This is a genomic window from Arcticibacter sp. (assembly GCF_053551015.1).
Genome location: NZ_JBMQOB010000022.1, coordinates 1 through 57671, shown reverse-complemented (window position 1 = coordinate 57671; position 57671 = coordinate 1). Strand labels below are relative to the sequence as shown.

Annotated in this window: 54 protein-coding genes and 1 tRNA gene (1 of these 55 running past the window's edge); 26 read left to right on the top strand and 29 right to left on the bottom strand. The window is 46.8% G+C overall.

Annotated features, from left to right (window positions below; translation table 11 throughout):
* Both ACO1NU_RS15600 and ACO1NU_RS15595 read left to right on the top strand, forming a co-directional pair.
* Positions 1–597 carry the 3' portion of an AAA family ATPase gene (locus ACO1NU_RS15600; RefSeq protein WP_448819426.1) on the top strand. It extends 366 nt beyond the left edge of the window, so only the last 597 of its 963 coding nucleotides appear in the window; its start codon lies off the left edge, out of view; its stop codon occupies positions 595–597.
* Positions 598–710: 113 nt separating this feature from the next.
* Complete coding sequence (locus ACO1NU_RS15595) at positions 711–1868, top strand: iron-containing alcohol dehydrogenase (protein ID WP_448819425.1); 1158 nt, start codon at positions 711–713, stop codon at positions 1866–1868.
* A gap of 102 nt (positions 1869–1970) precedes the next feature.
* Here the strand turns inward: ACO1NU_RS15595 and ACO1NU_RS15590 are convergent, their stop codons facing one another.
* Genes ACO1NU_RS15590 through mutL form a run of 6 tightly spaced genes read right to left on the bottom strand, consistent with a single transcriptional unit; the run spans position 1971 to position 8931 of the window.
* On the bottom strand, positions 1971–2825 hold the full coding sequence (locus ACO1NU_RS15590) for a hypothetical protein (RefSeq protein ID WP_448819424.1): 855 nt from the start codon (positions 2823–2825) through the stop codon (positions 1971–1973).
* 46 nt (positions 2826–2871) lie between these two features.
* On the bottom strand, positions 2872–4332 hold the full coding sequence (cysS, locus tag ACO1NU_RS15585; protein WP_448819423.1) for a cysteine--tRNA ligase: 1461 nt from the start codon (positions 4330–4332) through the stop codon (positions 2872–2874).
* A 26-nt stretch (positions 4333–4358) separates the two neighbouring features.
* Positions 4359–5438, bottom strand: coding sequence for an endonuclease/exonuclease/phosphatase family protein (locus ACO1NU_RS15580; protein WP_448819422.1), 1080 nt, complete (start codon positions 5436–5438; stop codon positions 4359–4361).
* 44 nt (positions 5439–5482) lie between these two features.
* Entirely contained in the window at positions 5483–6337 is an 855-nt protein-coding gene (locus ACO1NU_RS15575; protein WP_448819421.1) for a rhomboid family intramembrane serine protease, read from the bottom strand.
* Positions 6334–7059 carry a rhomboid family intramembrane serine protease gene (locus ACO1NU_RS15570; protein WP_448819420.1) on the bottom strand — a complete coding sequence of 242 codons (726 nt, stop codon included), beginning with the start codon at positions 7057–7059 and terminating at the stop codon, positions 6334–6336. The genes ACO1NU_RS15575 and ACO1NU_RS15570 overlap by 4 nt, the downstream gene beginning before the upstream one ends.
* Before the next feature lie 21 nt (positions 7060–7080).
* A complete protein-coding gene (gene mutL / locus ACO1NU_RS15565) occupies positions 7081–8931 on the bottom strand; it encodes a DNA mismatch repair endonuclease MutL (protein ID WP_448819419.1) in 1851 nt (616 codons plus the stop codon).
* Between the two features lie 378 nt (positions 8932–9309).
* Here mutL and ACO1NU_RS15560 point away from each other — a divergent pair, with 378 nt between their 5' ends.
* Positions 9310–11130: a serine hydrolase domain-containing protein gene (locus tag ACO1NU_RS15560; RefSeq protein ID WP_448819418.1), complete on the top strand. Its 1821-nt coding sequence runs from the start codon at positions 9310–9312 to the stop codon at positions 11128–11130.
* A 65-nt stretch (positions 11131–11195) separates the two neighbouring features.
* Positions 11196–12332 (top strand): N-acetyl-alpha-D-glucosaminyl L-malate synthase BshA, encoded by a 1137-nt coding sequence (bshA, locus tag ACO1NU_RS15555; RefSeq protein WP_448819417.1) that lies wholly within the window; start codon positions 11196–11198, stop codon positions 12330–12332.
* 28 nt (positions 12333–12360) lie between these two features.
* On the opposite strand, the gene ACO1NU_RS15550 is transcribed toward bshA, so the two are convergent.
* Positions 12361–13479, bottom strand: a complete 1119-nt coding sequence (locus ACO1NU_RS15550) for a lactonase family protein (protein ID WP_448819416.1) — start codon at positions 13477–13479, stop codon at positions 12361–12363.
* Between the two features lie 83 nt (positions 13480–13562).
* Positions 13563–15047, bottom strand: a complete 1485-nt coding sequence (locus tag ACO1NU_RS15545; protein WP_448819415.1) for a pseudouridine synthase — start codon at positions 15045–15047, stop codon at positions 13563–13565.
* Between the two features lie 212 nt (positions 15048–15259).
* On the opposite strand from ACO1NU_RS15545, the gene ACO1NU_RS15540 reads away from it, so the two are divergent.
* The 3 genes from ACO1NU_RS15540 to ACO1NU_RS15530 all read left to right on the top strand — a co-directional run bounded on the left by ACO1NU_RS15540 (position 15260) and on the right by ACO1NU_RS15530 (position 20593).
* A complete protein-coding gene (locus ACO1NU_RS15540; RefSeq protein WP_448819414.1) occupies positions 15260–16099 on the top strand; it encodes a lytic transglycosylase domain-containing protein in 840 nt (279 codons plus the stop codon).
* A gap of 150 nt (positions 16100–16249) precedes the next feature.
* Positions 16250–19093, top strand: a complete 2844-nt coding sequence (gene uvrA / locus ACO1NU_RS15535) for an excinuclease ABC subunit UvrA (RefSeq protein ID WP_448819413.1) — start codon at positions 16250–16252, stop codon at positions 19091–19093.
* A 6-nt stretch (positions 19094–19099) separates the two neighbouring features.
* The gene (locus tag ACO1NU_RS15530; protein WP_448819412.1) at positions 19100–20593 is read left to right on the top strand and encodes an NAD(P)H-hydrate dehydratase; all 1494 of its coding nucleotides are present in this window, start codon (positions 19100–19102) and stop codon (positions 20591–20593) included.
* Here the strand turns inward: ACO1NU_RS15530 and lipA are convergent.
* From lipA to ACO1NU_RS15510, 4 genes are all read right to left on the bottom strand, one after another.
* Positions 20581–21465 (bottom strand): lipoyl synthase, encoded by an 885-nt coding sequence (lipA, locus tag ACO1NU_RS15525; RefSeq protein WP_448819411.1) that lies wholly within the window; start codon positions 21463–21465, stop codon positions 20581–20583. The two genes, ACO1NU_RS15530 and lipA, sit on opposite strands and share 13 nt — an antisense overlap.
* Before the next feature lie 192 nt (positions 21466–21657).
* The gene (gene ytxJ / locus ACO1NU_RS15520; RefSeq protein ID WP_448819410.1) at positions 21658–21987 is read right to left on the bottom strand and encodes a bacillithiol system redox-active protein YtxJ; all 330 of its coding nucleotides are present in this window, start codon (positions 21985–21987) and stop codon (positions 21658–21660) included.
* A gap of 192 nt (positions 21988–22179) precedes the next feature.
* Positions 22180–22671 (bottom strand): 6,7-dimethyl-8-ribityllumazine synthase, encoded by a 492-nt coding sequence (gene ribH, locus ACO1NU_RS15515; RefSeq protein ID WP_448819409.1) that lies wholly within the window; start codon positions 22669–22671, stop codon positions 22180–22182.
* Positions 22672–22749: 78 nt separating this feature from the next.
* The gene (locus ACO1NU_RS15510; RefSeq protein ID WP_448819408.1) at positions 22750–23427 is read right to left on the bottom strand and encodes a tetratricopeptide repeat protein; all 678 of its coding nucleotides are present in this window, start codon (positions 23425–23427) and stop codon (positions 22750–22752) included.
* A gap of 395 nt (positions 23428–23822) precedes the next feature.
* On the opposite strand from ACO1NU_RS15510, the gene recF reads away from it, so the two are divergent.
* Together recF and ACO1NU_RS15500 are read left to right on the top strand one after the other, a co-directional pair.
* Entirely contained in the window at positions 23823–24938 is a 1116-nt protein-coding gene (gene recF / locus ACO1NU_RS15505) for a DNA replication/repair protein RecF (protein ID WP_448819407.1), read from the top strand.
* Positions 24919–25209 carry a DUF721 domain-containing protein gene (locus tag ACO1NU_RS15500; RefSeq protein ID WP_448819406.1) on the top strand — a complete coding sequence of 97 codons (291 nt, stop codon included), beginning with the start codon at positions 24919–24921 and terminating at the stop codon, positions 25207–25209. Before recF ends, ACO1NU_RS15500 begins: the two co-directional genes overlap by 20 nt.
* 53 nt (positions 25210–25262) lie before the next feature.
* On the opposite strand, the gene ACO1NU_RS15495 is transcribed toward ACO1NU_RS15500, so the two are convergent.
* The 3 genes from ACO1NU_RS15495 to ACO1NU_RS15485 form a co-directional block, all read right to left on the bottom strand.
* Entirely contained in the window at positions 25263–25688 is a 426-nt protein-coding gene (locus tag ACO1NU_RS15495) for a nuclear transport factor 2 family protein (RefSeq protein ID WP_448819405.1), read from the bottom strand.
* Positions 25689–26128: 440 nt separating this feature from the next.
* A complete protein-coding gene (locus ACO1NU_RS15490; protein WP_448819404.1) occupies positions 26129–26554 on the bottom strand; it encodes a nuclear transport factor 2 family protein in 426 nt (141 codons plus the stop codon).
* 257 nt (positions 26555–26811) lie between these two features.
* A complete protein-coding gene (locus ACO1NU_RS15485; RefSeq protein ID WP_448819403.1) occupies positions 26812–27231 on the bottom strand; it encodes a nucleoside-diphosphate kinase in 420 nt (139 codons plus the stop codon).
* Positions 27232–27383: 152 nt separating this feature from the next.
* Between ACO1NU_RS15485 and ACO1NU_RS15480 the strand changes: the two genes are divergently transcribed.
* The 7 genes from ACO1NU_RS15480 to ACO1NU_RS15450 all read left to right on the top strand — a co-directional run bounded on the left by ACO1NU_RS15480 (position 27384) and on the right by ACO1NU_RS15450 (position 34703).
* On the top strand, positions 27384–28394 hold the full coding sequence (locus ACO1NU_RS15480) for a DHH family phosphoesterase (RefSeq protein ID WP_448819701.1): 1011 nt from the start codon (positions 27384–27386) through the stop codon (positions 28392–28394).
* A 12-nt stretch (positions 28395–28406) separates the two neighbouring features.
* Positions 28407–29387 (top strand): FKBP-type peptidyl-prolyl cis-trans isomerase, encoded by a 981-nt coding sequence (locus ACO1NU_RS15475; RefSeq protein ID WP_448819402.1) that lies wholly within the window; start codon positions 28407–28409, stop codon positions 29385–29387.
* An 82-nt stretch (positions 29388–29469) separates the two neighbouring features.
* Positions 29470–30558 carry an FKBP-type peptidyl-prolyl cis-trans isomerase gene (locus tag ACO1NU_RS15470; protein ID WP_448819401.1) on the top strand — a complete coding sequence of 363 codons (1089 nt, stop codon included), beginning with the start codon at positions 29470–29472 and terminating at the stop codon, positions 30556–30558.
* Between the two features lie 143 nt (positions 30559–30701).
* On the top strand, positions 30702–32612 hold the full coding sequence (gene dnaK / locus ACO1NU_RS15465; RefSeq protein WP_448819400.1) for a molecular chaperone DnaK: 1911 nt from the start codon (positions 30702–30704) through the stop codon (positions 32610–32612).
* Between the two features lie 80 nt (positions 32613–32692).
* On the top strand, positions 32693–33457 hold the full coding sequence (locus ACO1NU_RS15460) for a TatD family hydrolase (protein WP_448819399.1): 765 nt from the start codon (positions 32693–32695) through the stop codon (positions 33455–33457).
* Between the two features lie 50 nt (positions 33458–33507).
* Positions 33508–34554: an asparaginase gene (locus tag ACO1NU_RS15455; protein WP_106295201.1), complete on the top strand. Its 1047-nt coding sequence runs from the start codon at positions 33508–33510 to the stop codon at positions 34552–34554.
* Positions 34555–34615: 61 nt separating this feature from the next.
* Positions 34616–34703, top strand: a tRNA-Ser gene (locus tag ACO1NU_RS15450).
* 118 nt (positions 34704–34821) lie between these two features.
* Here the strand turns inward: ACO1NU_RS15450 and ACO1NU_RS15445 are convergent.
* From ACO1NU_RS15445 to ACO1NU_RS15420, 6 genes are all read right to left on the bottom strand, one after another.
* Positions 34822–35637, bottom strand: coding sequence for an alpha/beta fold hydrolase (locus tag ACO1NU_RS15445; RefSeq protein WP_448819398.1), 816 nt, complete (start codon positions 35635–35637; stop codon positions 34822–34824).
* A 273-nt stretch (positions 35638–35910) separates the two neighbouring features.
* A complete protein-coding gene (locus tag ACO1NU_RS15440) occupies positions 35911–36822 on the bottom strand; it encodes a helix-turn-helix domain-containing protein (RefSeq protein ID WP_448819397.1) in 912 nt (303 codons plus the stop codon).
* 54 nt (positions 36823–36876) lie between these two features.
* Entirely contained in the window at positions 36877–37632 is a 756-nt protein-coding gene (locus tag ACO1NU_RS15435; protein ID WP_448819396.1) for an SDR family oxidoreductase, read from the bottom strand.
* Positions 37633–37677: 45 nt separating this feature from the next.
* The gene (locus tag ACO1NU_RS15430; protein WP_448819395.1) at positions 37678–38559 is read right to left on the bottom strand and encodes an SDR family oxidoreductase; all 882 of its coding nucleotides are present in this window, start codon (positions 38557–38559) and stop codon (positions 37678–37680) included.
* Between the two features lie 122 nt (positions 38560–38681).
* Positions 38682–39251, bottom strand: coding sequence for a DUF4256 domain-containing protein (locus tag ACO1NU_RS15425; protein ID WP_448819394.1), 570 nt, complete (start codon positions 39249–39251; stop codon positions 38682–38684).
* 93 nt (positions 39252–39344) lie between these two features.
* Positions 39345–40886, bottom strand: coding sequence for a PQQ-dependent sugar dehydrogenase (locus ACO1NU_RS15420; protein ID WP_448819393.1), 1542 nt, complete (start codon positions 40884–40886; stop codon positions 39345–39347).
* A 327-nt stretch (positions 40887–41213) separates the two neighbouring features.
* On the opposite strand from ACO1NU_RS15420, the gene ACO1NU_RS15415 reads away from it, so the two are divergent.
* The 4 genes from ACO1NU_RS15415 (at position 41214) to ACO1NU_RS15400 (ending at position 46601) form a co-directional block, all read left to right on the top strand.
* Entirely contained in the window at positions 41214–41732 is a 519-nt protein-coding gene (locus tag ACO1NU_RS15415) for a carboxypeptidase-like regulatory domain-containing protein (RefSeq protein WP_448819392.1), read from the top strand.
* A 12-nt stretch (positions 41733–41744) separates the two neighbouring features.
* A complete protein-coding gene (locus tag ACO1NU_RS15410) occupies positions 41745–44429 on the top strand; it encodes a SusC/RagA family TonB-linked outer membrane protein (protein ID WP_448819700.1) in 2685 nt (894 codons plus the stop codon).
* 91 nt (positions 44430–44520) lie between these two features.
* Positions 44521–46041, top strand: a complete 1521-nt coding sequence (locus tag ACO1NU_RS15405; protein WP_448819391.1) for a RagB/SusD family nutrient uptake outer membrane protein — start codon at positions 44521–44523, stop codon at positions 46039–46041.
* A 116-nt stretch (positions 46042–46157) separates the two neighbouring features.
* Positions 46158–46601, top strand: coding sequence for a hypothetical protein (locus ACO1NU_RS15400; protein ID WP_448819390.1), 444 nt, complete (start codon positions 46158–46160; stop codon positions 46599–46601).
* A gap of 110 nt (positions 46602–46711) precedes the next feature.
* On the opposite strand, the gene ACO1NU_RS15395 is transcribed toward ACO1NU_RS15400, so the two are convergent.
* The gene (locus ACO1NU_RS15395) at positions 46712–47062 is read right to left on the bottom strand and encodes a HesB/IscA family protein (protein ID WP_448819389.1); all 351 of its coding nucleotides are present in this window, start codon (positions 47060–47062) and stop codon (positions 46712–46714) included.
* A gap of 90 nt (positions 47063–47152) precedes the next feature.
* Between ACO1NU_RS15395 and ACO1NU_RS15390 the strand changes: the two genes are divergently transcribed.
* The 4 genes from ACO1NU_RS15390 (at position 47153) to dnaA (ending at position 50928) form a co-directional block, all read left to right on the top strand.
* Positions 47153–47686, top strand: a complete 534-nt coding sequence (locus tag ACO1NU_RS15390; protein ID WP_448819388.1) for a DUF7935 family protein — start codon at positions 47153–47155, stop codon at positions 47684–47686.
* A gap of 13 nt (positions 47687–47699) precedes the next feature.
* Entirely contained in the window at positions 47700–48473 is a 774-nt protein-coding gene (locus tag ACO1NU_RS15385; RefSeq protein WP_448819387.1) for a 5'-nucleotidase C-terminal domain-containing protein, read from the top strand.
* On the top strand, positions 48470–49408 hold the full coding sequence (locus ACO1NU_RS15380) for a bifunctional metallophosphatase/5'-nucleotidase (protein ID WP_448819386.1): 939 nt from the start codon (positions 48470–48472) through the stop codon (positions 49406–49408). Before ACO1NU_RS15385 ends, ACO1NU_RS15380 begins: the two co-directional genes overlap by 4 nt.
* Positions 49409–49500: 92 nt before the next feature.
* Positions 49501–50928, top strand: a complete 1428-nt coding sequence (gene dnaA / locus ACO1NU_RS15375; protein ID WP_448819385.1) for a chromosomal replication initiator protein DnaA — start codon at positions 49501–49503, stop codon at positions 50926–50928.
* 78 nt (positions 50929–51006) lie between these two features.
* Here dnaA and ACO1NU_RS15370 read toward each other — a convergent pair whose 3' ends face one another.
* The 6 genes from ACO1NU_RS15370 to ACO1NU_RS15345 are packed head-to-tail and all read right to left on the bottom strand — an operon-like array spanning position 51007 to position 54730.
* Complete coding sequence (locus tag ACO1NU_RS15370; protein ID WP_448819384.1) at positions 51007–51864, bottom strand: bestrophin family protein; 858 nt, start codon at positions 51862–51864, stop codon at positions 51007–51009.
* Between the two features lie 50 nt (positions 51865–51914).
* On the bottom strand, positions 51915–52463 hold the full coding sequence (locus ACO1NU_RS15365; RefSeq protein WP_448819383.1) for an NUDIX hydrolase: 549 nt from the start codon (positions 52461–52463) through the stop codon (positions 51915–51917).
* On the bottom strand, positions 52456–52866 hold the full coding sequence (locus ACO1NU_RS15360) for a hypothetical protein (protein ID WP_448819382.1): 411 nt from the start codon (positions 52864–52866) through the stop codon (positions 52456–52458). The genes ACO1NU_RS15365 and ACO1NU_RS15360 overlap by 8 nt, the downstream gene beginning before the upstream one ends.
* 27 nt (positions 52867–52893) lie before the next feature.
* A complete protein-coding gene (locus ACO1NU_RS15355) occupies positions 52894–53685 on the bottom strand; it encodes a TPM domain-containing protein (protein WP_448819381.1) in 792 nt (263 codons plus the stop codon).
* Between the two features lie 17 nt (positions 53686–53702).
* Positions 53703–54143: a TPM domain-containing protein gene (locus ACO1NU_RS15350; RefSeq protein WP_448819380.1), complete on the bottom strand. Its 441-nt coding sequence runs from the start codon at positions 54141–54143 to the stop codon at positions 53703–53705.
* 8 nt (positions 54144–54151) lie between these two features.
* Positions 54152–54730 carry a LemA family protein gene (locus tag ACO1NU_RS15345; RefSeq protein WP_448819379.1) on the bottom strand — a complete coding sequence of 193 codons (579 nt, stop codon included), beginning with the start codon at positions 54728–54730 and terminating at the stop codon, positions 54152–54154.
* Between the two features lie 90 nt (positions 54731–54820).
* On the opposite strand from ACO1NU_RS15345, the gene ACO1NU_RS15340 reads away from it, so the two are divergent.
* On the top strand, positions 54821–56368 hold the full coding sequence (locus tag ACO1NU_RS15340) for an NAD(P)/FAD-dependent oxidoreductase (RefSeq protein ID WP_448819378.1): 1548 nt from the start codon (positions 54821–54823) through the stop codon (positions 56366–56368).
* 45 nt (positions 56369–56413) lie between these two features.
* Positions 56414–56773, top strand: coding sequence for a CoA-binding protein (locus ACO1NU_RS15335; protein ID WP_448819377.1), 360 nt, complete (start codon positions 56414–56416; stop codon positions 56771–56773).
* 398 nt (positions 56774–57171) lie between these two features.
* Here the strand turns inward: ACO1NU_RS15335 and ACO1NU_RS15330 are convergent, their stop codons facing one another.
* Entirely contained in the window at positions 57172–57297 is a 126-nt protein-coding gene (locus ACO1NU_RS15330; protein ID WP_448819376.1) for a hypothetical protein, read from the bottom strand.
* Positions 57298–57671: the final 374 nt, after the last annotated feature.

Sequence of the window (57671 nt, the reverse complement as noted above, 5' to 3'; positions counted from 1 at the left end):
ACCCAGGCCGCCCTTCTGGAAGCGATGCAGGAGAAGATTATTACGGTGGGAGGTAAGAGCTACCCCTTGCCTGATCCCTTCTTCGTTCTCGCTACCCAAAACCCGATCGAACAGGAGGGAACATACCCCTTGCCTGAAGCACAACTCGACCGCTTTATGTTCAACGTCACCCTGTCGTATCCTTCGTTCAGGGATGAAATTGAAGTCGTGAAGAACACGACAGGTAATAGTCGCCCACAGCTGCATAAGATTCTCACAGCAGAACAGATCCTCTACTTTCAGAGGCTGGTCCGGAATGTGCCCATCACCGATCATGTCCTCGAATATGCGGTTAGTCTCTCAGCTAAGACCAGACCAAATACGGAGCTTGCAACTCCCGGAGTAAACAAATACCTCAATTGGGGTGCGGGACCACGGGCCTCTCAATACCTCGTGCTCGGCGCCAAGTGTCATGCTGCAATCAACGGCAAGTATGCTCCCGACGTGGAAGATGTGCAGGCCGTAGCGCTCCAGATACTGAGACACCGTATCGTTCGCAACTACAAGGCAGAAGCCGAGGGCCTCAGCGCAGACGATATTATCAGAAGCCTCTTCTAAGGCTACTCGTACGACATGCCACATGTCATCCCATTAAGTAACAGCCATCATTTTTAAACGCTGGCCTCGGACTTAGATTTGTCATAAACGCATATCTAATCATTCGGTATTGTATGGAACCTTTCAGAAGAATTTACTTTCCGGCTATAAACCTTATTGGCCCGGGCGCAGTCAAAGAGATTGCTGTCGAAATCAAAAAGCTAGAACTTAAAAAGCTGTTTGTGGTAACAGATAAAATGTTACGGTCTCTTGGTGTGGTAAAGAAGGTGACAGATGTTTTGGAAGCTGCTCAAATCGATTACGTGATCTTTGATGACGTAAAACCTAACCCAACAACTCAGAATGTATACAGCGGACTGGACTTGTACAAGTCTTCAGCCTGCGATGGTATTTTATCCATTGGTGGAGGATCTCCTCAAGATGCTGCCAAAGCAATCGGTATCCTGGAAACTAATGGGGGTAAGGTGCCTGATTACGAAGGTATCGGCAAATCTCAGAAGAAGTCTGTACCTATCCTGGCTGTCAACACAACAGCAGGTACCGCTTCTGAAGTTACCATCAACTATGTCATTACTGACGAAGAGAGAAAAATCAAAATGGTTATAGTAGACCCGAACTGTCTGGCTACCGTAGCAGTTAATGATCCTGAACTCATGCTTGATAAACCTGCCGGCCTTACAGCTGCAACAGGTATGGATGCGCTGACTCACGCCATCGAAAGTTATATAACCAAAGGCTCGTTCCGTTTATCTGACACGCTTTCACTGGAAGCCATCCGCCTGATCGGCGAAAGTCTGGAAGATGCAGTGAAAGATGGCAAGAACCTGGAAGCTCGTTCCAAGATGGCCTGGGCGTCTTATATCGCTGGTCTTTCCTTCTCAAACGCAGGCCTCGGAATCGTCCATTCAATGGCGCACCAGCTTGGCTCAGAATATGATCTGCCACATGGCGTTGCCAATGCACTTCTGCTCCCTTATGTCGAAGAATATAACTCTGTCGTTTGCGAAGAGAAGTTCAAGAACATCGCTCAGGCACTCGGCAGAAACGTAGATGGCCTTTCCCTTACAGAAGCCAAGAACGAAGCCATAGATGCATTAAAAGAAATGGCTGTAAAGCTGAATATACCATTGCTAAAAGATACATCCTTTAATCCGGAGGATGCGGAGCGCCTTTCCATTCAGGCATTTGCCGACGTATGTACAGGTGGTAACCCAAGAGAAGTGACCGTAGCCGATATTCAGGCTATTTATATGAAGGCTTTCCGGGGCTAGTTGAAGTTTGCCCGCCTTTAACGCCCGGAATTTGGTGTTGTGTAGTCCTGCAGCTTGCTGCAGGACTTTTTTATTTCTCAGGTTTACTTCCCCGTGCTTAAACTAAGGGAGTTCTTCAGTAAACACCTCTGCAATGACATTCCACTTATGTGTAGGTTGAACTTCCCAAACGCGGATGTAATTATATTTTTTCGCCAGAATGGTAGCTGTTCCATACGTATAGGCAATCTCGCCGCTAAGCGCCCTGTCGGCCTTAATCGGATAGGTTAGTGCCTTATATCCCTTGTCTTTCCAGAAAGCCATAATGGCCTTTTTATCCGTCATGGGCTCATATCCCGGAAACAGCAACCAGCTATCATCCGTCAGAAATTCCGTCTGCGCAATACGATTGTCTGCTTTCATGATCGTAGACATCAGTTTGTCAGAGCTGAGAACGATATCCTCTCTTTGCTGCAGGCGCTTATCTGATTTCTGATGTATATAGTCTCTGTCTGTCGGCGTTACAAACTTATTTTTAAGTTTCTTCGTCGGCTTCTTGTGCGCTACCCCCGCATCCATTGCCAGCCTCCAGACGCCGCGTTTGTTCTTCTTCCACACAGACAGATAGGTTCCGTAGAAGGATTGAGAAGCGTCCAGGCTCTGTTTGAAAACGTAAGGCCCCGCTGAAAATCCCCAGTCATCGCTCTTCGATATCTTAGCGAGAACGGGCTCCAGTTTCAGATACCCGATGCTGTCTGGTTGCTCTTTGTAGAACTTCTTCGCAGCCATTGGCCCTGGCCTGAATGCAATAGTGTAATCGTCAGAAACGGAGAGGAAAGCCTTTTTAAGACCCTTCTCTTCCACTTTGAGATTGAAATAGTTCTCAGCTGCAATGACCTGGTCCACACCTTCCGGAGTCTGCGAAAACACAGGCACTCCCAGTGCCAGGAAGTAAATAATAGATAAAGCGAATTTCATTAAATAAGATGTTTGATTTGAATTGGCGCAGCAAGGCCGATAATACCTATAGCTTGCTCCAGGAAGTACCTTCCTTATTATCTTTTAACTGAATGCCGAGATCAAGTAAGCCATTTCTGATCCTGTCTGATGTCGCATAGTCTTTTGACGCGCGTGCCTGCAGACGTAGGTTGATCACAAAGTCAATAAGCGGACCGATTTCATCAGTTTGAGCGGTTTCTTCCTTCAATCCGAGCACATCATACACGAAGTTGTTGATCAAAGAATTTAAGGCTTCCAGATCCGCCTGTGTGATGCTTGCTTTACCGTCATGGACGCTGTTGATGACCCTCGCAACTTCAAAAAGCTCAGCGATAGCAACTGGGCTGTTGAAATCATCGTTCATGGCATCATAGCACCGCTGTGATATCTGCTGGATGTCAAAATCAGACTTGTCTGATACCTTTAGCTTAGGCAGTAAAGCACATGCATTCATGAGCCTTTTAAATCCCTTATCAGATGCTTCAAGCGCTTCATTGGAGAAGTCAAGGGTGCTCCGGTAATGTGCCTGTAGCATAAAGAACCTTACTGTCATGGGCGAAAATCCCCTCGTCAGCAAAGGATGGTTACCTGTGAAAAGCTCATGCGGAAGGAAGCCATTGCCTGCCGACTTCGACATACGGGTGCCATTTACAGTCAGCATATTGGTATGCATCCAGTACTTTGCAGGTTCTTTATGATTGCATGCTTTTGATTGTGCAATCTCGTTGGTGTGGTGAGTTGCGGCGAGATCCATTCCACCACCATGAATGTCAAAGGTATCACCAAGGTACTTGCTGCTCATTGCCGAGCACTCAATATGCCATCCAGGGAATCCCCATCCCCAGGGAGATGGCCAGCGCATGATGTGCTCAGGCTTTGCTTTGATCCACAAGGCAAAATCAAGTCTTCCCCTCTTCTCATCCTGACCTCCCAGATCGCGACTGTTTGCAATTAGCTCATCGATATTCCGGTTGGTCAGTATAGTATAATTATGGTCCTTGCTGTACTTTTCCACATCGAAATAAACAGTACCGTTTACTTCATAAGCAAAGCCGTTGGCCAGGATTTCCTTCACCATCTCAATTTGCTCAGCGATATGCCCCGTAGCTGTAGGCTCTATATTCGGAGGTAAGGTGTTGAACACCCTCATTACATCGTGGAACCCAATGGTATAGCGCTGAACGATTTCCATCGGCTCAATCTGCTCCAGACGCGCCTTCTTCGAGAACTTGTCATCTCCCTCATCCCGGTCGCCTTCCAGGTGTCCGGCATCGGTGATGTTCCGCACATACCTGACCTTGTATTTAAGATGGCTTAAGTACCTGTATATTAAATCGAAAGAAACGAACGTGCGGCAATTGCCAAGATGTACATCACTGTACACAGTCGGTCCGCAAACATACATCCCCACAAATGGGGCATTCAATGGCTCAAAAGGCTCCTTTTTTCTTGTTAATGTATTATAAACAACGAGGTTGTTATTCATTGTGCAAACTTAATAAATTGTATGTTCTAAGGCGTCCTGAATTCCAGATCACTTCTAACAGGGTAATGATCAGATAGTTTTTTATTAACAGTGAGATAACTCTTCACTTCGAAGTCATTCGACGCCAGAATATAGTCGATCTGGAAGTTTGGGAATTCGCCGTTATAGGTGATTCCGAAACCACTTCCTTTCTCGCGGAAGGCGTTCTTCATTCCCGAAGATAGTTTATTTACTGCAAAGGACGCAGGGGTGTCATTGAAATCTCCCGCAATGATAACGGGACCCGAATAGGCCTTAATATGTTCCGACAAAAAGGTAACCTGCTTGCTTCTCTTGATGAAAGCACGCTTCAACCTGCTCCCGATTCGCCTGGATGACTGTACATCCGTATTGATCTCTTCCTTGATCGTCTTAATGTACTTGTAGTCTTCCGGTTTGAAGTTGATCGACTGGAGATGCACATTATACACTCTGAACTTCTTTTTCTCATGTACAAAGTCGGCGTAGATGGCTTCATTATTTCCCGACGAGTTCGGGAAAACCACAGAGCCTGTATCTGCAAACGGGATTTTCGAAAAGATCACCATCCCTTTCAGCTCCCAGGGATTGCCAAAATCCTCCCGTACATGGTAATGTTCGGCCTCCATGATCTCGGTGATCATCTTTTTGATGTTCGACTCGCCCCGCCGCTTCGAATAATACTCCTGCATGCACAGAATATCAGGCTTTTCATTTCTGATAATCTCCAGCATCGCATCTCGCACGGGTCTGTCAGCTTTACTGCCAAACGGTTTGAATTCATGCACGTTCCAGGTCATGATCCTGATCATGTCCTTTGAGGACTTGGGCACCTCAATAGCCTGCGACTCCCGGAAACCGATTGTCAAGGTCAGGAACTTCCAGCCAATCAATATCGTAGCTAAAGAAATAAGCGCAAATACCGGCCTGCTGAGAATCCAGAAAAGAATGAACAGGACATGGATGAACAGAAGGAAAGGGTATGCAAGACCGAAGAATGCTACCGGCCATAAGTACGAGGGGTCCGCAACAGAAGAAAGGTAGCTGAGAAGCATTAGGACGACAAATGCGATGTTTATATACAGCATTGATCTCCGCCCTAGCCCTAATCCTTTCCCCCTTTTTTTTCTCCTCATTCCTTATTGCTCGCTTTGAATAATTCTTCTTTTTCTTTGCGGCTCAAGCTGTCATATCCCGATCTTGAGATCTTATCGAGAATATTGTCAATCACTTCCTGGTCCGGAAGCCCGGCGGGAACCTTATGATTGTAATTTGTAGCAGCAACCTTCAGCTTCTTCTTTTTAGCAAAGATCTTACTCCAATCGTTCCCGCTTTGTAGTTGTTTGATGAAGATAAATCCCATCAATGCACCTCCCAGGTGGGCAATCATACCACCCGCATTCAGCCCGGCAATACCGATAATGTCGAGCACGATGAACGCGATCACCAGGAACTTCAGCTTCACATTTCCGAACAAAAGCAAGCGGATGCTGTAATCGGGCAATAAGGTAGCCGTTGCAACCACGATAGCCATCACACTGGCCGAAGCACCAATCAAAGAGGCTGTCGCAACGCTGTCGCTGAAAGCCGGAAAAATATTATAGAAAGCAATGAACAGCAGCGCACCCATAAGTCCCCCGCTGATATAGGTAAACGTAAGCTGCCTGGCTGTCAGGAAATCCTCAAATATCCGTCCGAACCAATACAGCCAGAGCATATTGAAGATGAAGTGAAACACACCCTCATGCCCGAACATATATGTCAGCGGAGTCCAGAACTTATACAATAACTCAGGAAGATAGGCGGGTACAGAAATATACTCTTTAATGAGGTTTGCGGTCGCCGTATTGCGGGTAAATAACCATTCGGCAACAGAGATAAAACCAACAAGCACGAACACGGCGGTGTTGATTCCTATAAACATGTTCATGCGGCTTCCTGACTGAGCCACCTTGTACCAGATTTCGCTGACGACCGATTTTTTCATAAAAAACCTCCGGGACGGTTAATCCTCCAATATTTTATTAAGATAAAACCAAACAATGCTCCCCCGAGATGTGCAAAGTGCGCGACAGAGTCACCTGAAAATTGCCCTACACCCAGGAATAATTCTATAACGACATAAACGGGAATAATATACTTAGCTTTTATTGGAACGGGAATAAATAATAAAAATAATTCAGCATTGGGGAAAAGCAAGCCGAATGCCACAAGCACACCGAATATAGCGCCTGAAGCTCCTACCATGGGGGTCAGGTAAATAGAAGCGACTGTACGCATATCTTCCTGGCTCTGAAACTGAAAGGTACGTATGTCGTCTATGGTAAAGCTGCCTACAATAGCGTGGACCTCAAAAGCCTGTATCGCCATCTGCAGTGCCAGGGCGCCCAGACCCGTAATCAGATAGAAGTTCAGGAACCTCTTCGATCCCATGATATACTCCAGTGCCGAACCAAAGCTATAGAGCGCAAACATGTTAAACATGATATGCGCAATAGATTGGTCGCTGTGCATGAACATGTACGTCACCGGTTGCCAGGCCCTGAATAGTTCAGAATCAAAATAGAATACGCCGAGAAGAGGAATCAGCTGCGACTGGCCATTTTTCATGAACAGCATCGTAGCAAGATAGAAGATGCCGTTAATGATCAGAAGATTTTTAACAACGGGTGATATATTGGCAAAAGGTGACTGTCTGTAACTGTTCATTCGGTTCCTAAACGTAAGGTTCTATTTTTCAAATCTCTGTAAAAGCTCCTCAATGGAGTATTTAATGATCACCGGTTTGCCTGTAAGAGAGGAGTTAGGTCTTTCACAAGCGAACAGCTGATCGATCAGGTTGTTCATTTCTTCCTGAGATAGCCGCGTTCCTGCCTTTAAAGCAGCATTACGTGCGAGTGTACGAGCCAGGTTATCCCGTTTATCCAAACGCAACAGGGTTAAATTGTTTTTAAATCCTTCAATAAGATGCTCAAGCATCTCCACCTCACTCACATTCGCACTGATGTCGGCCGGTATCCCCTCCACAATCACCGTGTTCTTCCCGAACTCCCTGATCTGGAAGCCCAGCGACTGGATGTCCGGAAGCAGGTCTTTTACCAGCTCGAAGTCCGCTGCATTCAATGTCACTGTCTGTGGGAACAGACTCTGCTGACTCGCGCCCTGACGGTTTTCCAACTCTTGCAGGAAGCGCTCGTACAGAATCCTCTCATGGGCAGCCTGCTGATCGATCAGCATGAAGCCTGACTTGATTGGCGATATAATCAGCCTGTTATGAAGCTGGAAGAAGTGCCTGCCCTCTTTTTTGATCTGCGTTGTCTCCGCATCTTCGATATCAAGTATCGTTTGCTGCTGCTTGTCACGCGCCTGATCAACAATCTCATACAAAGAACCCCAGTTCTTGCTCACCTCATCCTGGTCTTCGCCTAGACTTCTGAAGTATGAAGTCGATCTTCCAACTTTTTTGTCAGACTGAAAAGGGTTGAAGTCCGGATTAAAGGTGATCTGAGGAGGTACAATCTCCTCCGGTGCCTTGTGGGTGATCATGTGACTGAATCCTGTCTCCTGATCAAAGTCAAGGGTAGGCGTGATGTTATATTGTCCCAGGGAACGCTTTACTGCCGAGCGAATAATCGCATATAAAGCCTTTTCATCCTGGTATTTGATCTCCGTCTTCGTAGGGTGTACATTGATGTCGATCTTTGCCGGGTCGATATCAATAAACAGCACATACAGTGGGAAACTCTCTTCCGAAAGCAGCTCCTCATAGGCCGTAACCACAGCGTGGTTCAGGTAAGGGTCCTTGATGAAGCGCTTATTGACAAAGAAAAACTGTTCACCCCTGGTCTTGCGCGCAAATTCCGGTTTCCCGATAAAGCCCTTCACCGTGATGATGCTGGTATCCTCTTCAATGGGGACAAGCTTTTTATTGTAGGCATTTCCAAATAAATGGACGATCCGCTGTTTAAGACTGGCTTTTGGAAGATGGAACATTTCGTTCCCATCATGGTGGAGTGTCAGGTAGATTTCCGGATGAGCCAGCGCAATGCGTTGAAACTCATCAATGATATGGCGCAATTCTACAGAATTCCCTTTCAGGAAATTGCGTCTTGCCGGGGTGTTAAAGAAAAGGTTCTTTATGCTGATGCTTGTTCCCGCACTGCACGACACCGGCTCCTGCTTCACGATCTCTGATCCTTCAATGCAGATATGGGTTCCCAGCTCGTCTTCGTGACGGCGGGTCTTCAGTTCTACTTGCGAGATGGCCGCAATAGAGGCCATTGCCTCACCACGAAAGCCCATCGTGCGGATAGCGAAAAGATCAGCCGCCTTCCGGATTTTCGATGTTGCATGCCGCTCAAAGCACATCCGGGCATCTGTAATACTCATGCCGCATCCATCGTCAATGACTTGAATGAGGGACTTACCCGCATCCTTAATGATCAACTGGATTTTTCCGGCTCCCGCATCTATCGAATTCTCAACAAGTTCCTTGACCGCCGATGAAGGTCTCTGTACCACCTCGCCCGCCGCTATTTGATTTGCAACGGAATCTGGTAAAAGCTGTATAATATCAGACATAATTTCTAAACGCAAAAATAATCAAAATAAACCAGCATCGTTCTTCTCATCTGCGTATCGTTCATTTTACAAAATGTAAAGTAATATTTGTATTGTTCATTTATTTTTCAGACTTTCATGTTTACAAACTCTTAATCAACAACTAATATTTAGTTAATCACTCAGCTTTAGAATTCAAAAAAAATGGCTTGCCTCGTAAGCTGGCCAGAAGCCGAGCTGCCTTTGAGATGGGAAAAAAAACACTCAAACTAACCATGCCCGGGAAACCCCCGGGCTTTCTTGTTTTTAAGGCAATTATTTCCAAAAAATTCGTTTAATTCATAATCTATGAAGCATGATGAGCGTTCGGCTCACAAACAACGCTAATTGTAAGGTACTATGTTCAAATACTGTCTATACTCCTCTGTGTCTCTCCTCGCCCTCTTATTTACTCTGAGTTCCTTTGCATCTTCCTGTCACAACCCATCGCTGACCTGGTTGGAGCAGATGAAGGCAAGTAGCGGGTCTACCGTCCTGCTGCGTAACGATTCTTCTCAGATTCCTCTCATCGAACTGGATAATAAACGATTTGCCAGTGTAAACATCGGCTCCCAAAACGCAATGATGTTTGACAGCATCGTGAATAAATACACCAGGGTGGATCGCTTTTCTGCCGAAGCCTATCAGGCAGAGCCCAATCTGAATGCACTCAGTGCAGACCTTAAGCTATACAGCTCGGTGATCGTCCAGCTTAGCGATGACGCAATGAGCAAGGAAAGTACCCGCGCCTTTTTGAAGGACATGGAACGCAGCAAGCAACTGATCATTGTGCTTTATGGAAATGCAGCTGCCCTGGGCCGTCTCGACAGCCTCAAGGCTCCCCTGATCTGGTCCGCGGCAGATTCGCCGGCTTCTGCCAGCTTCACTGCCCAGCTTATTTTCGGTGGTACCAGAGCCAGTGCAAAACTTCAGTCGACTGTCTCTCCTGCCTTTAAAGCAGGGGATGGCTTCCAGACCGCGGCCATCCGACTAGCTTATACCGTTCCCGAAGAGCTGGGAATAAGTTCCGATGATCTGGAGAAGCCTATCGATAACATTGTCAGATCAGCGATCGCCCAGCGCGTCACCCCAGGTGCCGTCGTGATGGTGGTAAAAGACGGACGTGTGATATTTGATAAAGCCTACGGATCACATACCTATGGAAGAACCCGCGAGACGCGCGTCGATGATATTTTCGATCTCGCCTCCGTTACCAAGATTGCAGCTACCACTATGGCGTCCATGCGACTTTATGAGCAGAATAAGCTCCAGCTGGATTCTACCATGGGCTACTACGTGCCACAGGCGAGAGAAACCAACAAAAGCTTCATTCCCGTGCGTAATCTGATGCTGCATCAGGCGGGACTCGTACCCTATATCCCTTTCCAGAATTCGATTAAACCCGGCGATTATAGCAGGGATTCTTCCGAGGTCTATTCGGTCAAGGTGGCAGACAACTATTATGTCAGACGCAACTACTATAACGATGTGATGCTGCCCCGGATGTTAAACAGCGGGCTACGTCCCTCCGGGAAATACGAGTATAGTGATCTGAGCATGTATTTCATGAAGGAGATCATCGAAACGCAAACAGCTCAACCTCTCGACAAGTATGTCCTGAATGAATTTTACAAACCGTTGGGTATGAAGTACGCAGGCTTTACTCCCCGTATTCGTTTCAGCAAAGCCGATATTGTACCTACCGAGAACGATAACTATTTCAGGAAGACCCTGCTCGAAGGTTATGTTCATGATCAGGGTGCAGCTCTTGCTGGCGGCGTGGCCGGTCATGCAGGGTTATTCTCTTCAGCAAACGACCTGGCCATCTTGTTCCAGATGATGTTAAACGGAGGTATCTACGGAGGAAAACAGTACTTTCAACCTTCTACGATTGATATGTTTACCAGCAGACAGAGCGATGTCAGCAGAAGGGGACTGGGTTTCGACCGCTGGGATCCCGATCCTGCTAACCGCTATCCTTCATCCCTGGCCTCACCGCAAACGTATGGCCATACTGGATTTACCGGCACCTGCGTATGGGTAGATCCCAGGAGCAAGCTGATCTACATTTTCCTGTCCAACCGCCTGTATGAGCAACCCGCAAATAAGCTGAGCAGCCTGCGCGTAAGACCGAAGATTCAGGATGCCATTTATCAGGCCATTAATAAAGCTGTTTTGTAGTCCGGCCGCCATTTAATTTACCGAAGCCAAACAATATCTTCATCTTTTTCCTTTTATTTTGCAGCATGAAAATTGGAATCGTATGCTATCCGACATTTGGCGGAAGCGGAGTAGTGGCTACCGAACTTGGTAAGGCGCTGGCAGATAACGGACATCAGGTCCACTTTATCACTTACAGTCAGCCCGCAAGACTCGACTTTTTCTCAGAAAATCTATTCTATCACGAAGTATCGGTCTCTCAGTACCCACTATTTGATTATCCACCATACGAGCTCGTTCTGGCGAGTAAGCTGGTAGATGTGGTGCGCTTCGAAAAACTCGACCTGCTGCACGTGCATTACGCTATTCCTCATGCTTCGGCTGCATTCATGGCCAAGCAGATTCTGGCTACTTACGGCATCAATATTCCTGTCGTCACCACCTTGCATGGTACTGACATCACCCTCGTAGGGAAGGATGTGACCTTCAAGCCGGTTGTAACCTTTTCTATCAACAAGTCTGACGGCGTAACGGCAGTATCTGAACATCTTCGTAAGGATACATACGATCACTTCGAGATCACCAACAATATACAGGTTATTCCAAACTTCATTGATCTTACACGCTTCAGCCAGAAACGGAAAGATCATTTTAAAAAGGCAATAGCACCCAATAATGAGCTCATCCTGGTGCATACTTCCAATTTCCGGAAGGTGAAAAGAGCCAAAGATGTCGTTCGTGTTTTTAAGAAAGTTCTTGAAACCATTCCTTCTAAACTCCTGATGGTAGGAGATGGTCCTGATCGCGCCAATTGCGAGCGATTATGCCGGGAGCTGGGAATATGCGATAATGTCAGATATCTGGGTAAGCAGGAAGCTGTAGAAGAAATCCTCTCAGTTGCCGATCTCTTCCTGATGCCTTCTGAGTCGGAGAGCTTTGGATTAGCTGCACTGGAAGCCATGGCTTGTCAGGTGCCCGTGATCTCTTCCAACGCAGGAGGATTGCCGGAGTTGAATCTGCAGGGAATAACAGGCTTCATGAGCAATGTAGGCGATGTGGACGACATGGCCAGAAACGCTATCTACATTCTTGAAGACAGAGAGCGTCTCGCTGAATTCAAAGCCAATGCTTTAGCGAGAGCCAAAGAATTCGACCTGAGCTTTATCCTTCCTGTATACGAGAAATACTACGAACAGGTACTGAAGAACAGCCAGAACGCATAAAACAAGCAAAAATAGGGTTTTCCCTCTTTTATTTTTGTATCTGCAGGCAAACCGGTTGACCTACGTCAATCCGCTCCCCTGTGTCCGTTAATAGGCCTGTCTGGATATCTCTTTTGAATATGACTACATGGTTGCTGTTCTGATTAGCTACCAGCAGGAAGCGTCCTTCCGGATCCAGCGTGAAGTTTCGCGGTCCTTTGCCTAATGTTGACTGGCGCCCGGTTAGTGTCAGACGCCCTGTAGCGGCGTCAACCGCGAAGATCGAAATATCGTTAGCATCACCCCGGTTTGATGCATACACAAACCTTCCGTCCGGAGACACGTGTATGTCTGCTGCGCCCGTGGCGCCCTTAAAGTCGGGAGCCAGCATCGGGATGGTCTGAATGGTACTCAGCACTCCCTTGTTATACGAATAGACGATGACATCCCCCGTCATTTCCATCAGGGCATAAACAAAGCGTTTGTTCGGATGGAAATCGAGATGTCTCGGTCCGCTTCCCGGTGCAGCAAAAACAAAGGCCGGATAGGCTGGTGTCAGAGGTTCTCTTGTATTTTTATCATTGAACGCATACGTGGAGATCTTATCAGTGCCCAGATCACTCACGAGCAGGTACTTCTCATCGGGAGAAAGGATTGTGGAATGAACATGCGGTGCTGCCTGACGCGATTTATCGGTGCTGCTGCCCGTATGCTGGATAACCTGAGCCTGATCTGCCAGTGAGCCGTCTTTGTTGACCGGATAGGCGACCAGATTTCCCTGTCCGTAGTTCGCGGCGAACACAAACTTGCGGTTCTTGTCAACATCTATATAGCAGGGGGAACTTCCATGCGAAGTCTTGCTGTTGAGAAACTTCAAAGCCCCTGTAGCGGCATCAAAGGAAAACGCGCTGATACTTCCCTCTTTATTTTCATTCGCGGCATACACGAACTTTCCATCCCGGCTGATATCCAGATAAGATGGATTACTTACACCCGTTGCCTTGTTTTTATAGGCAGCCTTTCCTGTCTGACTGTCAAATTCATACACATATATGCCTTCACTCTTCCCACCGTTCGTATAGGTGCCAATAAGAAGATTTCTTTTTTGTGCATAAGTGGTGCCAGCTGTAAGTGATGCCATAAGGAGGATGAGGATAGTTGTTTTCATTGATGATGCTTATTCGCTAAGATAACGACTTCATCTCCCTATAAACAAGAAAACCCCGAAATCTTCCGGGGTTTTCTTGTTTATTATTTGATCAGATGTTTCAACTGGATGATTTCTTTTTCCTCCAGATATCTCCATCGGCCTCTTCCTAAGTCTTTCTTAGTCAGGTTGGCATATACCACCCTGTCAAGTTTTACCACTTCATAGCCGAGGTGTTCGAATATCCTTCTAACGATGCGGTTCTTTCCGCTATGTATCTGAACGCCGACTTCTTTCTTGCTTGCTCCTGCTACGTAGCTGATCTCGTCAACTTTGATCACGCCGTCTTCCAGCTCCAAACCAAAGGCGATCTTATTCAGGTCTCCCTGACTTAAGCTCTTGTTTAACTCCACCTGATAGATCTTGGTGATGTTATTACGTGGATGAGAAAGCTTTTCAGCAAGATCCCCGTCATTAGTCATCAACAACAGACCAGTCGTGTTTCTGTCTAATCTTCCGATCGGGTAGATACGCTCTTTAGACGCCTTTTCTACCAGGTGCATAACGGTTTTACGTTCCTGCGGATCTTCTGTAGTCGTGATATAATCTTTCGGCTTGTTCAACAACACATAGGTCATCTTTTCACGCTTCAGCGTTTCACCGTTGTAACGGATCACGTCTGTCATCGGATTGATCTTATGTCCAAGTTCATTGATGCTCTCACCGTTTACCGTGATCACACCTGCTTCGATCAGCTCATCAGCCTTTCTGCGTGAGCAGATACCCGCATTCGCGATGTATCGGTTTAGACGGATAAGCTCCGGATTGCCCGATGGTGCTGCAGTCGTTTTTCTACGCTGACGCAGATTAGGCTTTCCAACGTGCTCTTCCGAAGTCCAGTTTCTGTTCTCGCCACCAGACCTTCTATCGTCCGCACGGAAAGGCTTTCTTTCGTAAGGGCGGTCAGATGCTGGCCTTCCAGCCGGTCTTCCTGGCTTTCTGTCTTCGCTATATGGTTTTCTTTCCCTCTTGCTGTCGTCACCAAACGGCTTTCTGTCCTCACTGTATGGTCTTCTTTCTCTTTTGCTATCGTCACCAAATGATCTTCTGTCGCTTCCGAAGCTCTTCTTTTCATAAGGGCGGTCACTCTGGGTTCTTCCACCTGCGCCACCTGATCTTCTGTCGTCGCCAGATGGGCGTCTTTCAAAAGGCTTCTTTTCAAACGGACGGTCACCCTGCGGGCGTCCTCCTGAAAATCCCTCTCTCTTGTCGCCTCCGAATGATCTCCTGTCAGATGAGCGTTCTCCGCCGGATTTGAAATCACGGCCTTTTTCTCTTGAATCTTGTTGGAATGGTTTGCGTGCGAAAGGGCGTTCACCGCCTGTACGGCGCTCCTGACCTCTTTCATCAGATGATGGTCTTTCCGACCTGGAAGGGCGGTCTCCGAATGACTTCTTACGGTCTCCGTCAAACCTTTTCTTGTTTTCTGTGTTTGACCTGTCCTGACGATCGTTCTTTGAACTTGCGTCAAAACGGTTGTTATTGAAGGACTTGTCCTCGCGACTTTTCCGATTGTTACTATTTGGCATGTTATACTGCTAACCTCTTTAAATGGGGGGCAAAGTTAGTCAAAATTTAACAATAAAATCCCAGTTGTGTTTGCTAATTAATTTGGCCTAAATGGGGGAATATTGCGGCAATAACAGGCTGGTTTTTAGGGTCTAAAACATAAGTGCTTGTGTATTAGATATATATTATGTACCTTTGTAATCTTTTTAATAATAAACATAGTAAGGAACGCATGATTAAGAAACATTTGATCGCGTGTTTTGCAGTGGTTCTGATCACCGTTTTAGCAAAAGTTGGTATCAGCAAAACTTCAGTAACACACGTTAATTCGTTTCCACAAAAAGTGGATGTCCCTTCTCCCCGCGACGAAAAAGACTCATCTCCTGTCATCTCTTTTGAGTTTGCCAGTGAGGAAATACCTGTACAGCACGTTAAGGTTTCCCAGAGAATGAGCAAGTATTTGAAAGCCAGTAGTTATGAGCATATTCAGACAAACCGCCTGCACCACAAAGCTGCACGCTGGTTCCCTGTGATTGAGCCGATACTTGAAAAGTACGGCATTCCGGATGATTTTAAATATCTTCCTCTCGTAGAAAGCGGCCTCAATGGAGGAACATCTCCCAAAGGCGCATCTGGTTACTGGCAGTTTATGCCGCAAACAGCAAGGAGTTACGGCTTAGTGGTTAACCGCAGCCGCGATGACAGACAGAACATGAAGAAGTCGACCATTGCTGCCGCCAAGTATCTGAGAGATCTCTACAAGGAATTTGGTAGCTGGACGCTGGTTGCTGCTGCTTATAATGTAGGAGAAAATAGTTTGAAGAGACAAATTGCGGTCCAGGGACACGACAATTATTTCAGGCTGAAGTTAAACCGTGAAACCGGTTCTTATGTCTACAAACTCGCTTCTATGAAAGAAGTGATCGAAAATCCCATCAAGTATGGGTTTGCAAGAAGAGGTGAAAGCCTGTTAGCGCGCGACGCAGAACAGCACAAGAACACCGTGATCGATCCCGTGACAGAACGGAATGCTATCGACGCACTTAATCTTCTTCGGAAACAAGACCTTTAGATCTTTGTTAATTTTTTAGAGCGAAGGTTCTGATGCTAACTTCTGGGGAGAAATATGCGTCATGGCCTTCGCTTCTAAATTACAAAGGGGACTGTATTTTACAGACTATTACCCGATCTTTATCGTCAATATTTCAAGAGATACAAATTAATGGATAAAAGCACACCAGATCTTGGCGAGCAAAGTGAAGTAGAGGTTTATGGAGCCAGGGTTCACAACCTCAAAAATATTGACGTTTCCTTTCCAAGGAATCAGCTGGTCGTCATTACCGGACTCAGTGGAAGCGGAAAATCATCGCTGGCCTTTGATACCATATATGCTGAAGGTCAGAGACGTTACATGGAAACCTTCAGCGCCTATTCCCGGCAGTTCCTGGGAGGCATGGAGCGCCCCGACGTCGATAAGATTTCCGGACTAAGTCCCGTCATTGCTATCGAGCAAAAGACCACATCCAAAAATCCACGTTCTACAGTAGGTACCATCACGGAGATCTATGACTTCATGCGTCTTCTTTTTGCAAGAACAGCCGACGCTTATTCCTACGCTACAGGTAAAAAAATGGAGCGTATGTCTGAAGATCAGATGCTCCGTAATATATTGAGCCAGTTCGACGGAAAAGCAGTTAACATCCTGGCACCCGTAGTTAAAGGACGTAAGGGGCATTACCGTGAGCTTTTCGAACAGATTCGCAAACAGGGCTACCTTAAAGTGCGTGTGGATGGCGAGATCGTCGACCTGACGCCGAAGATGCAGCTTGACCGCTATCGCATTCACGATATCGAGATGGTGATTGACCGGCTCAACGTATCAGAAAAGGACTCCAAGCGCCTTTACAGCTCCATACAGTCAGCCCTCAAAATAGCCAAAGGCATTATCAAGATAGCCGATCAGGAGAACAATGAATTTTTCTTCAGTAAGTTCCTGATGGATCCTGAATCCGGGATCTCTTATGACGAACCACAGCCAAACACGTTCTCGTTTAACTCGCCTTACGGTGCATGCGAAAAGTGCAGCGGCCTGGGCTCCATCTACGAGATCGATCAGGCTTCCGTGATTCCTAATCCGAAACTCAGCATTATGAAGGGAGGCCTGGCTCCCCTTGGGGAATATCAGGAAACCTGGATCTTTCAGATTCTGAAAGCCCTTTCCAAAAAAAAGGAGTTTTCTTTAACCGAACCTATTGAGAAGCTGCCGAAAGAAATTCTGGATATTATTCTAAACGGCTCTGATGAGCTGCTGACTGTTCCCGTACAATATAATAAGTGGAACGTCCAGAATTATCAGGTCACGTTTGATGGCATCATCAAAATGCTGGAAGAGCAGGCAGAAAAGAAGGTGGAAGATATGCCTAAAGATCTGGAAGAGTTTCGCGTTCTGAAGGTATGTCCGGTTTGTCACGGTGCACGCCTGAAGAGGGAATCCCTGCATTTTAAAGTAGGCGAAAAGAACATCTTCGAGCTGGCCTCCATGGATATCCACAGCCTGTCGAAATGGTTTGATGAGGTAGAGTCGAAACTCAATGAGCGGCAGAGCGTCATCGCGAAGGAGATCCTGAAGGAAATCCGCTCGCGACTCGGTTTTCTGCTCGATGTGGGTTTGAATTACCTCACTTTGAACAGAACAGCCAAGACGCTTTCGGGTGGAGAGGCACAGCGTATCCGCCTGGCAACTCAGATCGGGTCTCAGCTGGTCAATGTACTTTATATATTAGATGAGCCGAGCATCGGTCTGCATCAGCGCGATAACGCCCGTCTGATCTCCGCATTGAAGAATCTGCGTGATATTGGTAACTCCGTCCTGGTGGTGGAGCATGATAAGGATATGATCCTGGAAGCAGATTATGTGATCGATATGGGCCCTGCAGCCGGTGTTCACGGCGGCCAGGTCGTTGCCCAGGGAACTCCTGCCGAAGTGAAGCATGCTAAGACGCTGACCAATGCCTACCTGAGCGGCGAAAAAGAAATTGCCATACCCGCAGAGCGACGCAAAGGCACCGGCGAACAACTGATCCTCAGGAATGCCACCGGAAATAACCTGCGCAACGTCACCACATCGTTCCCTCTCGGGAAGCTGATCTGCGTAACGGGCGTATCCGGAAGCGGCAAGTCCAGTCTCATTGCCGAGACTCTATATCCTATATTAAACAAGCATTTCTTCAGAGCGAAGAAAACACCGATGCCGTATAAGGCGATAGAAGGCCTGGAACATATAGATAAGGTGATCGAGATCGACCAGACACCGATTGGCCGTACGCCGAGGTCGAATCCTTCTACGTACACCGGGGTGTTCTCCGATATCCGTAACTTGTTCGTAGGCCTGCCCGAAGCAAAGATCAGAGGGTATAAGCCGGGTCGCTTCTCGTTCAACGTAAAAGGCGGTAGATGCGAAACTTGTCAGGGTGCGGGAATGAAGATCATCGAAATGAACTTTCTTCCCGATGTGCAGGTGCCCTGCGAAGAGTGCAACGGTCGCCGCTATAACCGCGAAACGCTTGAAGTCCGTTATAAGGGCAAGTCGATCAGCGATGTGCTCGATATGAGCATTGAGGAGGCGGTAGAATTCTTTGAACCGATCCCCTCTATCCACCGGAAGATAAAAACCCTGTTTGATGTGGGTCTGGGCTATATCAAGCTTGGCCAGTCATCCACAACCCTGTCGGGCGGAGAAGCGCAGCGCGTGAAACTCGCAACGGAGCTCTCTAAGAAAGACACAGGTAAGACATTCTATATACTGGATGAACCTACTACCGGTCTCCATTTTGAAGATATCAATGTACTGCTGGGCGTATTGAATCGCCTGGTTGATCATGGAAACACCATCCTGGTCATCGAACACAACCTGGATGTGGTGAAAGTGGCCGACTGGGTCATCGACCTTGGTCCCGAAGGTGGTGCCGGCGGAGGTCAGATCCTCTTTGAAGGAACACCGGAAGACCTGATCAAAGTGAAAAAGAGCTTTACGGGACAATTCTTAAAACTGGAAATGAAACGTTAAATCCTTATGGAGAACCTTCTCAATACAGAGCAAATGCGCGCCACAGATGCGCATACCATCGAAGCAACAAAGATCAGTTCGCTGGAGCTGATGGAGAAAGCAAGTAAAGCTTTTGTTCAGGCTTTCATGAGCGTGTATTCAGAGAAGTTCAATACGTTCGCCGTTTACTGCGGCACAGGAAATAACGGCGGGGATGGTTTGGCCATTGCACGCCTGCTTCATGAAGAGGGGTATCGGGATATCCATGTCAGGATTATCCGCTTTACCGAGAAGAGCAGCGCTGATTTCCAGGCAAACCTGGAGGCACTCCGTTCCTGCAAGATCCCGGTTCAGGAGATCCGTGATCCCTCCGAGCTGGGGGAGGAGCCGGCGGTGCTTCTTATTGATGCGATGCTGGGTTCGGGCCTTAACAAGCCGCTCAGCGGCAAGTGGGCAGAGCTGGTTACCAAGATCAATTCATGGCAGAAGAAGGTGGTTGCTGTAGATATGCCGACAGGTTTCAGAGGCGAAGGCCCCCTGAATGCCAATGACCTGGTTGTCCGCGCCAAGCTGGCCATTACCTTTCAGCGGCCGAAGATCAACTTCCTCTTGCCTGATTCGGCCAGCTTCATGGAAGAGTTCCGGGTAGTCGACATCGGTCTGGAAGAGGCTTATCTGCAGAACCTCGAATCGCCCTATAAGCTCATACAGAAAGAAGACATTGTTTGCAGGCTGAAGAAGAGGAGCAACTTTTCTCATAAAGGTACTTACGGACATGCGCTGCTCGTCGCGGGATCGCCCGAAACGATGGGTGCAGCACTCTTGAGTGCCGAAGCCTGCCTGTATACCGGAGCGGGACTCACCACCGCCTGCATTCCCGAAGAAGGGCTGAATGCGCTGAATAGTCGCTCGCCCGAGATCATGGCGCTCATCCGCAAGGCAGATCAGGATCCCGAGATCAAGGTAGAAAAATATAGTGCATTGGGTATTGGTCCGGGGCTGGGCACAGGCGACAAAAGTCTCCGTCTGCTTACCAAAGTAATGCGCAGCTATTCCAGGCCGATTGTTTTTGATGCGGATGCCCTCAACCTGATAGCTGATAATTATGAGCTGGTTCAGCTTATCCCCGAAGGATCCATACTGACTCCCCACATGAAGGAGTTCGACAGGCTGTTCGGTGAGCATAAGTCATGGTGGGAGCGTCTTGAAAGTGGTCGCGACCGCGCCACTACGCTGGGATGTACTATCGTTCTTAAGAATCGCTATACGATGATTTTCTTACCGGATGGGAGATGCCTTTTTAATCCGACGGGCAGTCCCGCTATGGCCAGCGGAGGCATGGGCGACGTGCTCACAGGAGTCATCACCTCTTTCCTGGCGCAGGGCTACAAGCCTGAAGACGCCGCCATTGCAGGCGTATATATCCACGGCGCAGTTGCCGATCATACACACGACTATGTGATTCCAGCCTCTGCATTGCTGCAGAAGCTGCCTTCAAAGATTGCAGATTACCTTACCTGATCAAAAAGATGTTTTTCAGCGTGGTAGGAAGAACGTACCAGCGGTCCGCTTTCCACATACTTGAATCCCATATCCTGACCGATTTCTTTGTATTTAGCAAACTGGTCCGGGTGGATCCAGTCGATTACCGGATGATGGTTTTTAGTAGGCTGAAGATACTGCCCCAGAGTAAGGATGTGAACGCCTGTGTCAGCAAGATCCTGCATGGTCTCGATCACGTCTGATTCTGTTTCTCCAAGACCCAGCATGATGCCCGATTTGGTGCGCAAGCCAAATTCAGATATGCGTTTCAGGGCTTCCATACTCCGGTCGTATTTCGCCTGAATACGAACTTCGCGAGTCAGGCGTCTTACCGTTTCAATATTATGCGAAACTACTTCAGGGCGTTCTTCACAAACGCGGTACAAGTTATCCCAGATACCTCTGAAGTCGGGAATAAGCGTTTCCATGGTTGTTTCCGGACTTTCTCTGCGGATAGCACGAATGGTTTCTGCCCAGATGGTAGAACCACCATCTTTCAGATCATCACGATCTACCGATGTGATTACCGCATGTTTGACGCTCATGAGTCTGATTGAGTTCGCTACGCGGTTAGGCTCATCCAGATCAACCGCAAGCGGCCGGCCTGTAGCCACCGCGCAGAATGAACAGGAGCGCGTGCAAATATTACCCAGGATCATGAATGTAGCAGTACCTGCTCCCCAGCATTCGCCCATATTCGGGCAATTACCGCTTTCGCAGATCGTGTGAAGCTTATGGGTATCCACTAAACCTCTTACATTTGCATACTCTTTTCCCACGGGTAGTTTCACCCTTAGCCAATTTGGTCTGCGCTGAGCCTGGTTGGCAGGTATTACCGGCAATTCAATCATAGTACAAAGGTAATTAATTAGATCTAAGATATTAGATACAGGGAGGTAGAATATGACACTCTACTTAGATATAAGTAGGCTGCGGAACCGTAGTTCATTCGGTATACACCGACACGGCTCCGCGTTTTATCAGCTGAGTTTAATAGACATTGGTTCTTAACGGCGCCTGGTATTTATTCAGAGCTTAAAAAATTAAGAAAGGTGTGCAGACACGAGGTCAGCAGAGATGTCACCATGTGAAGCATGGTAAACACATACACCATCCTTGATGACCAGTACCTGAGGCGATTCGTGGTGTACGTCGAAGATTTCAGCAATTGCACCCGATACATCTCTGTGTTTGATGAGATCAAGGAAATACAATGGCGTACCTTCCGGGATTTCCTCCTTGTCGAGTTCGAACCGTTTTCTCGCCATCATACTGATGGAGCAACGGGTGCTGTGCTTAAATATGACGCTATATCCAGGAGCATTTTTAATGTCCTGTAATTGTTTCAATGATTCTAGTTGGATCCAATTCATGGGAAAGGCGTTGAGGAAGATGACTTGACTATCTTCGTGACTTCGGATAAGAACTATACGCAGGACACACTTTGTTGGAGCAGGATTGTAAGCTGATTGATACTACAATTAAGACCAACAGCGCAAGAGCGATTCTTTTCATGTGCAAAGTAAGTATAACAATGACAATAACATGCCAGCTGAAGATATTGTTTATTTTAATGAACGTTGCAGATCGGCCATTAGTATGGCTGAAGCAGCAGCTTCAGTGCCTTTATTTCCGTGCTTTCCGCCGGCTCTTTCCTGCGCCTGTTCCAGATTAAGCGTGGTAAGCACTCCGAAGATGACAGGCACGCTGTGTTTGATGCCGACGTTTGCTATTCCATTGGCTACACCGTTGCAGATATAGTCAAAGTGAGGGGTATCTCCCTGAATAATACAGCCAAGGCAGATTACGGCGTCAACTTTACGTGCGCTCAGCATCATCTCTGCGCCGGCAATCAGTTCGTAGCTCCCTGGAACGGCAACCGAAATGATATTTTCTTCGGGGGTGCCCTGCTGGATCAGCATATCGTATGCGCCCTGGTAGAGTGCGCCGGTAACCTCAGCGTTCCACTGTGCCGTGATAATGGCAAACTTGAAGTCGGCTGATGATGGTATTGTTGTGTGTGAAAAGTCAGATAGATTTTTTAGCTGAGTTGCCATAGCTTTTGTTGAAACCGTTGTAAATGAAAAATGGTTACCCTGAAGATAACCATTTCGTAAATATTGTGACTTGTGTTATTATAAGCGAGCTTCCGCACGAGCGATATAGGCGTCTACAACAGATGCCTCGTAGCTGGTAGGGTATTTTTCTTTGATCTTGTTATAAGCGTCTGCCGCTGCTTTGAAGTCTTTTTGCTCTTCATAAACCAATCCTAGTTTCTTTAAGAAAAGAGGAGCGGTGAAAGTATTGTCTGACTTATCAGCCGCCTTTTTGTAATAGGTGATTGCTTTGTCGTATTCTTTCAATTCTGAATAGGCGTCTCCCGTCATTCCTAATACCAACGGATCGATCACAGGACTTCCGGTGCTGCTGTAGTTTCCAAGAGCATCTACTGCTTTCTCGAATTCACCTTTCTGTAGATATAATCCGCCAAGGTATGCATTGGCCAGGTTTGCAGATTTCGTGCTGGAGTACTCTTCAGCGATTTTTTCAAATCCAGGATAAGAACCGTCACCTTTGATTGCTCTGTCTGCAAGAGAATCAACAGCTACATATTCTTCTGCCTTAAACATTTCGTTGGCAGCTGTCTTCGCGCGAGGTGCCAGATAAAATTGCTGATATCCGATGTACAGTAAAATAAGTGCTACTATAGCTCCTCCAATGATAGCCAGGCTTTTCTTATTCTCCTGCACAAAACCTCCTGGGTTGTTCATCATGTTCGACTGAGTTGTAGTATCCGTTTGATTTGTCGCCATTTGCGTTAGTTAAAGTTTGCAAAAATACATTTTTACGGGTTACTGTCAAGTGATCGGCTGAATAAAAGAGGAATTGTTTTGGAAATGTAAAAGTTATTGTTGGAATAATTTATACTCAAGCTATCCTCACGTAGGGGCCTGCTTGAGAATGCAGCCACGGTGCAGCCACGTTGATGCCACGGTGATGCCACCTTTTCTTGCAATAACGTGGCATCACCGTGGCTGGAAGGTGGCTAAGATATGGCTGCACATACTGTTTGGCCACCAGTTGGTACAACTGAATATCTACAATGTACTCGCTAAGTTGTACAGTAAAAGATAAGATATGTTAAAACAATAAGAGCCGAAGTTATTAGCTAAATACTCCGATTTTATCTAGGTTTGTAGCAGATCGTATGTGGCTGGAGAAACTCACTTTACTCAATTTTAAGAATTACGAAGAAGCGGAACTGTCGCTTTCGCCGGCGGTAAATGCCTTTACCGGCGACAATGGTGCGGGTAAGACCAATTTGCTCGACGCGATACATTATCTGTCGTTGTGTAAAAGTTACTTCAATCCAATTGACACCCAGCAGATCAGAAGTCAGGCTGATTTCTTTATGGTGCAGGGAAAGTTCGACAAGGACGATGTGCCGGAAGTGATATCCTGCTCATTGAAACGCAATCAGAAAAAGCAGTTCAGAAGGAACAAGAAAGAATACCAGCGTCTGGCTGACCATATAGGCCTCTTCCCATCGGTGATGATCTCGCCGAACGATGTCAATATCATTACCGAAGGGAGTGAGGAGCGCCGGCGCTTTATCGACAACGTGATCTCGCAGACGGACGCACAATACCTGGATGAGCTGATCGTGTATAATAAAAATCTGCTGAACCGGAATGCCATGCTTAAGTCGATTGCCGAGCAGGGGAGCTACGACCCGGAGTTGCTGGGAATCCTGGATGACCAGCTTGTTGCATCGGGACAAAAGATTTTCCAGAAAAGGAAAGACTTCATGGAGGTTTTTATCCCTGTGTTTCAAAAGCACTATCAGTACCTGACGGAAGATGCCGAGCAGGCGGAGCTGAAATATGAATCGCCTCTGTTTGATCAGGATTTCCATGAACTGCTCAGGGGTTCTGTAGAGCGTGACCGTTTTCTGCAGCGCACTACCATGGGTATACATAAAGATGATCTGAATTTCAGCGTGCACGGCATGCCGATGAAGAAGTTTGGTTCGCAGGGACAACAGAAGTCCTTTCTGATCTCCCTGAAGCTGGCGCAGTACAGTTTTCTTCAACTGAAGAAAGGATATAAACCTTTGCTCTTACTGGATGATATCTTCGACAAGCTGGACGATAAGCGGATCCGGAAGCTGATGACGATGGTTTCTCATGATGATTTCGGACAGATATTTATTACCGATACGAGCCGCGAGCGAATTGAGGGAATATTTGCAGCGATAGGCGTGGAGTTGACTACTTTTGTAGTTTCGAAAGGAACAGTAAGCCATGAGAAAAACGAACGATAAGCCGATTAAAGAAGCCATTGAGCAGATGCTGCGGGTGTATAAGCTGAAGCGGAAGTTCGACGAAACTTCTCTGGTGGCAGCATGGCCCGAGATGATGGGGCCTGCGGTGGCTAACCGGACACGGCAGCTATATATCCGGGAGAAAAAACTGTTCATCCGGGTGGAGTCTTCGGTTTTGAAGAACGAACTGGTGATGATTCGTTCGCAGATCCTGGAGAAGATGAATGAACGTGCCGGGAGTCAGGTACTCGAGGAAATTGTATTTCTATAAATAGAAAAGGCTCCCTTAAGGAGCCTTTTGCATGATATATATAGACGGGGAAATTAGTTGAAGGTGCTGGTTACGTTGGTGATCTTCCAGCCATCAGCTGAGTTTTCCATGGTCACGTAGTTGACTTTAATGAAATCCTGATATTTCATGCTCACTTTTACAAGGGCCTGAGCCTTGTTGTATTCAAGTACCTTGTAGCTGGTCTCGCAATTCTGTTTGATATCCTGAATGCTTTTGAGCGATTTGACGATCTGTGATTTACTGTGCGTTGTAACGGTGTTCGCACGAGTGCAGCTAAACTTGACGTTTGCGTCTAATAGAGCTGGTAATTCTTTCACGTCGCCCTTTGTCATGGCATCAATATAAGTCTGTACTGCGTAGTTCATGTTGAACCTTTTGCTGTTGGGTTCTCCGGCTGCAAAGGCGCTCATAGAGAATACGATCAGGAATGCTGCGGTTAGTGTTTGTAGGGTTTTCATATCAGTAAGTTTTTAAGTTTCGAGTTTTTTGTCCTTGTTTGTTGAATCAAAAGTAGAACAGAAAACGTCGCTGAAAAACCCATATTAGGCCAGTAGAGGGTAGTTTTCGGTGAATGGGGGATTTGTGTCGGTGAAAAAAAGGAGCTGTTTTTGGCCGGCAGGAGATCGGATGGCTTGGTGATGAAAAACGGGCTTAAATTGGTTTTAAGGCTGGTTTGTTAGTGGTAATTCTGGCGAGTTTGGAGTTGTTTTTAGAGGGGTTTGGGTGATGAAGGTTGTGGAGCAGCAGCAGCAGCAGCAGCAGAAGAAGAAGAAGAAGAAGAAGAAGAAGAAGAAGAAGAAGAAGAAGAAGAAGAACCTTTATAATGCAAATAGCGACGGCTCCAGTATAGGGAGCCGTCGCAGTGTATATATATGAAGAAGAATGTTAAGAAGAGGAACTAGTTGTAGGTGCTGGTTACACTTTTGATCTTCCAGCCTTCAGATGTGTTTTCCATCAATACATAATTCACTTTGGTGAAGTCCTGATAGATCATGTTCACCTTTACCAATGCCTGGGCGTTGTTGTACTCCATTACGCTGTAGCTGGTTTCGCAGTTCTGTTTTATGTTCTGAAGTTGTTTTAATGATTGAACGATCTGTGAGCGGTTGTAGCTTACCACTTTGTCGGCTTTGGTGCTGCTGAACTTTACGTTTTCATCAAGAATGGCTGGAAGTCCCCTGGTGTCGCCTTGTGTGAATGCGTCAATGTAGGTCAGTACCGCATGGTTCATTCCAGCTCTTTTGCTGCTTGGTTCGTTGGCTGCGAATGCGCTCATGGAAAATACGATTAAGAAAGCGGCGGTTAATGTTTGAAGAGTTTTCATATCAGTGAGTTTTAAGTTTTTAAGTTTTTGTCCTTGTTTGTTGAATCAAAAGTAGAACAGAAAACACAGCTTGAAAACGCGTATTAGGTCGGTGAAGGGAAGTTTTCGGTGAATGCAGGATTTAAGGAGGCGAAAAAATGCGGGCTGTTTTTGGCCGGTCGCCAGAAGGGGGCAAATTGAAGTGAGATATTAAAAAAAGGGCGTAAACAAGAAAGGCCGCCTCATTGGGGCAGCCTTTCTTGTATTATATTGATTTATTAGAAACGCTCTAACTGAGAGAAGAAGAAGCTTCCTTCGATCTCTGCGTTCTCGTCAGAATCAGATCCGTGAACCGCGTTTGCGTCGATTGATTTTGCGTATTTGTTACGGATTGTTCCTGGCTCTGCTTTAGTAGGGTCAGTTGCACCGATCAGTTTACGGAAATCTTCTACTGCGTTGTCTTTCTCCAGGATCGCTGCGATGATCGGACCAGAACTCATGAAAGAAACAAGATCTGCGTAGAAAGGACGCTCTTTATGTACTGCATAAAATGCACCAGCAGTTTCAGCTGAAAGTTTAGTGTATTTTAATGCGATGATTTTGAATCCCCCCTTCGTGATATCATCAAGAATAGCTCCCATATGGCCGTTTGCTATGCCATCTGGTTTAATCATTGTAAATGTTCTGTTTGTTGCCATCGTTTTTTATATATTGCTGCAAAATTATGATTTTAATTGGAGCATAAAAGATTTTAGAAAAGTAAATAGCGGGGATCATGCGCGTAACGTATGCAATTATTGGGTTTTGTAACGTCAAGGTTTTTAATAGCTTTGCATTCTTTAATTAAATGATGCCAGAGATAAACTCCCTTAAAGAATTATTGGCTTTACCCAAGCGAATTGTAATTACCACCCATCATAAACCCGATGGCGACGCAATGGGCTCATCCTTGGGGCTTTATAATTATCTGATTCAGAAAGGGCATCATGTTAAGGTGATCACACCTTCTGACTACCCTGTCTTTCTTCAATGGCTTCCCAATAATCCGGAAGTACTGGTTTATCCTCAGGATGTAGAGGGCTGTAACCAGCACATTGCGGATGCTGAACTGATATTCTGCCTCGACTTCAATGCGCTGAGCCGCATTTACGATATGGCTGGACCTGTTGAAGAATCGGCAGCTATCAAAGTCATGATCGATCATCATCTCGAGCCACAGGATTTTGACGACTACAGATACTGGAGCATCAACGCCTGCTCAACAGCTCAGCTCGTTTATGAATTCATCTGCAAAGTGATGGAAGAAGAGGATCTGATCAATAAGGATGTGGCCACCTGTCTTTATACCGGTATCATGACTGACTCCGGTTCATTCCGTTTTCCGACAACTACGCCTGCGGTGCATCTGATTGTTGCTGACTTAATTTCAAGGGGGGCAGAAAACTGGAAAATACATCAGCTGGTATACGATAACTTCTCTGAAAGCCGTTTACGCTTCTTAGGTCATTGTTTGCTGAACAAGCTGGAGGTATTGCCGGAGTATAACGCCGCACTGATCCATGTTTCGGCAGATGAGCTAAAGGAGTTCTCCATCTCAACGGGAGATTCGGAAGGCCTCGTGAACTACGCGTTGACGATAAATGGTATCCGCCTGGCCGCATTGATCATCGAACGCCCGGATTTAGTAAAGTTGTCTTTGCGCTCCACCGGAGATTTTCCTGCGAACGAGATCTGTAAGAAGTATTTCAAAGGCGGAGGTCACCGTAATGCAGCGGGAGGACAGTCGGACCTGTCGCTGGATGCAACCGTTGCCAAGTTTAAAGAGATTCTAGTTGAATATAAAAGTCTATTAATACAGTAACCACAAAATAAAATGAACAAAAGCTTAATTATGTTGGGAGTTGCAGCGTTAGCATTTACTAGCTGCAAACAGTTTAAAAAAGGTGAGGGGGATATGCAATACATCATTCACCAGGATAAAGATGGTGAGGCGATCAAAGAAGGTGACTTCGTTGCTTTGCATGCTATCCAGAAAACTGAGGAAGATTCAGTACTTTCCAATTCATACGATTACGACAGACCGATGTTTGTTGCTCAGCAGAAGTCTGCATTCAAGGGAGATATCTACGCCGCTTTGGCGATGTTGAGTGAAGGTGACAGTGCAACTTTCAAAATCAACCTGGATTCTTTGCAGGCAAAGATGAACATGCCGAAGCCTGAGAATACAAAAGGCAAGTACATGATCTTCACTTTCAAGGTTGATAAAGTAATTCCTAAAGGAACTTTAACTGACAGCCTGTTTCAGGGTAAAGTTGATGAGTACCTGAAGGCAGAAGTTGCGAAAGCGAAAAACCAGGAAGCTGGAAAGATCAGCGGCTACATCGCTTCAAACAACTTGAAACCAACTGTAACTGCTTCTGGTCTTAACTACGTAGTTGAGAAAGAAGGAAATGGTGCCAAACCAGCTGTTGGTGATACAGTTAAATTAAACTATACAGGTAGCTTCCTGACTGGTAAAGTATTCGATACCAGTGTATTGGAAACTGCAAAGAAAACTCCGGGATTATTCAACCCAATGCGCCCTTATGAGCCTATGAAGGTTCCTGCTGGTGTAAATGCGACTATCCCTGGTTTTGATGAAGGTTTGCTGTTGCTTTCTAAAGGTAGCAAAGTGAAATTTATCATTCCTTCGAAATTAGCTTATGGTGAGCAGGGAAGCCAGATTATCCCTCCGTTTATGCCATTGGTATTCGAAATGGAAGTATTGGATATCATTAAACCTGTTCCGGGATCAGCAGCTCCTGCGGCTCCAATGGCTCCTGGCCATTCAGCAGGTGATGGTCACGGTCACTAATTATACAGTGATTGCATTCTAAAATATTGTTTGTCCGGCTGGCTCATACCCAGCCGGATTTTTAATTTATAAGCTCTTAATTATGAAATCAGGAAATATATTGTTGGCGCTGCTTTTCTTATTGTCGGTGCAGGTGTCTGCCCAGTCTAAGAAGAAGGCATCGAAATCCAAGAAGGCACAAACAGCGGTGGCTCAGAGCAAGGCTGTAGTAATGCCTAATGGCGTCTCTTATGAGATCTTCACACCGAATGCTTCGGAAAAGATCAAGATGAATGACGTGATCACGTTTAACTTCATTCAGAAAACGGATAAGGATTCCGTGCTATTCAATTCATTCGAAGCCGGAAGGCCTGTTACCATTGCGGTAGACAGTAGCCGGAACATTGCCGATCTGATGTACTTCTTCCCTTTGATGGGAGAGAAGGATAGTGCATTGGTTAAAATCCCTGCAGACTCTTTGTTCAAGGATGGTCAGATGGAGCGTCCTTCATTCTTTCCTGCAGGAAGCAGCCTGCAGTTTGTGATCAGGGTAGATAAAGTGCAGTCGATGGAGCAGGCTATGTCAGAACGCCAGAAGATGATGGATGCGCAGGCAAAGACTGCCGATTCATTGAAGGTAAATGAGGTGAGCATTCTGGAGGCCTTTGTTTCAAAGAACCAGCTGAAGATGATGTCAACGCCTTCAGGTTTACGCTATACTGTGCTGCGTCCGACAACAAAAGTGCGTCCTGTGGCGGGTGATACGGTATATGTGAACTATATCGGCCGTACCCTTAGCGGTAAATTATTCGACTCGAGCATTGAAGCAGAGGCGAAGAAAGGCGGGTTGGAGCAACCAGGCCGCAATTATGAGCCCATCAGCTTTGTGGTTGGCGAAGGAGAAGTAATCCCAGGTTGGGACGAAGGCTTGTTGCTACTTAATGAGGGATCAAAGGCACGCTTTCTGATCCCGTCGAGCCTGGCTTACGGTCCGCGCGGTGCAGGGCAGGATATTGCTCCGTTCAGTACGCTCGACTTTGAGGTGGAATTAGTAAAGGTGGTGCCGGTTAAGAAGACCGTGCAAGCACCGAAGAAGGCACCTGCAGTACGAAAGCCTTCTGCACCAAAGCTGAAGGCTCCTATCAAAAGTACTCCTGCGAAGAAGACAACGACTGCAACTAAAAAGAAGTAGTTCTGTCATCTTGTCATTTCCTGCGTTTTCTTTACTTGTCTGATACGGCTCATGTTATGACAAAGTGTTTAATTGGAATGTTGGCATAGGCATTGATAAGTAAGAGTGTTATTGATTTTAAAGAATTTAATAGAGAATATAATATGTCAAAGATTATTGGTATCGACTTAGGAACAACAAACTCTTGCGTTGCCGTAATGGAAGGTAATGAGCCTGTAGTTATAGCCAACAGCGAGGGAAAACGCACAACACCATCAATTGTTGCGTTTGTTGAAAACGGAGAGCGTAAGGTCGGAGATCCTGCAAAGCGTCAGGCAATCACTAACCCTACAAAAACGATTTATTCGATCAAGCGTTTCATGGGAAATGGCTTCAATGAAGTATCCCGTGAGTTAGAGCGTGTACCTTATGCGGTAGTTAAAGGTGATAACAACACTCCACGCGTTGATATCGACGGTCGTAAATATACACCTCAGGAAATTTCTGCAATGGTTCTTCAGAAAATGAAGAAGACTGCTGAGGATTTCTTAGGTCATGAAGTTACAGAAGCAGTTATCACTGTTCCTGCATACTTTAACGATGCTCAGCGTCAGGCTACGAAAGAAGCTGGTGAGATTGCTGGATTAACTGTTAAACGTATCATCAATGAGCCTACAGCTGCTGCTTTAGCATACGGTCTGGATAAAGCTCATAAGGATATGAAGATCGCTGTTTTTGACTGCGGTGGTGGTACTCATGACGTGTCTATCCTGGAATTGGGTGATGGCGTGTTTGAAGTAAAATCAACTGACGGTGATACTCACCTTGGTGGTGATGACTTCGATCAGGTGATCATTGACTGGTTAGCTGCTGAGTTCAAATCTGAAAACGGAATGGACCTTGCGAAAGATCCTATGGCGCTTCAGCGTTTGAAGGAAGCTGCTGAAAAAGCAAAAATCGAGCTTTCAAGTTCAACACAGACAGAAGTAAACCTTCCTTATATCACAGCTGATCAGAGCGGTCCTAAGCACTTAGTGCGTACATTAAGCCGTGCTAAATTTGAGCAACTGGCAGATAGCCTGATCAAACGTACTATTGAGCCTTGCCGTTCAGCATTGAAAAATGCAGGCTTATCTACTTCAGATATCGATGAGATCATCCTGGTAGGTGGTTCTACTCGTATCCCTGCTATTCAGGATGCGGTTAAAGCTTTCTTCGGAAAAGAGCCTTCAAAAGGTGTTAACCCGGATGAGGTTGTTGCGATCGGTGCTGCTATTCAGGGTGGTGTATTAACAGGAGAAGTGAAAGATGTATTGCTTCTTGACGTTACTCCACTTTCTTTAGGTATCGAAACTATGGGTGGTGTAATGACGAAGTTAATCGAGTCTAACACAACTATCCCAAGCAAGAAGTCAGAGACTTTCTCTACAGCTTCTGATAACCAGCCATCAGTAGAGATCCACATCCTTCAGGGTGAGCGTCCTATGGCTAACCAGAACCGTACAATTGGTCGTTTCCACTTAGATGGAATTCCACCAGCACCTCGTGGTGTGCCTCAGATCGAAGTAACTTTCGATATTGATGCAAACGGTATCCTGCACGTGTCTGCTAAAGACAAGGCAACTGGTAAAGAGCAGAAGATCCGTATTGAGGCTTCTTCAGGTCTGACAGATGAAGAGATCAAGAAGATGAAGGAAGAGGCAGAAGCAAATGCTGAATCTGACAAAAAAGCAAAAGAAGAGATCGACAAGCTGAACGCTGCTGACGCATTGATCTTCTCTACTGAAAAACAGTTGAGCGAGTACGGTGATAAGGTTCCTGCTGACAAGAAGGCGCCTATCGAAAGTGCTTTAACGAAGCTGAAGGACGCTTATGCAGCGAAGAACTTTGCTGACATCGACGTAGCTCAGGCTGAGTTGCAGACTGCATGGACTGCTGCTTCTGAGGATATGTACAAAGGTACTCAGGATCCAGGAGCTCAGGGTGGTGCTAATCCGGGAGCGGGAGCTACTGGCGGAAATGCTGCCAACAATGGTGACACTGTTACTGATGTTGACTTCGAAGAAGTTAAGTAATACAATATAAATGTCATATAAAAAGCCGTTTCAGTTTTCTGAAGCGGCTTTTTTGTTTCTAATGAACGATATTTGCATTAATGATTTTTACGGACACGCACACGCATCTTTATTACGAAACGGATACGGAAAGTCGGAAGCTATTGATGGACCGTTGCCTGGATAACCATGTGACCAGGCTCTTTTTGCCGAACGTAGACAGCGAGTCACTAGGTTTGGTGGCTGGCCTGACGAATGAATATCCTGATTATTGTTTTCCGATGACAGGTCTTCACCCCTGCAATGTGAAGGAGAATTACCTGGAAGAGTTGGAATTCCTTCGGAGCAATGAGCTGTCATCAGTGGTGGCAATCGGGGAGATAGGTATTGATCTTTACTGGGATAAAAGCACTCTTGCGATACAGCAGGACGCCTTCCGCAGGCAGATTAAATGGGCTAAGGAGCTGGATCTACCGATCGTCATTCATTGCCGCGAGGCCTTCGATGAGGTTTATGCTATCCTGATGGAGGAGAAGGACGAAAAACTGAGAGGGATTTTTCATTGTTTTTCGGGAACTATCGAGCAGGCGCGTCGTATAATTGAACTAAACTTTTATCTGGGAATCGGTGGCGTGCTAACGTATAAGAATTCCGGACTTGATAAGGTGATTGAGCAGATCGACCTGAATTATATCGTTCTGGAAACGGATTCACCTTACCTGGCGCCGGTGCCCTTCAGAGGTAAAACTAACGAAAGCAGTTACCTGCCCTACATTGCTGCAAAGGTTGCAGCTATAAAAAATTTACGGATTGAAGAGGTTGCTGAAGTCACTACTGAAAATTCAAAAAGAATATTTGGTATTTGAGAAATGCATTCCTTTTTTATCTTTATCAAAAAATACAGAGCTGAGCTAAGATGACAAAGGTACTCATTATTTATACCGGGGGAACCATAGGCATGGTTCAGGATAAGGTTACGGGTACGTTAATGCCTCTTGACTTCAACTTAATCACTGAGAATGTTCCGGAATTAAGACGTCTGAATTATGAGATAACGGTACATTCTTTCGCTGAGATCATCGACTCTTCGAACATGACGCCGGAGGTCTGGATTGAGCTTGCGGATATCATTGAGCGGAATTATGCCTTGTATGACGGGTTCGTGGTTCTTCATGGCTCTGATACGATGGCTTTCACGGCTTCGGCTCTGAGCTTTATGCTGGAAGGCCTGAATAAACCGGTGATCTTTACGGGGTCTCAACTTCCGATCGGAGAGATTCGTACAGATGCGAAGGAGAACCTGATCACTGCTCTTGAGATTGCCTCCGCTAAGCAAAATGGCAAAGCCCGCGTACCGGAAGTATGTATTTACTTCGACTTCCAGCTTTTCAGGGGAAACCGCGCATTTAAATACAATTCTGCCAAATTTGAAGCATTCCGTTCACCTAATTATCCGGTTCTTGCGGAAGCGGGTGTTCATCTGCGATATAATGACTCCAGCATACGTAAATGTGATGAGTGTATCTTCAGGGTGCATAAGAAGCTTAACAACTCGATTGCGGTACTGAAGCTCTATCCGGGGATATCTCAGGAGACAGTAAAGGCGATTGTGAACTCAGCAACAAGTGCGATTATCCTGGAAACGTTTGGCGCGGGAAACACATCTACGGATGAATGGTTCCTGAACTGCCTGCAGTCGGCCATCGACAACGGTAAGGTGATCTTAGATATTTCGCAGTGTAAAGTGGGAACGGTGGAGTTGGGAAGGTATGAAACGAGCCGGCCTTTGAAGGATATGGGCGTAGCGAGTGGTTTTGACATGTCTTACGAGGCAGCGGTTACCAAGCTGATGTTTTTGTTGGGTCGGGGCTTTACTGCCGAACGTATTACTCATTTACTGGAAACGAACTTGCGGGGTGAGTTGAGCAAAAGTTCGCCTGTAGCGTCTAAAACGGTATTTTAATATTTATTTTGCAAAGCTTGGGATGTTCTGACAGAAATTCTTAGTTTTGCGTCCCACCAAAGGAGAGGTGTCTGAGTGGTCGAAAGAGCACGCCTGGAAAGTGTGTATACCTCAAAAGGGTATCGAGGGTTCGAATCCCTCCCTCTCCGCTGAATTAAAAACCCACTGAAATTTCAGTGGGTTTTTTGTTTTTATATGGTTACGTAAAATCCTGCTAGTTTGGCCTGCTTATCTGTAGCCCATACGAATACTCATTCAAGGTCGTGGTTAATCCAGGAAGCTATCCAGATAACTGAATAGTGTTTGTGTCTGGCTCATCAGACTTACATGTCCCTGCGCAGGCAGGATCGCCAATTGTGATTTAGGCAGCCCGCTCATATCGGCGTTTATTGCGCCTCCCAATAATTGGTACGTCTTCATCAGTTCTATTTTATCCAATCCATCATTGTCGCCGGCAATCAGTAATACCGGAGAGCTAATGTGCGCGATATTCTCATCTCCTGAGTTATAGGGTTGCCCTGCTAAAGCGATCATCTTTTCCAGGAAAGGTACCCATTTTGTTTTATCGGGAGCTACTGCATCATAGGCTTCCTGGAGAGGCGTATTCGTGAAGAATTCTGGCTTCATGGCTTTAAATGCTGCGTTTGTTTCGGACATCCAGCCCTCCGTTTTATAGGCAGAAGAGATAATCACTAATTTTCTTAACCTTTGCTGGCATTGTACGGCAAACTGGTAGGCTACAGAGCCTCCGAAGCTATATCCTACTACGTCGGCGCTCTCAATGTTCAGGTAATCCATTACTCCCTCAATATCGCTTGCCAGAGTGACACGTGATAAGGTTCTTTCTGAAAATGGGGTACGGCCATGTCCTTGCAATTCCAGGGCAATGACTTTCCTTGTCTTCGAAAGCTCATTAATCAATTCTCCCCAGTTTGTCTGAATAGTCATAAACGCACCGTGTAGTAAAATGACAGGTTTACCCTCACCATATACTTCATAATAGACCTGTACATCATTAACAGGTGCATAGCCACTGCCGATCGGCTTTTCTAAATGTGCGTTGAATTGATGTGCTGTACTCATGGGATGAAATTAGTATTATCGTTTAAGAAATTAGGTTTTCTGAAATTTTTTAATGAATTACATAGTTACAGGCGTTCTCATTGTGGTCGCACAGAATAAATGAAGCTTGTTTCTGTTGAGATCTCCCTTCTATAACAGTTGTTATACTGCTAAAATATTGAGGGCTAAGCAAAACGTGTACTACGCTGCAAGAAGATTAAGATAAGAATTGCTTTCAGTTTAAAACGAACGTTTGCGTATTTCATTCCATCGAGGCTCAGAGATGATCTGCCATTAGTTGAAAGAATGTCTGAATTTGAGTGGAGAGATTGCCGCCTTGCTTTTAAATAATTTGCTGAACGACTGGGAATGCTCAAAGCCGAGTTCATAAGCTATTTCACTTACAGAAAGGTTAGTAGTAGAAAGTTTTTCCTTTGCTTTCTTGATGAGCTTGTCGTGGATGAGTTGTTGGGTATTCTGCCCTGTAAGGGTTTTGAGTAATCCGGTCAGATAGCTTGGCGAGACGTTGAGGTTGTCAGCCACGTATTGCACTGTAGGCAAGCCTTTAGATATCAGATCATCTTTTTCAAAGTATTCGTCCAGCAGTTGCTCAAGTCGCCCAAGTATCTGGTGATTGGTAATTTTCCGGGTGATAAACTGCCTTTGGTAGAATCGTTCGGCATAGTTCAGCAAGGTCTCTATCTGCGAGATGATGATATTCTGGCTAAACTGGTCGATGTTACTGTGGTACTCCTGTTGGATGTTTTGAATAATCCCGTTGATGACAGCCTCTTCTTTTTCTGAAAGGAAGAGGGCTTCGTTTACCGAGTAGTCAAAATATTTATACTGCTTGATGTTTTTAGCCAGAGCTGTGTTCCAAAGAAAGTCAGGATGGATCAATAAGATCCATCCTGACCTCGGATGGTCTGTTTGTTGTGCAGGTTCTACTCCCAGTACCTGATTGGGTGCCAGGAAATACATGACTCCCTCGTCGAAGTCGTATTGTTGCTGCCCATAATGCATCTTGCCAATCCCCCTTTTTATAGAAATGGAATAGTAATCTGTCATAAAGCTCTGCCTGATGTCATTCGCATTAAAGTTCATCGTTGAATAATCTACCACACTGATCAGGGGGTGCTCAGGCTGGGGCAGTCCCCTCAAGCGGTGGTATTCACTGATGGACTTTATTCTGATGGGCTTTGACATCTTTTACTTCTTTTTAGAATACTAAAGTAGGGAATGCTGGTGTATTTTGTTCTTTTACAAGCCCTGACCGCCTGATACTTCGATGCGCTGTCCGTTGATCCAATAGGCATCATCGGTACACAGGAATGCCACTACTCCGCCAATATCACCAGGTAAGCCTACACGACCCAGGGCAGTAAAGCCGGCTATGCGTGCATTGATTTCCTTGTTATCACGAGTACGCCCACCTCCGAAATCCGTTTCTATTGCTCCGGGAGCTAATACATTCACTCTGATTTTCCTTGGACCGAGCTCCTGAGCCATGTACCGGGAGAGGGTTTCTACTGCTGTTTTCTGAGCTGCGTAAACGGAAGACCCCGGCATGGTCAGGCGGGTAAGCCCTGAAGAGATATTGATAATACCACCTCCATCATTTATCAGCGGCAGCAGTTTCTGGGTTAAGAAGAATACGCCTTTGAAGTGAATGTTGAAGATATCGTCCAGCTGTTGTTCTGTGACCTCTGCGATGGGGGCGTATAATGCTGTACCTGCGTTGTTAATGAGGTAGTCGATTCCCGGGTGACCGGCCTTCTCGTTTAGTAGGTTGGTGAGTTGCTGATGGAAAGTGTCAAAAACATGGATGTTGCTTGTGTCGAGCTGAAGGGAGTAGGCATTCTGTCCGAGTGCCTGGATACCGGCCACTACCTCATCGGCTGCCTCCTTGTTGGAATTGTAGGTCAGTATGACGTCGAGACCTTTTTTGGCTAGTGCGATCGACATGTTTCTGCCGAGCCCGCGGCTTCCGCCTGTTACTAATGCTATTTTGCTCATGGTTGTTTTTTGCTAAATATTCTGGTGTTTATTGTTGTATTTTAATCAGGAAGAAAAGTAGTTCATCTCCATGTCTTCTAGTAAACTCGGCTGAGAAGGTTTCCAGCCTAGCGTCGTTTGCGTATCATAGCTGGTCGCGGCTGCGTCTAAAGTAATAAACATGCTCATCCATTCGAAGTGCTGTGCGACCTGATCCTCGGCTATTGACTGTGCGGGGAGATGAAGGCGTTCGCCAATCCTTCCGGCCAGCTGTTTTAAGGAGAACCCCTGGTCGGCAACGGCATTGTATCTGGCACCTCTTGTAGGATTCTCGACCGCCAGCCTGAATAGTTCTGCTGCATCAAGCCGATGCACCGCTGGCCAGCGATTGCTACCATCTCCAACGTAGGCGGATATGCCCTTCTTCTGCGCCTGGTTGATGAGGAAAGGGATGAAGCCGGTATCGCCTTTTTCGTGTACGGAGCAGGAGAGGCGAATGACAGAGGCGTTGATACCCTGTTCTGCCAGGGCCATCGCTGTCGATTCTGAAGCTCTCGGGAAAGCAGAGGCTGCATCTGCCTCGGTGATAAACTCGCCTTCCGGGCGTATGCCTAAGAGGCCACCGGTAACGATCAAGGGCCTCGCCGTACCTTTCAATGCCTCTCCTAAAGCCTCAATGGCTTTTTTGTCTGCTTCCGCAGCGGTGGCGTATTCATTGAAGTTGTGATTAAAAGCGGTGTGGATGACACCATCGGCTTGCCTAGCGCTTTGTTTAAGGATGTTCAGATCTTCCAGGGTGCCAGGTATAGGCTGTGCCCCGAGAGATTCCAGCTTAGATGCTGCCTCCCGTGAACGTACAAGACCGGTGACCTGGTGCCCGGCGGCTAAAAGACTGTTCACTACTGCAGAGCCTACAAAGCCGGAGGCTCCTGTTACCAATATTTTCATCTTGTTGATTTTGATATTCAAATTTCAGGAACAGGATAAGAATGCTTGTAGCCAGATCTGCTGTTGTTGTAGTCAAAAAGAAGGTGCTTTGAAAATGCACAGCTAGCCGGGCCCGCCCATCTTCAGATGATCAGCATGCCACGGAAGCCTCTTGCGCCATAGTACGACTCGGCTCCATTGTGGTAGGTAAAGACGGTATTATAGCGGCGGTCGCAGAACAGTGCTCCTCCGAGCTTCCGGATAGCGGGTGGCGTTTCTATCCAGCTGGAGGTTTTGATGTCGAACTCTCCGAATTGCTGCAAATGCCTGTATTGCTCCTCATTCAAAATTTGGATGCCCATGTTTTCCGCCATTTCGAGTGCGTTGCCGGAAGGCTTGTTTTCTTTTCTGGAATCCAGCGCTGCACGGTCATAGCAGATGCTCCTGCGGCCTTTGGGACTTTCGGCTGAACAGTCGATAAATGCCCATGTATCGCCGTTCAGGAAAATAACATCCGGCTCACCTCCCGTTCTTTCCATTTCATAGAGCGACCATAGCTTTCGGGAGTCTGCTTCCAGTGTGCTACGTACATGCTCCCAATCTACATTTTCATGCCGGGTCATATTCTTTTCAAAGCGGGATCTTAATACCTGCAGAAGTTGATCCCGCTGTTCCTGAGACAGTTTGGTTGGACTTTGAAGAGTAGCGCTCATGCTTAGTGAGGTTTGATAAGTTCGATGTACAGCTTAGAACAGGGAAAAGCACCACGTGGAACCTTCTTTCTAAATTACATATTTTACTTCAAACTAATTCTGCTCCTGTTCTCTCCTTTTTGCAGGCGGCAATGCTTCTCTATTGATCGTTTCAGCCTTATTGGTTTGGGCAGAAGCTGATTTATAGCTCAATTCAAGGATGCAGCCTCTGTAGGATACTTCTTTCGGATCAGCCTTCGAGGGACCGGAGCTTACCGATGAGCTATCCACCGCAAGATAGAGCTTCAATCCATCTTCAGAAACGGCAACATCGCGGTAACGCACCTTGCCTCTTGCGTATTCATACACGTTACTGTTGGCAACCTTTCCGTTGTTATCCAGCTTCACCCTGAGCAGTCGCGCTCCTTTGAGGGTGCTGATCAGCAAAGAATTCTTCCAGCCTGGGATTGCATCAGAATGATAGGCTGCCACGCTTGAGGGGGCAAACGACTGCCACTCCTGCCTCCCGCCTGCCACGACCTTCTTGAAGAGTGCTGTCAGTAATTGGTTCCCGGTCGGATAGAAGCTAGTGATCGGATTTCTGTAGCTGTCGCCTATCTCGCGGGCATTTGCCTTTTCGTCTTTAATCAGTGGATAGCTGGTATTCCAGATGCCCGGATATTGCTCCTTATCAGAAACCGAGGCAGCAAGACCATTGTAATTCCCATCATCATAACCAAGGACAAGAGGATGTCCGTAATTGCTTCCCTTCTCGATGAGGTTGACCTCGTCGTCGGAGTAGGGGCCATGTTCCACGGCGTACAGCCGGTCTTTGCCATTATCCGAAAGGTAAGCCAGCCCCTGGGGATTGCGGTGACCCAAGGTCCATACTGCACTCTGACGGGGGCTATTAAACGGATTGTCGTTCGGGATCCATTGATCACCCTTGCCGGCATCTGTATCCTGCTCCAGATTGAAGCGGAGCACCTTTCCTTCATAGCTTTGTTTATTCTGTGCCTTGTTTAACCTGGCACCGTTGGAGAACTGCCCCGCACCCATATCGCCAATGCTGAAGAAGAGGTAAGGCTTGCCCTCTACAGGAGCAATCAGCAGTCTGCCTCCATTATGGTCGTTACTGGCAGGTACGGTATCACAAAGAACCACAGGCTGATGCAATCTGCCAGCCTTCATATCATAGGTGTATCTCACTACGCGCTGGGTGAATTTATGCCCACCTCCCTCTGTGCCACCGTCTACATTGCCCGGATTGCCTTTATATTCATAGATGTAGGCCAGGTACACAAAGGGTTTGCCCTTTAGTAAAGAGGGATGCAGGGCCATTCCCATCAGTCCTCCCTGAGGCCAGGGTGCACTCCCTGCTTTTTTGTCGAATCGCGGAAACTTTCTCTGCTGGTTGATGTCGAGCAGCACCTGCTTCTTTCCGTTTGCAGGATCTATTCGCAGCACGCGGTACCCCTTCGACTCGGTCACCCAGAGATGACCATCTGGTGCATTTGTGAGCTCCCACGGATCGCTCAGCTTGTCGGCCACAATACGAATGCCGAACTGAGCATCTTCCAGCGGCACATCAGACTGAGCCCTTCCCCCGAGGCTAAGTAATAGCAGGGCTGATAAAGTAAATATGTTTTTCATCATTCAGATAGCGTTGCAGAAAAGCTTCCCGAATCACAGGCATGCAGAATTAGTTAGATCCTGTATGATCCGCGATAAGGCTCTTTTCCAAGTGTCAGATAGATAGATTATTATGAGCTTCGCTCACCTTCATAACAGATCGGGAGGGCTCTGGTTTTGGAAAGCATAACCTTCCTCTGAAGGTCACGGAGGAAGTAAGTTGATGCAGGATGCAGCAGGATGCAACTTTGCTCAGTATCTTCTAAGTTTATACAACAGCTACCCAGACATCGCGCTGGCCAATTAATTTACCGTTAATTACTACATCTTTTAACCAAACAATTAAACTCTATGAAAGCCATTTTATGCTTTTTAAGAAGTGGGACATATTTGTTCTTTCTTCTGATCTGTTTCTTCCTGAACAGGTCTTATGCCCAAACAAAAATATCGGGACAGGTATCCGACGCGACGGATAAAGAAACCCTGCCTGGCGTTTCCGTTACCGTTAAAGGTACATCGACAGGAACGGCAACCGATACGCAAGGTAAGTTCACGATCACAGCATCTCCAGGCCAGGTGCTGATTTTTAAATATATCGGCTATAACGATCAGCAGGTAACCGTGGGCGCTAACCCGGTGCTTAATGTTCAGATGAGCTCTTCAACCAAGAGCCTTGAAGAGGTTGTGGTGATCGGTTACGGTACTCAGAAAAAGGGAAGCCTGACCGGAGCCGTGGCGACGTTCAATGCCGATAATCTGGAGGAGCGACCCGTACAGCGAGTCGACCAGGCGATGGTAGGTCAGATGGCAGGTGTGAACGTTAAGCAGACCACCGGATCACCTGGAAAGGGAATGAGCGTGCAGGTATGAGGTACAGGCTCTATCTCTGCGGGTAATGAGCCTTTATACGTAATAGATGGATTCCCCCTGGCTCCCGCTGCTCCTAATGGCTCGGGAAATTATGCATCCGGTAATCCGCTGGATAACATCAATCCCAACGATATTGAGTCTATTCAAGTGCTGAAAGACGCATCTTCCGCTGCCATATACGGATCAAGAGCATCAAACGGGGTGGTATTGATCACCACCCGAAGAGGTAAGTCGGGAAAGCCGAAGATTACCTTCAATGCTTACGGCGGTACGGTTGAACGCAGTAAGAAGCTGGATATGCTGACAGGTGAGGAATGGATTGATCGCGCTATTGAAGTAGTCGACGCGCAGTGGGTTGCTTCAGGAGCCGGAAGAACCGCTGCTCAGACCACAGCGGAAAGAAGGCAGATCCTGAATTCGGGACTTGCAGCAGATAAGCAGCTGGGCCCGAATGATGTGAATACCTCTTACATGATTGATGATAGATGGAAGCAGTCGGGCTATCCCGGGTTGCGCATCATAGACTGGCAGGATGAGGCTTTTCAGCGAGGCATCACGCAGAACTATCAGCTGTCTGCCAGCGGAGCCACAGACGTGGTCAACTACTTCGTGTCAGGTAACCTGACCGACCAGGAAGGCATGGTTAAAGAAATGGGCTACCGGTCTTATTCCGCCAGAGCGAACGTAGAGGTAAATGCGAACAGCAAGCTGAAGTTCGGACTTAATCTATCACCTACGTACTCCATTACTGACGATCCGGGAGTTGAAGGAAAGGACAATATCCTTCACCAGCTGGTCAGTATGACGCCCGTTCAGGAAGATACGATGGGCGTATACCCTAACATCGGCAGGAATGGACAATACCGTTGGAGCACCTCGCCGAACAGTCCTATCGGCAAGCTCGAAAACACGTTTGCGCAGACCAAGCGCTTCCGTACGCTTGCCACCATATTTGGTGAGTACAAGATCATCGATGGTCTGAATTTCCGGACTACACTGAACCTGGATCATACAGACAACAATTTCAACCGCTATATCCCTTACACGATTACAGGTACACTTTCCAGCCGGGAGTCGCAGTTGACTGCCAACACCTCCGGAAGCTATTCTACATACAGGCGACAGACCTTCGTTAATGAGAACACGCTCTCATACAACAAGCAGTTCAATGAAGTGCATGACCTCTCTCTCTTGGCCGGTGCTTCATATAACTCAGACAAATTTGACAGCGGCGAGTTCAATTCAAACGGTGGCTTTACCAACGATGTGGTCACCACATTGAATAAAGCTGCCGGCATTACGGGCAGCACCACCGAGTCAAAAAACGTACTGCTTTCTTATTTCGGTCGCGCGCAATATTCATACGCCGGCAAGTATCTGTTTTCAGCCAGTATCAGGCGTGACGGATCATCCCGGTTCGGTACCAATACCAAGTGGGGATGGTTCCCCTCTGCTTCCCTGGGGTGGAGGATTTCTGAAGAAAACTTCCTGCAGGATATCACGGCGATCAGCGACCTGAAGCTAAGGGCAAGCTGGGGTAAAGCGGGTAACTATAATGTGGGCGACTATAGCGGGATTGCCACGCTGGCCAATTACAACTATACCTTCAACGGCGTTCCGGTTATCGGCCAGGCACCTAACCGCATTGTTAATCCCGACGTTTCCTGGGAAGTTTCTAATACCTTTGACGTAGGTCTCGACTTCGGATTGTTCAGCAATCGTATTACCGGAGCTTTCGACGTGTACTCGAAGAACAACTCCAACCTGCTCCTGAACATTCCGATCCCTCAAACCACCGGTTTCTCTACCTTGCTCGGCAATACCGGCGAAGTAAAGAATCAGGGATGGGAGTTCGAGATCACCTCAAGGAACCTGATGGGCGACTTCCAGTGGAGCACAACGGCAAACATCAGTCATAATACCAACAAGGTTGTTTCATTGCCAGGAGGCCAGAGTCAGATACTAATCCCTTCCTCTTTTGACATTGAGCACAGCATTCTGAAAGTGGGTGAGCCTATGTATAGCATCTACGTGGTGCAGCAGCAGGGAATCCTGACTCAGCAGGATATCGACACGAACGCCCCCAGATATGGAACACAGACCGTAGGAGATCCCAAGTATGTGGATGCTAACGGCGATGGAGTCATTGATGCGAAAGACCGGGTAATCGTAGGACATCCTACCCCTGATTATTCATGGGGGATTACCAATAACTTCCGGTACAAAGGCTTCGACCTCAGCGTGCTTGTTCAGGGACAGAATGGAGGATCTATCTACTCATTGTTCGGACGTTCGGTTAATAGAACCGGTACCGGACTAACCGACAATGTTCTGGGAACCTGGGCTAACAGATGGCGCTCTCCTGAGGATCCCGGCGATGGAGAAGTAGGGAAGGCCTATTCTACCTTCGGACGTATCAAGAACACCGACTGGTTGTATTCTTCTGACTATTTCAGAGTGCGCAATATTACCCTTGGATATGATCTGGGGAGAGTGATCAAAACGAAGCAGGTTCAGGGAGCAAGGATCTATGTAACAGCAGAGAACTTCTTTGGCCGCGACAGTTATGGAGGTGGCTTCAATCCTGAGGCAACCAATACCAACCTTAGCGGAAGCACCTCATTCCCCGAAGCAGGAGATTACGGCGGACTTCCTTTGCCTAAGTCGCTGATCTTCGGTGTCAACTTTACATTCTAATCTATCTAATCGTAGGAAACCATCAGCAGCATTTACTTGCAATAGCCATGAAAGACTTCTGATTGCTTCTGTTAAAAACAAATATATTCCGATGAAAAAGATCATTTTTTCCACTATCATATCATGTTCACTTCTTTTCGCAGCGTGTGAAAAGGAGCTCGACCAGGCACCTATATCTGACGCATCTTCAGCCAGGTTCTATGAAAAACAAAGCGATTTCCTGCAGGCGGTTAATGCTACTTATGCCAGCCTGAGGGCGTATCCTGACAGGCAGTTAAATCTTTCTGAAACCCGTTCAGACAACCTGTATGCAGTATCCGATGGCGGGGTGCGCGACTGGGAAGGCATTAACAGCTTTCATCGTACGATTGCGAGCAACCCCTATGTTACTGAAGCCTGGTCTGAAAACTTCAACGGCATATTTAAAGCCAATACCGTTCTTGATCAGATCGAAAAGAATGGAACCGTTATTGGAGATCAAAACCTCAGAACGCGTCTGCAGGCAGAGTCACGCTTCCTGCGTGCCTTCTTCTATTTCGATCTGCTGAGATGGTTCGGAGAGGTGCCTATTATCGAACATGCGGTATTAGCTGATGAAGCCAATACGATAGCCAGAAGTCCGGTTGCCGACGTCTACAGTTTTATTATTTCAGACCTGCAGTTTGCTCAGGAAAATCTGCCCGAAGAGTACACAGGGGGAGACAAAGGCAGGGCTACCAGGTATGCTGCCAAAGGACTCCTTGCCCTGGTGCATATGACGCGCTCAGGACTGGACTATGGAATTAAAGGTCCCGGCTTAGGCTTGAACGAATGGGGTAACGCATTAACACTGCTCAACGAGATTATTGGCAGTGGAAAGTATGGCTTCCTCTCTACTGCAGGTACGTCTTCAAGCGCCTATGCCAATATATTTTCTTATACCAACGAGGGGAATTCCGAAGTGGTATTCGATGTGCAGTATATCAATGGCTCCAACCCGGTACTGGGAGCAACGTTCCCGTGGGTGCTGGTACCCGATACCTGGTTCCAGTCGCTCGGTAAAACCACGCAGGGTGGCTTAACCATCCGCCCGGTCTCCAATGACCTGCTCAAGTCGTACGAGGCAAACGACATCCGCAGAAACTTCTCTATCCAGACCGGATATACGTTCAATGGATCGACCGAAACGCGCTCTTTCTTTAAGAAGTACGTGGATATCACGAAGCTTCCTACCAACAATCGCCTCGACTGGCCGATCAATTTTATCGTGCAGCGATATACCGATATCCTGATGATGAAGGCGGAGTGTATTCTTCATGGAGCTCCAGGGACACAGGCGGAAGTAGATGCAATTGTGAACCAGGTGCGTCAGCGCGCAGGATTGGCGCCGATAGCAAACGTAACCCTGCCTCAGCTCATGGAAGAGAGGAGAAAAGAGTTCGCAGCCGAAGGCAGCAGATGGCATGACCTGGTCAGAAGCGGACTGGTAGAAACGAAAATCCCCGCATGGATTGCAACTGAAGATGTTCAGAAGCAGATGCAGGCTTTCGTGAAAAATTACATCATTTATCCCGTTCCGCAATCACAGCTGGATGTTCGCCAGGGCTTGTACAGCCAGAACCTCGGCTACTAAGATCAGAGCCTCGGCTCCTAAAGATAAATAGCAGGAAATGCGCAGACCAGAAGTACTGCGCATTTCTTGTTTATACAAAAGGTTCCTCTTACCTTCATACTCTTAAATTCTCCAGGATGAAATACATAAACAGATACAGCCTTGCGGTCTGCTTGCCGCTTGTGTTACAGGCTTGCGGTTCGTCCACCGACTACAAGGACGTCCGAAAAGAGGTCATTGAACTGCATGACAGCGTAATGATCGATAGTGAGAAGGCGATCAGAAGCCGGATGAAGCTGGATACACTCTCCCGAAGCATGGATAGCCTGAAACAATTGAAACCTTCTTTGGATACAGCATTAGTTGCTCGTCAGATAAGCGTCCTGAAAGCCAGTCTTGATAGTGCCGACGAGCAGATGAATGTCTGGATGAGAGCCTTTGAACCGGACGTTGCAGACCGTTCCAATGAAGATGCTGTAGTCTATTTTCAAGATCAGAAGAGACAGATCTCCCAGCTTGACAGTGCATATGGCCGTGTGTTGAAGAAGTCAGAGCAATTCCTGTCTGACTTAAAGAAATAAGAGGCAGGAGGAGAGAGGCCTGTGGCCATCACCCGGGATGAAGTCCCTATATACAAGAAGAGCGGTACCATCATCATGATACCGCTCTTCTTGTTTTAAAAACCTTGGTGCTACACTGCGAATGATGTACCACATCCGCAGGTGCTTGATGCGTTAGGATTATTGAACGTAAATCCTCTTGAGTTCAGGCCGTCCTGGAAGTCAATTTGCATACCTGCCAGATAGAGGCCGTGTGCTTTATGCATGTATATTTTTATGCCATCAAGAAAAAACTCCTGATCTCCTTCTTTCTTTTGATCAAAGCCCAGAATATAATTCATCCCCGAGCATCCGCCTCCCTCAACACCAATGCGCAAACCGAACTCATCGCCCAGCTCCTGTTGCTGCTGCAGTTTTCTAAGCTCCTTTGCCGCCCCTTCTGTCAAAGAAACCGGTATAAGTGATGTAGTCTCCATACTCATTTCTTGCAATTTATTTACACAAATATAAGGTAATTTACCCATTTTTGTTTGGTTATAGGCGATTTGACGCTATGACAACAATTATTCAGAATGTCATCAATCTCCCTTTTTTTTCTCGACATCGTAAAGTATTCCCTATCCGGAATCGTCGTTTTCTTCATCGCATACCTGGTTATCCGCCCCTATCTTGATCAGCATCTCAAAATACGCTTGCTCGATCTCAAGAAAGACAGTCAGTCTACCTTGCTTCCCCTGCGACTTCAGGCCTATGAACGATTGATCCTGCTGGTGGATCGTATCAACCCCCTGAATCTCCTTTTAAGAGTAAGCTCCTCGGGGCTCTCGCTGGCAGAATATCAGCAGGTGCTCAAAGCAGAGATCCGCGAGGAGTTTCAGCACAATACCACTCAGCAGCTCTATGTCTCTTCATCGGCATGGTCTACGCTTGCTAAAATCAAGGAAGATACACTGGCGCTGATCAACAATGCGGCGCAGTCGCTTCCTGCAGAGGCCCCGCCGGTAGAACTAAGCAAGCTCATTCTTCATCACCTTTCTTCCCTGGAAAGCAATCCTTACGATTCTGCGGCACAGGTCATCAAAGGGGATGTTCAGCAACTTTTTTAAAAGCCACATTTTCATGAATACTGCAATATCATACATCGGCAGGATAGCAGGCAGAATGCTACCTGTACTGCTGATCGGGCTCTCGGCCTGTTCGCCGAAGCTACACCCGACGTCGTCTCATGCATCGTTGTACACCGTGAAGGACCTGCCGATAGACTCGGCGGTACTATCATTCTATCAGCCTTATAAAAAGGGCATCGATTCGCAGATGAACGCTGTGATCGGTGTGGCCGCTATCAACCTGGAACGTAAGAAGCCGGAAGGCTTGTTGAACAATCTGGTGGCGGACATTGTCTATGATGCCGGCAAGCGTCAGAACATCAGCTTCGACTTTGTACATACCAACTATTTCGGGCTTCGCAATTCAATTGCCGCAGGACCTATTAAAGCCTTTAAGGTTTACGAGCTAATGCCGTTCGAGAACGCTCTCGTTGCAATTACTCTGAAAGGGGCCGATGTACAGGAACTTCTTAATTATATAGCCGCGCTGAACGGTGATCCGGTCTCCGGAGTAAAGTTCAGTATCAAAAACGGGAAGGCTACTGATATCCAAATCAACGGAGCCCCTTTCGACCCCTCAAAAAACTATACCGTATTGACTATTGATTATCTGGCCAACGGAGGCGATAAGGCAGAGGCATACACGAGAGGTAGTGGTAGAGTAGATACATCCCTGAAGTTACGGGACGTCATACTGGCCTATATAAAGGAGCAGCAGGCGCAAGGCAAGGCCATCACCTCCAAACTCGATAACAGAATACAGAGCGATAACGATACGAGCAAATGAACAGACGGAAATTTATAAAGAACACGCTGACCGGGTCGGCAGTTCTTGCACTTGGTTTAGACTATCAAAAGATCTTTGCTTCCGATGACGTTCAAAAGCTCACTATCCTTCATACAAACGATGTGCATAGCCGCATTGATCCTTTTCCGGCCGACGATGTTCGCTATGCAGGTATGGGAGGCGCGGCACCGCGGGCCGCACTGATTAAGAAGATCAGGGCAGAAGAGGAACATGTGCTCCTCTTTGACGCCGGCGACGTATTCCAGGGGACACCCTATTTCAATTTCTATGGGGGAGAGGCTGAACTGAAGCTCATGTCTTTGATGGGCTATGATGCCGGAACCATGGGTAACCATGATTTCGATAATGGTGTGGAAGGCTTCCTCAAGCAGCTGCCACATGCCAACTTCCCATTCCTGGTTGCCAACTACGACTTTAGTGATACGCCTCTGCACGGTAAAACGAAATCTTACCAGATTTTCAAGAAGGGTAGAATCAAGGTCGGCGTATATGGCTTGGGCATCCAGTTAGATGGACTTGTCAACAAACAGCAGTACGGTAACACCCTTTATCTCGATCCTGTGAAGACGGCCCTGAAGATCGAGTCTTACCTGAAGAACGACGAAAAGTGCGACCTCGTTATCTGCCTGTCTCACCTCGGATATCAATACGACTACAACAAGGTTTCTGACCATGTTCTGGCGGCCAGTACATACCACACCGATCTGATCATCGGGGGGCATACGCACACCTTTTTACCGGCACCTACTGAGCTGAAAAATCAGGGAGGCAAACGTGTCATCATTAACCAGGTCGGCTTCGCCGGAATCAACCTCGGAAGGCTCGATTTTGAATTTGGAAGTAAAAAAACAGGCCGGATAGCCTATGCTTCTGCTGTTGAGCCAGTTAAGGATATTTCAAATTTTAGTTCCTAAAGCAGGAAATTTTTCGAATATTCGATGTTCCAAAGCGGCCAGTAAAATCCTCGCCGTACTGTCTGGAAATCAAATTATTAAGAAAAAGCTTCATGGAAAAAACTGGTACGAACGTTTGGAATCAATGTCTTCAGATCATAAAAGACAATATTCCAACACAGAGCTACAAGACTTGGTTCGAACCAATAAAAGCATTGCGTCTCGAGGGAAATGTGCTTACCATACAAGTGCCAAGCTTATTCTTTTACGAATGGCTTGAAGAGCACTATGTTGGGCTTTTACGGAAGACCGTAAAAAAGCAACTTGGTGATGAAGGCCGGTTGGAGTATAACATCGTTGTTGAGAAGTCGTCAAGCAATAAGCCTTATACGACGAACATGCCATCTACAGGCAATGGATCTGAAGCAAAATATCAGTCCATACCCGTAGCGGTAACCCTCAACAAGGATATTAAGAATCCATTTGTGATACCTGGCCTCAAAAAACTACAGGTAGACCCTCAGCTCAATCCTAATTATTGTTTCGAGAATTTTATCGAGGGTGATTGTAATCGTCTTGCACGCTCAGCAGGGTTTGCTGTTGCGGCAAAACCCGGAGGAACGTCTTTTAACCCTCTCTTGCTTTACGGAGGTGTTGGTCTTGGTAAGACTCACCTGGGTCAGGCTATCGGGAACGAAATTAAAAGAACGAGTCCTGACAAATTAGTTATCTACGTATCATGCGAGAAGTTCTGTCAGCAGTTCGTTGACTCATTGAAGAACAACACCATCAATGACTTCGTGAACTTCTATCAGGCAATGGACGTGATCATCATGGATGACGTGCATAACTTTGCAGGTAAGGAAAAAACGCAGGATATCTTTTTCCACATCTTCAACCACCTTCATCAGTCGGGCAAACAGGTTATCCTGACCTCTGATAAAGCGCCTAAAGATCTGGCAGGTTTAGAAGAGCGTTTGTTAAGCCGTTTCAAATGGGGACTATCCGCAGATTTGCAGGTTCCTGATCTGGAAACCCGTATGGCCATCCTCAAGAAGAAGATGTATGCCGATGGTATTGAGCTCCCGGGCGAGGTAATTGAGTACGTTGCACATAACATTGACAATAACGTCCGTGAGCTAGAAGGAGCCATGGTATCTTTATTGGCACAGTCTACGCTGAACAAGAAAGACATCGACCTGGCACTGGCGAAGTCTATGTTAAAGAACTTTATCAAGCACACCTCCAGGGAGATTTCCATGGAATACATTCAGAAGCTTGTTTGTGAGTACTTCGAAGTTCCAGTTGAAATGGTGAAGTCCAAAACACGCAAGAGAGAAATTGTACAAGCACGCCAGATATCAATGTATCTTGCTAAGAGTCACACAAAGACGTCACTTAAGTCTATCGGCCAGTTCTTTGGTGGTCGTGATCACTCTACCGTGATCTATGCATGCCAGACAGTTGAAGATCTTATTGATACAGACAAGAAGTTCAAGAACTACGTTCAGGACATTCAAAAGAAATTAAAGATGAGCTAAACTTTTACCTCATCTTAACCAAAAGAAAAAAGGCTATCTCAATTAAAAGATAGCCTTTTTTATGTCCCACAAATTCCGCTATATAATCTCGCTCACATGCTTCCGGATATTCTGGCATATCTGATCAACCGGAAGATCGTTGGCATCTCTGCCAAAAGGATTCTCGATCTCCTCGGCAATAAGCTCCAGACTCGCGAAGGCATACAGGATAAACATGATCACTGGAATAATCAGATAGCCGATGCTGTTCACCCAACCAAAAGGCAGGGTAAAGACATACAGAAAAATGAACTTTTTGATAAATACACTATACGTATAGGGTATTGGTGTGTTCTTAATGCGCTCGCAGGCTCCGCAGATATCTGTAAGCGACTTAAACTCCTCATTCAGCAGCCAGAGCTGATCACTGCTGATCTTCTGCGCTTCGTAAAGCTTGTTTAATCGTTCATATATCCTGGTGGCGATCTGATTGGGCAGATGGTGGTGGGCCTTGAGGTCAAGCACCGGATCAAGTTCATGATAGTCTTCATTCTCGCGCAAATGGTTCTTCAAGGCAAAAGCATAGTTCGGGATCATCAGTCTGAAAAAGCGCTTGTCCTCCTCATCCTTCAGGAAGCTATGCAGTTTGATCGCCAGGTTACGCGAGGCGTTAGTCAGGCCACCCAGTTGTTTTCTGCCTTCCCACCAGCGGTCATACGCGGTGTTTGTTCTGAAAACCAGCAGGAGGGAGATCACGAAGCCCAGCACACTATGCATCAGGCCGAGGTTACTAATGAAGCTGGATTTTCCTACCTCAAAATATTCAAGCTCCAAATAGGCAACCAGCCAGGAGTAGGCCCCCGCAATAAGCATCAGAGGGAGTAAGGTTCTGAGGGTATCCGTTTTGTTGAATCTGAAGATAAACGGAAACCAAACCTTGGGGTTGTAATTAATCATAAGGGGATAGACGTATAGAATTTATGCGGTCGTTGCCGCAAGGGGAAGTTCTAGAGCTTCCCCAGTTTTGCAAGTGCAAAGAAAATACTGCTCACGTGGAGGGCCTGCTTGATCTCGTTCTTCAGCACCAATTCCTTGAGCTCAGCAACGCTGACCGTCAGAACCTCGATCTCTTCACGACCATCCAGATGCTGCTCCTGAACTTTACGGCCTCCCTGAAGAACATAGCAGTGTGTTACATTCGCTGCTGTTGAAGGATTAGCATAGACCTCCCCAACTTTTTCGATTGAATCAAACGCATACCCGGTTTCTTCCAGAAGCTCGCGTCTGACTGCATCTTCTGGCGATTCACCTTCGTCGATACACCCGCCGGGAAGCTCCAGGAACACGTCTTCAGCACCGTGGCGATACTGTCTGATCAGGATCACCTGACCGTCTTCAGTAAAGGCAACGGCATTTGCCCAATCCGGATATTCCAGTACATAGTAATCGTCAATGATCTTTCCGTCGGGCATTTTGCAGGTATCCACGCGCAGAACCGCCCATCTTTCCTCCACCAGGTAGCGCGACGAAAGTTTCTCCCACTTCAGGTTACTCATACTGTCTGTTATTTAAGAAAGTATTAATCTGTTCTCTGCGGGCAATATTTTCAAAGCTCTGCTGATGATGAACCGTCTCTAACATGTTCAAAATGGCAGCTGTTTTATGGAGGATCACAAACGTTTCGTCAACTTCCTGGAAAGGGTATACCGATTCAAACATCAGTTGAGCCATCAGGTTCAGTTTTTCCGGGGAATATGCCTTCGTCTCCAGGTGTGCCTGGAAGTCTTCTACCGGTGTTTGTTCCAAATCTTCGCGGCTTAGGCCAAAGGATTCAGATAGTGCCTCGAAGGCTGTATCTATCCCTTCGTCTACGTTGCCGTCGTTTTTAAGACCGAGTATCTTTGCCAGCACCAGCGCCAGCTTTTGAATCTCAGCCTCAATAAAATCTTTTCTAATCATGTTCGTTTAATTTATTTCAGGGAAAATCTACCAATCGCCGCTGGATCCGCCGCCACCGAAGCTTCCGCCACCAAATCCACCGAAGCCACCGCCTCCATCGCCAAATCCACCTCCACCGAAGCTGCCACCACCACTGCCGCCGCCGCGACCTGCCATTCCGGAGAGCATGGTCCACCATAGAAGGTCTGCACCCCCGCGACTTCCGATCACTCGGCCGCCGCCGCCGCCACCACCGCGTCTGCTAATCACAGCAACGATCAGGACGATCAGGATCACCAGCCCTACGGGAAATCCCGAAGACCCGGATTTTTTTTTCTTTGGCTTGTCTGCTTTGTACTCGCCTTTGGTATAGGATATGATGGCATCAGTCGCTCTGTCAAGCCCGCTATAATAATCACCCTGTTTAAAAGCCGGTCTGATTTCATTGGTAATAATCCGCTTGGTTATAGCATCGGGGAGAGCACCCTCAACCCCATATCCGGTCTGTATGGTCACTTTCCTGTCGGCAATCGCCGCCAGAAGCACCACTCCATTATTTTTTCCTTTCTGCCCAACACCCCAGTTCTCCGCCAGCCTCGCTGTATAATCGGCGATGTCATATACGCCGACCGATTTGATCAGCACCACAGCAATCTGCGTAGATGATGTGTCGTTAAACGCGACGAGCTTCCGCTCAAGCTGCGCCTTCTGATCCGGAGAAAGTGAATTGGTATAGTCAGTCACCAGCGTGTTAGACCGGGGAGGTAGCTCTTGAGCCCGAAGGCCTGTGCTGACTAAGATAAAGGTCAGTGCAATTAATATACCTTGTTTTACATTCATGTTGTTCGTCCCTCTTATCAGATGTAAGAGATGTCATCTGACAATTCATTTTTGTCGCCATCCTGTACGGGAAAGAGCTTCTGCAGTTGTTCGCCAGCTGCGGTGATCCCTTCTACGATGCCAGATGCCAGACTGCCTGTCCGGAATTTTCCGATCATCCGTTCTTTAGTCGTATCCCAGAAATCCTCAGGCACCTGTCTGTTGATGCCCTCATCACCAATGATGGCAAATTTATGATCGTCAGTAGCGATATAGATAAGCACCCCGTTTCTCAGAGAGGTCTTGTCCATTCCTATTTTTATGAAATAGCTGGCCGCGCGATCAAATGCACTCGGTACCGGACAATTACGCTCAGCACAGATCCTGATTTCTCCGGATGTGTGCTTCTCTGCGTCTTCAATAGCTTTACGGATCTGTTCTTGTTCCAGATCCGTAAATAAGTCTGGTTTTTTGCTCATAGCGCGTGTTAAAACTCTACTTTAGGAGCCTTGTCAGAGCCTGCTTCGGCCTGGAAATAGCCCTTCTTTTCAAATCCAAACATTCCGGAAGTGATGTTGTTCGGGAAACTTCTGATTTTAGAGTTATACTGCTGAGTAACCTCGTTGAATTTCTGTCTTTCAGTAGTGATCCGGTTTTCGGTGCCTTCCAGCTGCGCCTGTAGTTCCTGGAAGTTTGCATTAGCCTTTAACTCAGGATAGTTCTCTGTCACCATCAGCAAACGGCCGATAGCTGAGCTAAGCTGTCCCTGTGCAGCCTGAAACTTTTCTATATTCTCTGGAGTCAGCTTATCCGGGTCTACGTTTACAGATGTCGCTTTTGCGCGTGCTTCCACAACCTGGGTCAGGGTCTCTTTTTCAAAGTTGGCAGCTCCCTTAACGGTATTGACCAAATTAGGAATCAGGTCTGCACGTCTTTGATACACGTTTTGTACCTGTGCCCACTGAGACTGTACCTGCTCGTCTAACTGAACCATGCTGTTATAGCCGCATGATGAAAATGAAAGGACTGCAAATAAACCTGCAATTGTATAAACTAGTTTTCTCATAATGTTAAAGTTAAATTATTTGATTCAGATCTTAGACGTCAAAATTCATACCTTTGTTACTGTCCGGGATAAAAACCTGGCAATATTGCAATGAAAGAAATTGAAATTGTGCTACTTCCGCATGAAGCAGCAGATCAGGATGCGCTCTATAACAAAGTTGCTACTGCCCTTAAACTCCATCCCAGCAAGCTTAAACATGTCAAAATCCACAAGCGGTCTATCGATGCGCGTGGCCGACAGGTGGTCTACCGTCTCAAGGTGCATGTTTACCTGGAAGAGGTGCCCGTGCCTGAAGTTTTTTCAGTAGAGTACCCAAATGTCAGCGACAAAAAACCAGTTCTCATCGTTGGGGCAGGTCCCGCAGGTCTCTTCGCGGCTTTGCGCTGCATCGAACTTGGTATGAAACCGGTGCTGATCGAACGGGGTAAGGATGTGAAACAAAGACGTCGCGATTTAGCAGCCATTAATAAGGAGGGACTGATCAATCCAGAATCCAACTATTGCTTTGGCGAAGGCGGTGCCGGAACCTATTCAGACGGAAAGCTGTACACTCGGTCCAATAAGCGTGGCGATGTGCAGTATGTGCTGAAAGCCTTTGTCGCTCATGGAGCCACCGAGGATATTCTGGTAGATGCCCGTCCGCATATCGGTACCAATAAATTACCTCAGATCATCACCGCCATGCGCGAGACGATACAGAATGCAGGTGGCGAGATCCATTTCGATACCAAGGTTACCGGCCTGATCTTGAAAGGCGGCCATATAAAAGGAGTCAGAACTGCAGAAGGGAATATCTTCGAAGCAGATGCCCTGATCCTGGCAACAGGTCACTCGGCCCGTGATATTTACTACTTGTTGCGAGAGCATGACCTGCAGATCGAGGCCAAGCCTTTTGCGCTGGGTGTCCGTATTGAACACCCGCAGCAGCTGATCGACCAGGCGCAATATCATTGCCTGGTGCGCGACCCGAATCTGCCGCCTTCATACTACAGCCTGGTCGAACAAGTAGATGATCGCGGTGTTTTCTCCTTCTGTATGTGTCCCGGAGGAATCATTGCCCCCTGCTCAACAGACTTCAATGAAATTGTAGTAAACGGCTGGTCGCCGTCCAAGCGTAATAACCCTTTCGCCAATTCCGGCACGGTGGTTCAGATCAACCTGGAAGACGTACCCGGATCTCCGGAAGATCCCTTCAGGTTGCTCGCTTTTCAGGCAGAAGCCGAGAAGAGGGCCTGGCAAGCCGGAGGAGGGAGCCTCGTTGCCCCGGCGCAGCGCATGGTCGACTTCGCTGAGGGAAGGGTATCGATGGACCTTCCAGCAAACTCCTACCTTCCCGGAACCCGGAGTGCCGACCTCTCTCAAGTGCTTCCGGAACTGGTTTACTCCCGCTTAAAAAAGGCGCTGCCTGCGTTCGGTAGAAAGATGAAAGGCTATTTCACCAATGAAGCACTTTTGGTGGGTGTGGAGTCGCGTACTTCCTCGCCCGTCCGGATCCCCAGAGATAAGGCGAGTCTTCAGCATCCCGATGCAGTTGGATTGTTTCCCTGCGGTGAAGGAGCAGGTTATGCCGGAGGGATTGTTTCCGCGGCGATAGATGGCATGAATTGTGCAGATGCAGTTTATGAGATGTTTAAATAGGTAATCAGGGAAGAAGTGTATGTTTCCCGAAAAAAATATAAAACGATGAAAAAGACATTAGTACTAGGAGCTACGCCTGACTCGAGTCGTTACGCGTATCTCGCATCAAATAAGCTGGTCAAATACGGCCATGAGATTGTGAACGTGGGTATCAAGAAAGGAGAGGTGGCAGGAGTTCCTATTGAAGAGGCGAAAGATCTTCATCCTGACATCGATACAGTTACCTTATATGTGGGTACCCGTAATCAGGCACCCTTGTATGATTATATTTTGGGGACGAATCCAAAGAGGATCATCTTCAATCCAGGTACGGAGAATGATGAGCTGGAAGCCATGGCCAGAGAGCGCGGCATCGAGACTGTAGAAGGATGTACGCTGGTGATGCTGTCGACTGGAGAATATTAAACCTCGCTTCTTTGAGTAGCAAAAGGGTTGCTTTAAGCACTGTCAGGATCCGGGAGAATAAGCCCTGCTATTTAGGTAGTAAGAGGATTTCGTTAAACAAATTGTAAAAGTATGAAAGAATATCGGATCTGCTTCTTTTAAATACAGGACGTCACAATAAAAAGAGAATTGCAAATAGCGGTTCTCCTTTTTTGTTTGAGTATGCTTCTGTTTTTAGCAGAAGCAGCATGGCTGGCTTGAAGAGTTTTGTCCCGGACGTTAGGCTACTTGCGATAGATGTATTAAGAGAACGATAGAAAGATCCTCCGTATGCATGTAGCCGTCATGATAATGCAGCATTATAACTGCTAGTATAAGAAAGATTCTATCTATAGGTGTGGGTATAATAATTCGATACTTTAAATGTAGCGGGTAGGATGGAAGTTATCATCTGATATATTGTCGGTAGAATAGGAGAACCAGTCCTGCATACGGACACCCTTCCACCCAAAACACCCCTTTGCACCCCCTTTTTTCCGCTTCATGACCACCCGTGATCCGCCTTTACACGCAGATCCCAAAAAATGTTTGATTTTTTGTACTTTTTAATTCCCTGATTTAAAAGGCGCTGAGTGGCTCAGGACGCTTAGAATGCACCTTTTCACAAAATAAAAGGCAAAAAGACTTGCAGGGAATAGGAAAAGTTCCCATCTTTGCAGTCCCAAAACGAACGAGGGATTACGAAGCGCAAGGCAGAGTGAGAGTGATTGAAGAGAAGAAAAGAAGGAAGAAAAAAAGTTCAACTTTTTTTTGGAAATATCAAAAACCTTCTTACCTTTGCAATCCCAAATCGGGGGAACAAAAACCAAAAGGCGCGACGCCTGGAGGCATTGAAAACAAGATCGTTAAGCAGTGAATT

Excerpts from the sequence above, each read along its gene's own strand:
- ACO1NU_RS15595 (WP_448819425.1), top strand. The coding sequence starts at position 711 with ATGGAACCTTTCAGAAGAATTTACTTTCCGGCTATAAACCTTATTGGC.
- ACO1NU_RS15590 (WP_448819424.1), bottom strand. The coding sequence starts at position 2,825 with ATGAAATTCGCTTTATCTATTATTTACTTCCTGGCACTGGGAGTGCCT.
- cysS (WP_448819423.1), bottom strand. The coding sequence starts at position 4,332 with ATGAATAACAACCTCGTTGTTTATAATACATTAACAAGAAAAAAGGAG.
- ACO1NU_RS15580 (WP_448819422.1), bottom strand. The coding sequence starts at position 5,438 with ATGCTGTATATAAACATCGCATTTGTCGTCCTAATGCTTCTCAGCTAC.
- ACO1NU_RS15575 (WP_448819421.1), bottom strand. The coding sequence starts at position 6,337 with ATGAAAAAATCGGTCGTCAGCGAAATCTGGTACAAGGTGGCTCAGTCA.
- ACO1NU_RS15570 (WP_448819420.1), bottom strand. The coding sequence starts at position 7,059 with ATGAACAGTTACAGACAGTCACCTTTTGCCAATATATCACCCGTTGTT.
- mutL (WP_448819419.1), bottom strand. The coding sequence starts at position 8,931 with ATGTCTGATATTATACAGCTTTTACCAGATTCCGTTGCAAATCAAATA.
- ACO1NU_RS15560 (WP_448819418.1), top strand. The coding sequence starts at position 9,310 with ATGTTCAAATACTGTCTATACTCCTCTGTGTCTCTCCTCGCCCTCTTA.
- bshA (WP_448819417.1), top strand. The coding sequence starts at position 11,196 with ATGAAAATTGGAATCGTATGCTATCCGACATTTGGCGGAAGCGGAGTA.
- ACO1NU_RS15550 (WP_448819416.1), bottom strand. The coding sequence starts at position 13,479 with ATGAAAACAACTATCCTCATCCTCCTTATGGCATCACTTACAGCTGGC.
- ACO1NU_RS15545 (WP_448819415.1), bottom strand. The coding sequence starts at position 15,047 with ATGCCAAATAGTAACAATCGGAAAAGTCGCGAGGACAAGTCCTTCAAT.
- ACO1NU_RS15540 (WP_448819414.1), top strand. The coding sequence starts at position 15,260 with ATGATTAAGAAACATTTGATCGCGTGTTTTGCAGTGGTTCTGATCACC.
- uvrA (WP_448819413.1), top strand. The coding sequence starts at position 16,250 with ATGGATAAAAGCACACCAGATCTTGGCGAGCAAAGTGAAGTAGAGGTT.
- ACO1NU_RS15530 (WP_448819412.1), top strand. The coding sequence starts at position 19,100 with ATGGAGAACCTTCTCAATACAGAGCAAATGCGCGCCACAGATGCGCAT.
- lipA (WP_448819411.1), bottom strand. The coding sequence starts at position 21,465 with ATGATTGAATTGCCGGTAATACCTGCCAACCAGGCTCAGCGCAGACCA.
- ytxJ (WP_448819410.1), bottom strand. The coding sequence starts at position 21,987 with ATGAATTGGATCCAACTAGAATCATTGAAACAATTACAGGACATTAAA.
- ribH (WP_448819409.1), bottom strand. The coding sequence starts at position 22,671 with ATGGCAACTCAGCTAAAAAATCTATCTGACTTTTCACACACAACAATA.
- ACO1NU_RS15510 (WP_448819408.1), bottom strand. The coding sequence starts at position 23,427 with ATGGCGACAAATCAAACGGATACTACAACTCAGTCGAACATGATGAAC.
- recF (WP_448819407.1), top strand. The coding sequence starts at position 23,823 with ATGTGGCTGGAGAAACTCACTTTACTCAATTTTAAGAATTACGAAGAA.
- ACO1NU_RS15500 (WP_448819406.1), top strand. The coding sequence starts at position 24,919 with ATGAGAAAAACGAACGATAAGCCGATTAAAGAAGCCATTGAGCAGATG.
- ACO1NU_RS15495 (WP_448819405.1), bottom strand. The coding sequence starts at position 25,688 with ATGAAAACCCTACAAACACTAACCGCAGCATTCCTGATCGTATTCTCT.
- ACO1NU_RS15490 (WP_448819404.1), bottom strand. The coding sequence starts at position 26,554 with ATGAAAACTCTTCAAACATTAACCGCCGCTTTCTTAATCGTATTTTCC.
- ACO1NU_RS15485 (WP_448819403.1), bottom strand. The coding sequence starts at position 27,231 with ATGGCAACAAACAGAACATTTACAATGATTAAACCAGATGGCATAGCA.
- ACO1NU_RS15480 (WP_448819701.1), top strand. The coding sequence starts at position 27,384 with ATGCCAGAGATAAACTCCCTTAAAGAATTATTGGCTTTACCCAAGCGA.
- ACO1NU_RS15475 (WP_448819402.1), top strand. The coding sequence starts at position 28,407 with ATGAACAAAAGCTTAATTATGTTGGGAGTTGCAGCGTTAGCATTTACT.
- ACO1NU_RS15470 (WP_448819401.1), top strand. The coding sequence starts at position 29,470 with ATGAAATCAGGAAATATATTGTTGGCGCTGCTTTTCTTATTGTCGGTG.
- dnaK (WP_448819400.1), top strand. The coding sequence starts at position 30,702 with ATGTCAAAGATTATTGGTATCGACTTAGGAACAACAAACTCTTGCGTT.
- ACO1NU_RS15460 (WP_448819399.1), top strand. The coding sequence starts at position 32,693 with ATGATTTTTACGGACACGCACACGCATCTTTATTACGAAACGGATACG.
- ACO1NU_RS15455 (WP_106295201.1), top strand. The coding sequence starts at position 33,508 with ATGACAAAGGTACTCATTATTTATACCGGGGGAACCATAGGCATGGTT.
- ACO1NU_RS15445 (WP_448819398.1), bottom strand. The coding sequence starts at position 35,637 with ATGAGTACAGCACATCAATTCAACGCACATTTAGAAAAGCCGATCGGC.
- ACO1NU_RS15440 (WP_448819397.1), bottom strand. The coding sequence starts at position 36,822 with ATGTCAAAGCCCATCAGAATAAAGTCCATCAGTGAATACCACCGCTTG.
- ACO1NU_RS15435 (WP_448819396.1), bottom strand. The coding sequence starts at position 37,632 with ATGAGCAAAATAGCATTAGTAACAGGCGGAAGCCGCGGGCTCGGCAGA.
- ACO1NU_RS15430 (WP_448819395.1), bottom strand. The coding sequence starts at position 38,559 with ATGAAAATATTGGTAACAGGAGCCTCCGGCTTTGTAGGCTCTGCAGTA.
- ACO1NU_RS15425 (WP_448819394.1), bottom strand. The coding sequence starts at position 39,251 with ATGAGCGCTACTCTTCAAAGTCCAACCAAACTGTCTCAGGAACAGCGG.
- ACO1NU_RS15420 (WP_448819393.1), bottom strand. The coding sequence starts at position 40,886 with ATGATGAAAAACATATTTACTTTATCAGCCCTGCTATTACTTAGCCTC.
- ACO1NU_RS15415 (WP_448819392.1), top strand. The coding sequence starts at position 41,214 with ATGAAAGCCATTTTATGCTTTTTAAGAAGTGGGACATATTTGTTCTTT.
- ACO1NU_RS15405 (WP_448819391.1), top strand. The coding sequence starts at position 44,521 with ATGAAAAAGATCATTTTTTCCACTATCATATCATGTTCACTTCTTTTC.
- ACO1NU_RS15400 (WP_448819390.1), top strand. The coding sequence starts at position 46,158 with ATGAAATACATAAACAGATACAGCCTTGCGGTCTGCTTGCCGCTTGTG.
- ACO1NU_RS15395 (WP_448819389.1), bottom strand. The coding sequence starts at position 47,062 with ATGAGTATGGAGACTACATCACTTATACCGGTTTCTTTGACAGAAGGG.
- ACO1NU_RS15390 (WP_448819388.1), top strand. The coding sequence starts at position 47,153 with ATGTCATCAATCTCCCTTTTTTTTCTCGACATCGTAAAGTATTCCCTA.
- ACO1NU_RS15385 (WP_448819387.1), top strand. The coding sequence starts at position 47,700 with ATGAATACTGCAATATCATACATCGGCAGGATAGCAGGCAGAATGCTA.
- ACO1NU_RS15380 (WP_448819386.1), top strand. The coding sequence starts at position 48,470 with ATGAACAGACGGAAATTTATAAAGAACACGCTGACCGGGTCGGCAGTT.
- dnaA (WP_448819385.1), top strand. The coding sequence starts at position 49,501 with ATGGAAAAAACTGGTACGAACGTTTGGAATCAATGTCTTCAGATCATA.
- ACO1NU_RS15370 (WP_448819384.1), bottom strand. The coding sequence starts at position 51,864 with ATGATTAATTACAACCCCAAGGTTTGGTTTCCGTTTATCTTCAGATTC.
- ACO1NU_RS15365 (WP_448819383.1), bottom strand. The coding sequence starts at position 52,463 with ATGAGTAACCTGAAGTGGGAGAAACTTTCGTCGCGCTACCTGGTGGAG.
- ACO1NU_RS15360 (WP_448819382.1), bottom strand. The coding sequence starts at position 52,866 with ATGATTAGAAAAGATTTTATTGAGGCTGAGATTCAAAAGCTGGCGCTG.
- ACO1NU_RS15355 (WP_448819381.1), bottom strand. The coding sequence starts at position 53,685 with ATGAATGTAAAACAAGGTATATTAATTGCACTGACCTTTATCTTAGTC.
- ACO1NU_RS15350 (WP_448819380.1), bottom strand. The coding sequence starts at position 54,143 with ATGAGCAAAAAACCAGACTTATTTACGGATCTGGAACAAGAACAGATC.
- ACO1NU_RS15345 (WP_448819379.1), bottom strand. The coding sequence starts at position 54,730 with ATGAGAAAACTAGTTTATACAATTGCAGGTTTATTTGCAGTCCTTTCA.
- ACO1NU_RS15340 (WP_448819378.1), top strand. The coding sequence starts at position 54,821 with ATGAAAGAAATTGAAATTGTGCTACTTCCGCATGAAGCAGCAGATCAG.
- ACO1NU_RS15335 (WP_448819377.1), top strand. The coding sequence starts at position 56,414 with ATGAAAAAGACATTAGTACTAGGAGCTACGCCTGACTCGAGTCGTTAC.
- ACO1NU_RS15330 (WP_448819376.1), bottom strand. The coding sequence starts at position 57,297 with ATGAAGCGGAAAAAAGGGGGTGCAAAGGGGTGTTTTGGGTGGAAGGGT.